The sequence below is a fragment of the Sphingobacterium tabacisoli genome (assembly GCF_017908035.1).
Taxonomy (GTDB): domain Bacteria; phylum Bacteroidota; class Bacteroidia; order Sphingobacteriales; family Sphingobacteriaceae; genus Sphingobacterium; species Sphingobacterium tabacisoli.
In genome coordinates, this window is record NZ_JAEQMU010000002.1 from 634,386 (window position 1) to 692,056 (window position 57,671).

The 57,671-nt window shown below is 39.7% G+C and carries 51 protein-coding genes (2 of these 51 cut by a window edge); 28 read left to right on the forward strand and 23 right to left on the reverse strand.

Annotated features, from left to right (window positions below):
• The 9 genes from JKG64_RS13625 to JKG64_RS13665 form a co-directional block, all read right to left on the reverse strand.
• Nucleotides 1-489 carry the start of an MFS transporter gene (locus JKG64_RS13625; protein ID WP_210354856.1) on the reverse strand. Its footprint begins 849 nt before the window's first position, so the window shows 489 of its 1,338 coding nt (coding positions 1-489); the start codon lies at nt 487-489; the stop codon falls past the left edge of the window.
• Nucleotides 490-516: 27 nt separating this feature from the next.
• Nucleotides 517-2,826 (reverse strand): family 65 glycosyl hydrolase domain-containing protein, encoded by a 2,310-nt coding sequence (locus tag JKG64_RS13630; RefSeq protein ID WP_210354857.1) that lies wholly within the window; start codon nt 2,824-2,826, stop codon nt 517-519.
• On the reverse strand, nt 2,804-3,496 hold the full coding sequence (pgmB, locus tag JKG64_RS13635) for a beta-phosphoglucomutase (RefSeq protein WP_210354858.1): 693 nt from the start codon (nt 3,494-3,496) through the stop codon (nt 2,804-2,806). The genes JKG64_RS13630 and pgmB overlap by 23 nt, the downstream gene beginning before the upstream one ends.
• Nucleotides 3,497-5,344, reverse strand: coding sequence for a glycoside hydrolase family 13 protein (locus JKG64_RS13640; RefSeq protein WP_210354859.1), 1,848 nt, complete (start codon nt 5,342-5,344; stop codon nt 3,497-3,499). It abuts the gene before it with no gap.
• Between the two features lie 68 nt (nt 5,345-5,412).
• A complete protein-coding gene (locus JKG64_RS13645) occupies nt 5,413-5,841 on the reverse strand; it encodes a SusF/SusE family outer membrane protein (RefSeq protein ID WP_210354860.1) in 429 nt (142 codons plus the stop codon).
• 249 nt (nt 5,842-6,090) lie between these two features.
• On the reverse strand, nt 6,091-6,423 hold the full coding sequence (locus tag JKG64_RS13650) for a hypothetical protein (RefSeq protein WP_210354861.1): 333 nt from the start codon (nt 6,421-6,423) through the stop codon (nt 6,091-6,093).
• Nucleotides 6,424-6,562: 139 nt separating this feature from the next.
• Nucleotides 6,563-8,128 carry a RagB/SusD family nutrient uptake outer membrane protein gene (locus tag JKG64_RS13655; protein WP_210354862.1) on the reverse strand — a complete coding sequence of 522 codons (1,566 nt, stop codon included), beginning with the start codon at nt 8,126-8,128 and terminating at the stop codon, nt 6,563-6,565.
• Nucleotides 8,128-11,130 carry a SusC/RagA family TonB-linked outer membrane protein gene (locus tag JKG64_RS13660; protein WP_210354863.1) on the reverse strand — a complete coding sequence of 1,001 codons (3,003 nt, stop codon included), beginning with the start codon at nt 11,128-11,130 and terminating at the stop codon, nt 8,128-8,130. The genes JKG64_RS13655 and JKG64_RS13660 overlap by 1 nt, the downstream gene beginning before the upstream one ends.
• Nucleotides 11,131-11,205: 75 nt before the next feature.
• Nucleotides 11,206-12,375, reverse strand: coding sequence for an outer membrane protein assembly factor BamB family protein (locus JKG64_RS13665; protein WP_210354864.1), 1,170 nt, complete (start codon nt 12,373-12,375; stop codon nt 11,206-11,208).
• A 745-nt stretch (nt 12,376-13,120) separates the two neighbouring features.
• On the opposite strand from JKG64_RS13665, the gene JKG64_RS13670 reads away from it, so the two are divergent.
• On the forward strand, nt 13,121-13,525 hold the full coding sequence (locus tag JKG64_RS13670; protein WP_210354865.1) for a hypothetical protein: 405 nt from the start codon (nt 13,121-13,123) through the stop codon (nt 13,523-13,525).
• 854 nt (nt 13,526-14,379) lie between these two features.
• On the opposite strand, the gene JKG64_RS13675 is transcribed toward JKG64_RS13670, so the two are convergent.
• Together JKG64_RS13675 and JKG64_RS13680 are read right to left on the reverse strand one after the other, a co-directional pair.
• Nucleotides 14,380-14,970 carry a DUF4276 family protein gene (locus JKG64_RS13675; protein ID WP_210354866.1) on the reverse strand — a complete coding sequence of 197 codons (591 nt, stop codon included), beginning with the start codon at nt 14,968-14,970 and terminating at the stop codon, nt 14,380-14,382.
• A complete protein-coding gene (locus JKG64_RS13680; RefSeq protein WP_210354867.1) occupies nt 14,967-16,190 on the reverse strand; it encodes an AAA family ATPase in 1,224 nt (407 codons plus the stop codon). Before JKG64_RS13680 ends, JKG64_RS13675 begins: the two co-directional genes overlap by 4 nt.
• Nucleotides 16,191-16,600: 410 nt before the next feature.
• Between JKG64_RS13680 and JKG64_RS13685 the strand changes: the two genes are divergently transcribed.
• On the forward strand, nt 16,601-16,768 hold the full coding sequence (locus JKG64_RS13685) for a hypothetical protein (protein WP_210354868.1): 168 nt from the start codon (nt 16,601-16,603) through the stop codon (nt 16,766-16,768).
• A gap of 168 nt (nt 16,769-16,936) precedes the next feature.
• On the forward strand, nt 16,937-17,866 hold the full coding sequence (locus tag JKG64_RS13690) for an RpnC/YadD family protein (RefSeq protein ID WP_210354869.1): 930 nt from the start codon (nt 16,937-16,939) through the stop codon (nt 17,864-17,866).
• A gap of 335 nt (nt 17,867-18,201) precedes the next feature.
• Here JKG64_RS13690 and JKG64_RS13695 read toward each other — a convergent pair whose 3' ends face one another.
• Nucleotides 18,202-18,789, reverse strand: coding sequence for a hypothetical protein (locus tag JKG64_RS13695; protein WP_210354870.1), 588 nt, complete (start codon nt 18,787-18,789; stop codon nt 18,202-18,204).
• Nucleotides 18,790-19,401: 612 nt separating this feature from the next.
• Between JKG64_RS13695 and JKG64_RS13700 the strand changes: the two genes are divergently transcribed.
• The 3 genes from JKG64_RS13700 to JKG64_RS13710 are packed head-to-tail and all read left to right on the forward strand — an operon-like array spanning nt 19,402 to nt 25,387.
• Nucleotides 19,402-22,773 (forward strand): SusC/RagA family TonB-linked outer membrane protein, encoded by a 3,372-nt coding sequence (locus JKG64_RS13700; protein WP_210354871.1) that lies wholly within the window; start codon nt 19,402-19,404, stop codon nt 22,771-22,773.
• A gap of 12 nt (nt 22,774-22,785) precedes the next feature.
• Nucleotides 22,786-24,141 carry a RagB/SusD family nutrient uptake outer membrane protein gene (locus tag JKG64_RS13705; RefSeq protein ID WP_210354872.1) on the forward strand — a complete coding sequence of 452 codons (1,356 nt, stop codon included), beginning with the start codon at nt 22,786-22,788 and terminating at the stop codon, nt 24,139-24,141.
• Nucleotide 24,142: 1 nt separating this feature from the next.
• Complete coding sequence (locus tag JKG64_RS13710) at nt 24,143-25,387, forward strand: TlpA family protein disulfide reductase (protein WP_210354873.1); 1,245 nt, start codon at nt 24,143-24,145, stop codon at nt 25,385-25,387.
• Nucleotides 25,388-25,448: 61 nt separating this feature from the next.
• On the opposite strand, the gene JKG64_RS13715 is transcribed toward JKG64_RS13710, so the two are convergent.
• The 6 genes from JKG64_RS13715 to JKG64_RS13740 form a co-directional block, all read right to left on the reverse strand.
• Entirely contained in the window at nt 25,449-25,679 is a 231-nt protein-coding gene (locus JKG64_RS13715) for a hypothetical protein (RefSeq protein ID WP_133584234.1), read from the reverse strand.
• A gap of 171 nt (nt 25,680-25,850) precedes the next feature.
• Nucleotides 25,851-26,051 (reverse strand): hypothetical protein, encoded by a 201-nt coding sequence (locus JKG64_RS13720; protein ID WP_210354874.1) that lies wholly within the window; start codon nt 26,049-26,051, stop codon nt 25,851-25,853.
• Between the two features lie 99 nt (nt 26,052-26,150).
• Nucleotides 26,151-26,726 carry a Crp/Fnr family transcriptional regulator gene (locus JKG64_RS13725; RefSeq protein WP_210354875.1) on the reverse strand — a complete coding sequence of 192 codons (576 nt, stop codon included), beginning with the start codon at nt 26,724-26,726 and terminating at the stop codon, nt 26,151-26,153.
• A gap of 29 nt (nt 26,727-26,755) precedes the next feature.
• Nucleotides 26,756-27,163, reverse strand: coding sequence for a hypothetical protein (locus JKG64_RS13730; RefSeq protein WP_210354876.1), 408 nt, complete (start codon nt 27,161-27,163; stop codon nt 26,756-26,758).
• 472 nt (nt 27,164-27,635) lie between these two features.
• Nucleotides 27,636-28,226 (reverse strand): hypothetical protein, encoded by a 591-nt coding sequence (locus JKG64_RS13735; protein WP_210354877.1) that lies wholly within the window; start codon nt 28,224-28,226, stop codon nt 27,636-27,638.
• A gap of 11 nt (nt 28,227-28,237) precedes the next feature.
• On the reverse strand, nt 28,238-28,465 hold the full coding sequence (locus JKG64_RS13740; protein ID WP_210354878.1) for a hypothetical protein: 228 nt from the start codon (nt 28,463-28,465) through the stop codon (nt 28,238-28,240).
• A gap of 131 nt (nt 28,466-28,596) precedes the next feature.
• On the opposite strand from JKG64_RS13740, the gene JKG64_RS13745 reads away from it, so the two are divergent.
• From JKG64_RS13745 to JKG64_RS13775, 7 genes are all read left to right on the forward strand, one after another.
• Nucleotides 28,597-29,379, forward strand: a complete 783-nt coding sequence (locus tag JKG64_RS13745) for a LytR/AlgR family response regulator transcription factor (RefSeq protein WP_210354879.1) — start codon at nt 28,597-28,599, stop codon at nt 29,377-29,379.
• A gap of 2 nt (nt 29,380-29,381) precedes the next feature.
• Complete coding sequence (locus JKG64_RS13750; RefSeq protein ID WP_210354880.1) at nt 29,382-30,452, forward strand: histidine kinase; 1,071 nt, start codon at nt 29,382-29,384, stop codon at nt 30,450-30,452.
• 173 nt (nt 30,453-30,625) lie between these two features.
• Nucleotides 30,626-30,988, forward strand: coding sequence for a hypothetical protein (locus JKG64_RS13755; RefSeq protein WP_210354881.1), 363 nt, complete (start codon nt 30,626-30,628; stop codon nt 30,986-30,988).
• 999 nt (nt 30,989-31,987) lie between these two features.
• The gene (locus JKG64_RS13760; protein ID WP_210354882.1) at nt 31,988-32,626 is read left to right on the forward strand and encodes a fibronectin type III domain-containing protein; all 639 of its coding nucleotides are present in this window, start codon (nt 31,988-31,990) and stop codon (nt 32,624-32,626) included.
• 156 nt (nt 32,627-32,782) lie between these two features.
• Nucleotides 32,783-33,166, forward strand: coding sequence for a hypothetical protein (locus tag JKG64_RS13765; RefSeq protein ID WP_210354883.1), 384 nt, complete (start codon nt 32,783-32,785; stop codon nt 33,164-33,166).
• Between the two features lie 353 nt (nt 33,167-33,519).
• Complete coding sequence (locus tag JKG64_RS13770; RefSeq protein WP_317195845.1) at nt 33,520-34,065, forward strand: NlpC/P60 family protein; 546 nt, start codon at nt 33,520-33,522, stop codon at nt 34,063-34,065.
• A 186-nt stretch (nt 34,066-34,251) separates the two neighbouring features.
• A complete protein-coding gene (locus JKG64_RS13775) occupies nt 34,252-34,611 on the forward strand; it encodes a hypothetical protein (RefSeq protein WP_210354884.1) in 360 nt (119 codons plus the stop codon).
• Nucleotides 34,612-34,763: 152 nt separating this feature from the next.
• Here the strand turns inward: JKG64_RS13775 and JKG64_RS13780 are convergent, their stop codons facing one another.
• Nucleotides 34,764-35,120 (reverse strand): DUF6713 family protein, encoded by a 357-nt coding sequence (locus JKG64_RS13780; protein WP_210354885.1) that lies wholly within the window; start codon nt 35,118-35,120, stop codon nt 34,764-34,766.
• A gap of 889 nt (nt 35,121-36,009) precedes the next feature.
• On the opposite strand from JKG64_RS13780, the gene JKG64_RS13785 reads away from it, so the two are divergent.
• Nucleotides 36,010-36,297: a hypothetical protein gene (locus JKG64_RS13785; protein ID WP_210354886.1), complete on the forward strand. Its 288-nt coding sequence runs from the start codon at nt 36,010-36,012 to the stop codon at nt 36,295-36,297.
• A gap of 69 nt (nt 36,298-36,366) precedes the next feature.
• On the opposite strand, the gene JKG64_RS13790 is transcribed toward JKG64_RS13785, so the two are convergent.
• The 3 genes from JKG64_RS13790 to JKG64_RS13800 form a co-directional block, all read right to left on the reverse strand.
• Complete coding sequence (locus JKG64_RS13790; RefSeq protein WP_210354887.1) at nt 36,367-37,074, reverse strand: transglutaminase-like domain-containing protein; 708 nt, start codon at nt 37,072-37,074, stop codon at nt 36,367-36,369.
• Between the two features lie 61 nt (nt 37,075-37,135).
• A complete protein-coding gene (locus tag JKG64_RS13795; protein ID WP_210354888.1) occupies nt 37,136-37,789 on the reverse strand; it encodes a helix-turn-helix domain-containing protein in 654 nt (217 codons plus the stop codon).
• A gap of 362 nt (nt 37,790-38,151) precedes the next feature.
• Entirely contained in the window at nt 38,152-40,014 is a 1,863-nt protein-coding gene (locus JKG64_RS13800) for a helix-turn-helix transcriptional regulator (protein WP_246512600.1), read from the reverse strand.
• 218 nt (nt 40,015-40,232) lie between these two features.
• Between JKG64_RS13800 and JKG64_RS13805 the strand changes: the two genes are divergently transcribed.
• The 4 genes from JKG64_RS13805 to JKG64_RS13820 are packed head-to-tail and all read left to right on the forward strand — an operon-like array spanning nt 40,233 to nt 42,905.
• On the forward strand, nt 40,233-40,556 hold the full coding sequence (locus JKG64_RS13805; RefSeq protein ID WP_210354889.1) for a DUF4870 domain-containing protein: 324 nt from the start codon (nt 40,233-40,235) through the stop codon (nt 40,554-40,556).
• Nucleotides 40,557-40,613: 57 nt separating this feature from the next.
• Nucleotides 40,614-41,069 carry a hypothetical protein gene (locus tag JKG64_RS13810; protein WP_210354890.1) on the forward strand — a complete coding sequence of 152 codons (456 nt, stop codon included), beginning with the start codon at nt 40,614-40,616 and terminating at the stop codon, nt 41,067-41,069.
• On the forward strand, nt 41,035-41,598 hold the full coding sequence (locus JKG64_RS13815) for a hypothetical protein (protein ID WP_210354891.1): 564 nt from the start codon (nt 41,035-41,037) through the stop codon (nt 41,596-41,598). The genes JKG64_RS13810 and JKG64_RS13815 overlap by 35 nt, the downstream gene beginning before the upstream one ends.
• An 11-nt stretch (nt 41,599-41,609) precedes the next feature.
• Complete coding sequence (locus JKG64_RS13820) at nt 41,610-42,905, forward strand: hypothetical protein (RefSeq protein ID WP_210354892.1); 1,296 nt, start codon at nt 41,610-41,612, stop codon at nt 42,903-42,905.
• Between the two features lie 444 nt (nt 42,906-43,349).
• Here the strand turns inward: JKG64_RS13820 and JKG64_RS13825 are convergent, their stop codons facing one another.
• Nucleotides 43,350-44,240 (reverse strand): LysR family transcriptional regulator, encoded by an 891-nt coding sequence (locus tag JKG64_RS13825; RefSeq protein WP_210354893.1) that lies wholly within the window; start codon nt 44,238-44,240, stop codon nt 43,350-43,352.
• Nucleotides 44,241-44,409: 169 nt separating this feature from the next.
• On the opposite strand from JKG64_RS13825, the gene JKG64_RS13830 reads away from it, so the two are divergent.
• From JKG64_RS13830 to JKG64_RS13875, 10 genes are all read left to right on the forward strand, one after another.
• The gene (locus JKG64_RS13830; protein WP_210354894.1) at nt 44,410-45,165 is read left to right on the forward strand and encodes a sulfite exporter TauE/SafE family protein; all 756 of its coding nucleotides are present in this window, start codon (nt 44,410-44,412) and stop codon (nt 45,163-45,165) included.
• 319 nt (nt 45,166-45,484) lie between these two features.
• Entirely contained in the window at nt 45,485-46,063 is a 579-nt protein-coding gene (locus JKG64_RS13835) for an RNA polymerase sigma factor (RefSeq protein ID WP_210354895.1), read from the forward strand.
• Nucleotides 46,064-46,179: 116 nt separating this feature from the next.
• Nucleotides 46,180-47,307: a FecR family protein gene (locus JKG64_RS13840; RefSeq protein WP_210354896.1), complete on the forward strand. Its 1,128-nt coding sequence runs from the start codon at nt 46,180-46,182 to the stop codon at nt 47,305-47,307.
• Between the two features lie 342 nt (nt 47,308-47,649).
• Nucleotides 47,650-51,183: a SusC/RagA family TonB-linked outer membrane protein gene (locus tag JKG64_RS13845; RefSeq protein ID WP_210354897.1), complete on the forward strand. Its 3,534-nt coding sequence runs from the start codon at nt 47,650-47,652 to the stop codon at nt 51,181-51,183.
• A 23-nt stretch (nt 51,184-51,206) separates the two neighbouring features.
• The gene (locus tag JKG64_RS13850; RefSeq protein WP_210354898.1) at nt 51,207-52,661 is read left to right on the forward strand and encodes a RagB/SusD family nutrient uptake outer membrane protein; all 1,455 of its coding nucleotides are present in this window, start codon (nt 51,207-51,209) and stop codon (nt 52,659-52,661) included.
• 62 nt (nt 52,662-52,723) lie between these two features.
• Nucleotides 52,724-53,809, forward strand: coding sequence for a peroxiredoxin family protein (locus JKG64_RS13855; RefSeq protein ID WP_210354899.1), 1,086 nt, complete (start codon nt 52,724-52,726; stop codon nt 53,807-53,809).
• A gap of 42 nt (nt 53,810-53,851) precedes the next feature.
• Complete coding sequence (locus JKG64_RS13860; RefSeq protein WP_210354900.1) at nt 53,852-55,162, forward strand: TlpA family protein disulfide reductase; 1,311 nt, start codon at nt 53,852-53,854, stop codon at nt 55,160-55,162.
• A 44-nt stretch (nt 55,163-55,206) separates the two neighbouring features.
• Complete coding sequence (locus JKG64_RS13865) at nt 55,207-56,625, forward strand: TlpA disulfide reductase family protein (RefSeq protein ID WP_210354901.1); 1,419 nt, start codon at nt 55,207-55,209, stop codon at nt 56,623-56,625.
• A gap of 19 nt (nt 56,626-56,644) precedes the next feature.
• Nucleotides 56,645-57,565 carry a redoxin domain-containing protein gene (locus JKG64_RS13870; RefSeq protein WP_210354902.1) on the forward strand — a complete coding sequence of 307 codons (921 nt, stop codon included), beginning with the start codon at nt 56,645-56,647 and terminating at the stop codon, nt 57,563-57,565.
• A gap of 23 nt (nt 57,566-57,588) precedes the next feature.
• Nucleotides 57,589-57,671, forward strand: partial view of a TlpA family protein disulfide reductase gene (locus JKG64_RS13875; RefSeq protein ID WP_210354903.1) — the 5' portion only. 1,141 nt of this gene lie beyond the right edge of the window; 83 of the gene's 1,224 nt are visible here — the first part of the coding sequence; it begins with the start codon at nt 57,589-57,591; the stop codon falls past the right edge of the window.

The following is a 57,671-nucleotide window of genomic DNA, read 5'->3' on the forward strand; positions in this document are numbered from 1 at the left end:
CACAGCACCTACGCCTATGAGAAATGACTGCATAGAAAAGCCTGCGCTGCGCTGCTCCAATGGGAGCTTGTCCGCTACTAAGGCTCTGAAAGGTTCCATAGCTACATTAATGGAAGCATCAAGTATCATCAGCATGCCCGCACCGATTAACATCGGTGATAGAAATGTGGAAAACATTCCTGCATGGGGCATAACGACTAATGTACAGGCGGCAATCAGTGCTCCTACTAGAAAATAGGGCCGACGTCTTCCTAATCTTGTCCAAGTGCGGTCACTGTAATGACCAATGATGGGTTGAATTATCATCCCGGTAATGGGCGCAGCAAGCCAAAACAGTGAAAGATGTTCAACATCTGCACCAAAGGTTTGTAAAATACGAGATGCATTGCTGTTTTGCAATGCTAAACCAAATTGAATACCTAAAAAGCCGACACTCATATTGAATAGCTGATAGGTGTTAAGACGCGGTTTTTGTAAAGGGGAGGCCATAGCTTTTATTGCGTTGAAAGGTTTGTTTTATAATTCAATTTGATGAACGGATTTTTCTTTAATTTCTATTTTTTTCCCTTTAACGTGGATTGATATAACTTGATCTGAAGTGTTTTCAATTTCCATTTGATGCTGGTTTATTTCAATTTTTAGAATTTGATTTCTAAAATTTAGATTGAAAGAGAAACCGGACCATTCTGTCGGAAGGAAGGGGTTAAAATGTAAGCTATCATCCTTGACACGAGTGCCTGCAAATCCTTCAACTATACTCATCCAAGTACCTGCCATTGAAGTGATGTGCAAGCCATCTTCTGTGTCGTTATTATAGTCATCAAGGTCCAAACGTGCTGTTCTTAAATAAAGCGCATAGGCCTTCTCTCGTTGTCCTAATCGAGCGGCTAATATACTATGTATACAAGGGGAAAGTGAACTTTCATGCACCGTCCTAGCCTCATAAAAATCAAAGTTTCTTCGAATTGATTCCAGCTCGAATTCTTCCTCAAAAAAGTATAATCCTTGCAGTACATCTGCTTGTTTGATAAAGCATGATCTCAGAATTCTGTCCCAACTCCAATGCTGATGGATTGGTCTTTCAGATACGGGCAAATCCTTGACTAAAAGCTGTTCTTTTTCTAAATAATCATCTTGTTGTAGAATAAGGCCCATGCCGTTATCTTCTGGGAAATACATGTTTTTACTAATAAATTCCCAATCCGCTAACTCCGTATCTTCGTTAAGATTTGTCTTGGTCAGAAGTTCGGTATATTGATGGTTGTTTTTTTGCTTGAGATTCAATAAACTCTCTTTGGTGTATGCCAAGCACCAACTTGCAATTTTATTCGTATACCAATTGTTGTTTACATTATTCTCGTATTCATTGGGACCTGTTACACCAAGGATTACGTACTTGTTTTTAATGATACTCCAATTTACGCGTTGTTTCCAAAAACGTGCGATAGCGATAAGAACTTCTAAACCGTATTTTTCCAGGTAGCTATGATCGTTGGTGTATCTGGTATAATTGTATATGGCAAATGCAATAGCTCCATTTCTATGGATTTCTTCAAATGTAATTTCCCACTCATTATGACATTCATCTCCTGTCATAGTTACCATGGGATAAAGTGCTGCTCCATCAGTAAAACCTAGTTTCTGAGCATTATCTATGGCTTTTTGTAAGTGATTGTATCGATATTTTAATAAATTTCTCGCAATGCTTTGATCAGAGGTGCCTAAGAAAAAGGGTAAACAGTATGCTTCTGTGTCCCAATAAGTAGATCCTCCATATTTTTCTCCGGTAAAACCCTTAGGGCCGATGTTCAGTCTGGAGTCTCGTCCAGTATATGTTTGTTTAAGTTGAAAAATGTTAAATCGAATCGCCTGTTGTGCTTTCAGATCGCCGTCGATTATAATATCACTGCTGGCCCAAATGTTAGACCAACTTGCTGCCTGCTCTTCAAGTAGTTTTTTAAATCCTTTTGATTGAGCCTGCTCTAATTTCTTATGACATACTTCCTGAAGCTCATTTTCCGGATGATTTAAGGAGGAAATATTTGATGCATATTTGGTTGTGCTGAGGCAATTGCCTTGTTCTATATGAAGGCTTATCGAATGACTTAAAAATTGATCAAATTGCTGGAAGCATATATTGTCGACAATCTGCTTATTGTTGACTTTGAAAGTAGTCGCTGTTCCTGTACACAAACTGAAATTTGTCTTTTTAGTAGTTTGCGTTAAAAAGGATAAATTATCAGTTTGATGTTGGCTTTTTTTCTCCCAGAATTTTTCATCATAGTTAGCGTCTTCGTTTTTTACATCGCCATCTAAGTAGCTTTCAACGGTAATAATACCTGAAAAATTAAGCGGTGTGATCGAATATTCTAAAGCCCCTATATCATCTTCATCCATACTGTAAAAGCGGACAGTATTAACCGATATAATTTTGCCATTGGGAAATTTGGCCTCAAAGCATCGCTTTAGATAACCATCTTTCATGTTTAATACACGCTGAAATTTACTGATTTCAACTTTATGTAAATCTAGTGTGTAGCTGCCTACAGTTATATTTAATCCGATCCAATTAGGGCTATTCAGCACTTTGGCAAAATATTCAGGATAGCCATTTTTCCACCAGCCCACGCGTGTCTTATCTGGATAGTACAAGCCTGCGATATAATTTCCGGTCAGTGATTCTCCGGTATAGTTTTCTTCAAAATTGGCTCTTTGGCCCATCTTGCCATTTCCAATGCTGAATATACTCTCTGATATTTTATGGTATTCAGGTAAAAATTGGTCTTCTATTATGCACCATTCATCAGCTGTTAGGTAGTCTTTCATTTGCTAAAAGTTTTTTGTCTAAAAATGCAGGAGTAATGTTTGTTAAATCAGTAAATACCAGATCGGCTTCTTCTAATAGGGTATTATTATCACTTATTCCAACTGTTCTCATATTGGCGGCCTTTGCCGCTTGTATGCCTGCTAACGCATCCTCGAATACAATACATTTGTCGGCAGTGACACCCAATGCCTTCTGCGCAATCTGGAAAACTTCGGGATTAGGTTTTGATAATTGTGTCATATTTCCATCGACTACATAATCGAAATATTGGGCTAGTTGGGTTTTCTGTAGTATAAGTTTGGCATTTCTACTAGCGGAACCCAATGCTATTTTTATATGCTTGGCTTTGGCCTGCTTTAAAAAATCTAATGCCCCAGGAAGAACTTCTTCTTCATTGATATGCTCAATCCTATTGACATAGATATTGTTTTTAATGTCAGCAAGTCGCTTTAATTCTTTCTCTGATTCAATAGTTACATTTCCCCAAGCCAATATTTTTTTTAAAGAGTCAATTCTGCTTATACCTTTAAGCTTTTCGTTTTGAGCTATAGTAATAGCTATCCCCAATTTATCAGCGAGTTCTTTCCATGCTTCATAATGGTAGATGGCCGTGTCTACTAAAACGCCATCTAAGTCAAAAATATAGGCTTCAAATTTTGTCTCTTTCATTTATAGTAATTCTAGTACCATTGTTTTATTTGCTGGTATGTCCATCTGTTTTTCAAAACGGAAAATTTTATTTTCAAGGACGTCCATTGCAGAGTCGGATTCCTGTAACCTTTCCTTAAACCGTGCTGTATCCAATGTTTTGATTTGATTGGTAGGGTTCACTATCACCATGATCGTTTTGTTACTGTCGTATCGGAAATAGGTATATACACCATCTTCAGGAACAAATTGCATAAGTTTACCTGTTTGTAAGGCTGACGTTTTTTTTCTATAATTTGCTAGGGTTTTAAAATGGTTGAAGAATTCATTCTCTTCAGGGCTACGACCTTCGTGTGTAAATTTATCGGTACGATCTTCTTGCCAGCCACCAGGGAAATCGGATCTGACAAGCCCATCTGGATCACAGAAATTTTTCATCAATATTTCAAATCCATAATACGTCTGCGGAATACCACGTGTAGTCAATAAAATAGTATAGGCAGACTTGTAAGCCGATAGATTTTCTTTTAGAATAGAAAATGACCTACTGAGATCGTGGTTGTCTAAAAATACGACGTTGTTTTCAGGAGTGACGTATATAAAGTCTTCAGCCAATGTGCTATATAAGGAATTCACGCCTGTTGTCCAGCCAAATTGTCCATTTATGCTTTCATAGATAGCATCTTTTACGCTTACATCGATTACGCCAGGTAAGGAAGTATCAATACCTTGATTTAACTTGTTGCCACCCGAAAAATAAGCCTGGCTAATATTGCTATTCACTAGAGCTTCTCCAAAAATACTTAAATTGGGATATTCTAACTTCATTCGCTCAGCCCATTCTTTCATGTAGGGAAGGTAATTATAGGGGTAGGTGTCAAGCCTTAGGCCGTCTAATCGAGCATATTCTACCCACCAAATAACGTGTTGGGTGATGTAATTTTGCACGAATGTATTTTCTTGATTCATATCCGGCATTGTTTTGACGAACCATCCATTTACCATTTTCTTTTTGTCTAAGGAAGATGCGTAAGGATCAAAAACAGTTTGATCCTTGTAGGTGGTTTGTGTAAAACTTGGCCATTGATGTACCCAATCTTTAAAGGGTAAATCTGAAATAGTCCAATGTTGATCACCGAAATGGTTATGAATGATGTCTTTAATAACTTTTATTCCTTTTTGATGGCATTTTTCAACAAAAGATTTGTACTGCTCGTTGGTCCCAAAACGCGGATCAATCTTATAATGGTCCGTTATGGCATAGCCATGGTAAGAAGCTTTTTCCATATTATTTTCCAGTACGGGGGTAAGCCAAATTGCTGTAGCTCCTAAATCGTAGATATAATCTAATTTGTTTATTATGCCCTGAAGGTCGCCTCCATGTCGATAGTACATAGAATCTCGATTTAAGCCAGTCTCCCGCATATTTGGCACAATATCATTGCGTTTATCTCCATTTGAAAATCGGTCTGGTAATATCTGGTAAATCAAGTCGGAATTATTAACGCCTTGTATACCGGCCGCTGAAGACTTGGTTCCGATGGGGTAATTGTATGTGAATTTTACTTTGCCATTTTGACTAAATTTAATGGGTACCAAACCGGCTTTGGCATCCTTACTTATTTCTAGGTCTGCAAAAAGATAGTTGCTGTTTTCAACTTGATGGACTCTTATAAGGTTAACGCCTGGATAATTGATCTCAACGGTTGTCTTGTTGATATCCTTGCCATAGATTGTTAATTGAACAAACGGATTTTCCATGCCGGCCCACCATGATATGGGCTCGATTTTGATTTCTTTTAAAGGCTGCGCATACGATTTTGACACACAAAGCGCTGCCAATAAAATAAAGAATAGCTTTATTTTCATTCCAAATAGTTACTGAATGTTTAATTAGGGAGCAAAAAAATGCTCCCTATAAGAAGATGTGCGTTGATCTATTTCTTTTCCAAAGAATATTTGTAGCCTGTTGGATCTAAAATTAGTTTAACAAGATAAACTCCATCAGCTGCGACAGGTATATTTTCACCTGTATAACTTAGGTTATTCCCCTCTGTTATACCTAAGGCAATATCCCAATTGTCATTTTCCCGGAATTTAATCTGTTTACCTCCGGTGAGGTTTATGGTTATAGACCATTCGTATTTTCCTTTTTCGGCATTTGTGAGTTGCATATCTGTATCATTGTCCCATTGACCAGCAGTAGCGTCGCCAATTATGCCCCATTTTGAAGAAACGAGTTTATACGTTCGGTTTGCCGGGTCGGACATGTCCAGGCGTAACCGATAAAAGCCATCTGCTGGAACAGTTATATTTTCTTCGTTTTCTGAAGTGATTTTGCCAGGTTCATCAGGTAGCATTCCCATATCTCCATCCCAACCTGTATTTGTAGGGATCAGTTTTAAGCCATCTCCTGCCTTGGTGAGGTATCCATAGTAATCATACCACTCTATTGTTTTTCCATCTTTTTCTGATGTGAATCTATTAAATTTAATAGCTAGCGAGGGTTCCCATCCAGCCGAAGAAGATCCACCAAGTACATAGTAATCTTTAATTTGTGATTTTGAGAATACGATTTCTCGGGTTTCTTTTGTACCACTGAAACTTAAGGTAAGTTAATAATTTCCATGCCAACTCCCGTCTTCGGGAATTAGAACTTCAGTGTCAAAGATGTAAGAGCTATTTTCATTTTTTATATCCTCTTGAAAAACAATTGAATCTTGATTATTAATCGGTGCCAGTGTTAGTGTACCCGACGATAGATTTTTTGCGATAAAATTTATCGTCAATTTTTCACCAAAAAAGGCGGTGTCTGCAATTGAAGGGGCAAAGGTTGCTGCCGGTATTCCATCATCAAATTTATACTCTTTTTTACACCCTATTAATGTAGTGATAATTAAGAAGGTAATTCCGATGACGTAGCTGAAAATTATATAATTTGTTTTCATATGTGCCTAATTTTTTATTTAATGGTCAGTAACTTGTTCCGATTGTCTTCGATGAGCTCCTTGCGTCGGTTTTTCGGAATGAAATACTCATGTTTTGCTTCGCGAAACACGAGTATCTCCTAGTTATTGTTTTGACGAATTAATTTGGGTATCCAGGATTTTGTTGTAGATTAGAATTACTGATCCGCGCTGCCGTCGGTATTGGAAATAGTCTTTCCGTAGCCAGATCGGTTTGCCCCTTGAATAAATTTGGATCATCAAAGGTTCCAAACCTGATCATATCGGTTCTTCTCGTCATTTCCATCACAAGTTCTCTTCCTCTCTCATCATAAATTGCTTTTAGAGTTAAAGAAGCTGTATTAAATCTTTTCGATGGATTGGAATTAAAAGCACGATCCCGAATTTTATTGATTGATTCCAATGCCTCTACCAAATTCCCTTTGGTACTACCTCTTACGATAGCTTCTGTTTTCATTAATAGAACATCGGCATAGCGATATATAATGATGTCATTATTTGCATTGTTGCTGACAGCGTTGGGATCTGGAGCGTATTTTACATTTCGCGCTCCTGCAAGACGTCCTAAATTATCTCCAGCACCTAAATCGAATGCGGGGAAGAAATAGGGATCTAATATTACATTTATTCCATTAAAAATTAAATTTCCACCCTTGCTATCCTTTTGTTGCCCATAAAGCCATTGTGCCTTTCGAAGGTCTTCATCTTCAAATTTATCGAAAAATGCGGGGGTGGTACACCACCCGTTCCATGGATTAGTTGTCAACTTGTAGGTGTCGCGGTGTCCATAATGGAGTGTTTTGTTGAATAATAAATTTCCTGTTGCTTTTTGAGCATCAAAGGGTACAGAAAAAATTGGCTCTTTACTTGATGGACCATTGTCGGGAGCAAACATGGAAAAGTAATTTGTTTCCAAATCGTATTTTCCAGAATTTATGACGGCATTACAATGTTCAACAACTTTATCCCATTGCGGAATGCCCGTGTAGACTTCTGCATTTAAATATAATTTTGCCAATAGGGTATGTGCCATCCATTTTGTTGGTCTACCGTAAGTTTTTGAACTGACTTCTTCGGAAAGAAGGGGCAGATTTGTTTCTAATTCGGTTGCAATAAATTCAAAAACTTTGTTTCTTTTTTCTTGAACTGGAGCACTTGCATTCTGATCAAAGGTGGTCACTATCGGAATATTTCCAAATGCATCCATCATGCAGAAATAATACCATGCACGCATGGTTTTAACTTCTGCCATGGTCTGGTTCTTTAAATCACTTTCTGCAAGAGGTTCATACATCTTTAATATAAGATTTGAAGAACCGATAGCGTTAAATCCCCATTCCCAAGAATTTCGCATCAATTCGCTGGAGGGGGTCCAGGTATGAAAATGCATTTCCTGCCATTTACCTCCGTCAAACCAATCACCCCCTCGGGTAGGAACAATTACTTCATCCGTACAGGTTTGTTGTAAGTCGTAATAGTTATTATTAAAAAAGCTCTGCGCTGCTGTGTATACAGGACCTGTAAGTGCTACAAATTGTTCCGGCGTTTTCGGGAAATTCTGTTCCGTATAGACTGCATATACCGAATCGTCAAATTTGGTACAGGATATAGAAAAACCTATTATTGTTGCTGCAGATAATATGATGCTGATATTCTTCATGTTGTTATATTTAATAATCCAATTCATTAAAAACCTAAGCTTAATCCAAGTAAAAATGAACGCGTTTTAGGATAATAATTTCTATCATCAATACCGGGTGCCAAAGCCCCTGCATTATTAGGGGCCGTAAATGCAACCTCTGGATCAATCCCTGAATAATTGGTAAGAACGAAAAGGTTTTGCCCTGTAAAATAGACTCTGGCGTTTCTAAAATAATTCCTGTTTTTTAGATTAAAGGTATAGCCCACAGTTGCGTTATCTAAGCGCAAGAATGATGCGTCTTCTATCCATCTGCTTGAAGGTATAGGTGCTTCAAAAATTCCCTCCTCCGCTGCAATGACGGATATATTGGTCGTAGCTGCTTGGGGCAATCTGGATAAATCTGCACGCGTGGCGTTGAAGACATCATTTCCATACATACCTCTAAAGAAAAATGAAAGGTCGAATTTGTTGTAGGTGAAAGCGTTATTCCAACCGTAGGTGAAATCTGGTAACGCATTTCCTAAAACTTGATAATCGGTAATGGCTGAAAGCTTATCCGCTGTTACGAGCTCTCCATTAGCTTTTTCATAAATCGTTTTTTGGGCGGTTGCATCATATCCGATATACTTAAAGGTCGCGAAAGAACCAATCGGCAATCCTGGTTTAACAATGCTTGCGGTTTGTTGGGTCCATCCATCTAAACCAAAAAAGTATTCATAACGTTCTGCTACAGAGAGATTCCCTACGTTGCTCGATAGTGAGCCGATACGGTTTTGATTTCGGGAAAGATTGAACGATGAGGTCCAGGTCCAATTTTGTTTTTTGATAATATCGGCACTAATAGATACTTCAAAACCCTTATTTGTCATCGAGCCTCCATTAGCCAGTAGCGTGTTGAATAGGTAAGGAGGAGTAGGTACAGTGTAATAATAAAGTAGATCTTCGGTTTTTTTATCGTAGTACTCAACGGTAGTCTGAATACGGTTGTTAAGAAATGATAAATCAAGACCTATATTAAACATTCCGGTAGTTTCCCATTTAAGATCTGGATTTGCATTGGAACTCGGACCGTAACTACTAACCCATTTCCCATCGTACATAAATTGATTTCCTTGTACACCAAACTGTAATAGGGATGCGTAGGGGACTATATTTTGATTTCCGGATTGACCGTAACCCACGCGCAATTTAATATCATCAAATGCCTTTTGATCTTTCATGAAAGCTTCTTGTGAAATCCTCCAGGCAGCACCAATCGATGGAAATAGAGCCCATCTGTTATTGGCTCCGAATCGAGAAGAGCCATCTCTACGTACAGTTGCATTCAACATATATCGGCTGTGATAATTATAGTTGATCCTTCCAAAATAAGAGATAAGTATACTTTCTTGCTTTTGAGGAAAACCTGAGAAAGGGAGAAATCCAGCAGCGGGGTTTCCTAAACCAAGATTATTGGCTCCAAGTGCATCTGACGTAAAATTGGTATTTATGGCATCAATTCCATCATTGACAATAGAATTCTGATAAGAATGTCCTACGAGTATTTTAAAATTGTGATTTTCAATTTCTTTGCTGTAATTTAAGACAGCTTCATAGACCTTTTCCGTTCCTTTTGTGGCCGTGCGGTTAGCATAGCCAATACCTAGTGCTCGTGGATCGAAATCTTCCCTACTCTGATAATAATAACGATCGTATCTGTTTCGTTGTAATGAGCCAGAAAGATCGAACACTAATCCAGAGAGAATGTCTACACTGATTTTTCCATTTACTAAAGTTGTATTGCGCTCTTGATTTTCGGATCGCTGGTTTAGAATGGCCACTGGGTTAAAATAATTTGTCCTTCCTGGAACTTGAAAATATCCACCGTATTGACTATAATTTTCGTCTTTTTTTATTGGCGATACAGGTAGAAACTTTGCTGCATTGTTAAATACATTGAAATCGATATGATTTGAAAATGTATTACTATTACTTACCATTAAACCCAAACGAAGTCTGTTGTCAAAAGCACTTTGGTCCAGTGTGATGCGGCCATTCAAACGCTGTAGGTCATTCTTTTTGACTATACCTTGATTTTTGAAAAAATTGATCGAAGCGCTATATTTCGTGGTCTCTGCACCTCCATTTATAGATAAATTTTGATTGTGCGAAATCCCATTGCGATAAAGTTGCGCTTGCCAGTCTGTATCATATCCAGCCTCACTTTCAGCAACCTGCATATTGTACTTTTCTAAGAAGCTTCTATACTCGCTAGCACTAAGCACATCGATCCTATTGGATATATTTTCAGTTGCTGCGTATCCACTGTAATTGATTTCGGCTTTTCCTAGGCTACCACGCTTGGTCGTGACCATAATTACTCCGTTAGCAGCTCTTGATCCATATATCGCTGTAGAAGAAGCATCGCGCAAAATATCCATTGAGACGATGTCTTCGGGGGATACTACATTAATATCGGCTCCTGGTACCCCGTCTATTACATAAAAGGGAGCGGTCCCTGCGGTTAATGAGGAAGGTCCGCGCAATTGGATGGTAGGAGAGGCTGTAGGATCGCCTCCACCACGGTTGATTATTAATCCGGGGACTTTTCCTACTAAAAGTTGATCCGCTGATCCAACTACACCTTTATTGAAATTTTTAGGAGTTATTGTGGTAATGGATCCTGTTAGGTCCTGCCTTTTTTGTGTGCCATATCCAACTACTACCACCTCACCGAGAGCCTGGCTGTCGGGTACGAGTTCAATAATAATCATTGATGACGTCTTATTGTCAACGGCAATAGTCTGCGATTGATAACCAATATAATTGACTGTAAGTTGATTTTTTCCTAAACTAATATTCCTGAACGTAAATTTTCCTTCCGCGTCTGTTTGTGTAGCGGTTGTTGTACCTTCTATCGCGATCGTAGCTCCTGATAGGGGTTGCTTTAAATGATTAAAAACTTGTCCGGAAATATTTTGGGATTGGGCTAGAATTAATGATATCCCCCATACTTTAAAAAGGAATAATAATCCTAACATTTTTAAATTAAATGTCTTTTCTCTCATGTTGGCTTGTTTAAGTAGTTGGTTAACTGTTTTTTTTATCTTTCTTTGGCTTTAGGCTTAGTGTTCATTTTCCGGCTACGGAATAGACAACGCGTATAAGTAGCCTTCTGAGCTTCCTATGTATAATGTGTTTTTTGCATAGCTGGGAGAAGAAATGAATGAACCTAATTTATAAAACTCATTTAATACTTTTTCATTGGTATCGTAAAATTGCATATCGCTGCCATTCGCTGTGTATTCAAAATTTAAATTCCCTTCTTTATCTAATATTGTCTTTTTATTTTTTATTCGACCTTCGGTTTCAAAAACGGATATTGTTTTTCCACTAATAGGGTTTACTTGATGTATCATACCTGAAAAATCTGCAATGAATAGTCCTTTTTCTGTAAGTAGCGGTGAACTAAGATTATAACCATGGGTTTTTAATCGGAACTTTTCAACACCCGTTATGGCATTTAGGGCAACAACCAGGTAAGAGTCTGAAGTAGATGTGTACACCATACTGTCACGGACTGTGGCGGTAGAAACCACCCATGAATTTTCAGCATTGAATTTCCAATCCAAATTTCCGGTTTTATAATCCAGGACATGAAGATAACCGTCTCTAGCTCCCAAATAAATCCTATCATATGCTCCTACAGGCGAAGCTTGAATACCTTCTAATACTTTCATTTGAGTATCGGATTCTGTTTTGTATTTCCATATTTCTTTGCCCGTGGCGGGATCTAATGCATAGACATACGTATCCCAACTTCCAAATAATAAAATATCACGATATATTGAAGGTGTAGATCTTATTGGTCCGTTGGTTTTAAATTTCCATATTAATGAACCTGTTTCAGCATTTAGTGCATATAAATAACCATCACTACTACCGAAATATACCGTTGTTTTTGCACCGGAGTTTTTAATAAGGGGCGAAGAGATTATGAAATCATATTGGTCTTCCATAAATTGGTGTGATGGCAACATTCCCCATAAACCATAACTTCCGATTTTCTTTTCAAAGCCTGTTTTGAATTTCCAGATTTCTTTACCTGTTAATAAGTCAATTGCATAATAATGTCCATCCATGCTACCAAAGTATACCTTGTCGTTAGATATTGCAGGAGTTGAAGTAATCTGACCTTGACTTTTAAAACGCCAAATTTCTTCTCCGGATGTTTCATCCAATGCATATATGTTTTTGTCGTTGCTACCTACAATGACTTTCCCTTCTATACATATTGGGGATGAAATTATCATTCCACGCGATTTAAAAATCCATTTTACTAAAATTGTTGTATCTGCGGTGAATGTGAATTGTGAGATGGAGGACGGTAGCATGTAATGGGGACCTGAATAACTTGTCGTATAGCTGAAGAAAAAAAATAAAACTAAATAAATTATTCTGTGAGAAATTTTCATTTCATTAATAAATTGTGTTTATAAAATTGGTGTCTAATTCGTAGAACCAAATATAGCATAGCTTTTTAATCGAATAAACCTCAATATGGTATAAAGTAGATTCTTTATCTTGCTATGTGTCTGGTTGTTAGATTGTTTGATTGGTTGTGGGTAGTCGTAAAAGTAGACCTAAATGAGCTTTTTAATCTATTCAAACCCAGAAAATAATGCGTTACTTCTTTTTTTTTAATAAGTTTTGGTCATTAGATCGCTGAAAATTATGAAAAGAAATGTTTGAGTGTTATAGATTTAAAATTTTACATCTCAAAGAAAAACGCTTGAAGCTGCGTTGAGAACCATATCATACATCCCATCTGCAATTAATTAGAGTCATAAGTAATATGGGGCTATTCGGAAAAATAATTGGTAACAATGCTGTCTTTTGCTATCTATACTTAGATAACCAATACGTTTGCAAATGGATATTTCTATTTTACAGTTACGTCGATTGCTTCTATCTCATACGCAGGATAATCTTGATGCGGAATGGAATGCATTGTATTCAGCTTTAAGCCCTATACATTGTGCCAAAGGATAGCGTCTGTTGAGTAATAGGGGGGATATCTGTTTTTTAGCGGAAGGAATTCTATTAAAAACACAACTTACCACCATAACACGTATTATCAAGGCCGATCAGCTCATTTTTGTCCCCTTACGGCCTAAAGCGGTCTACTTTCAGGCACTATCCCATTGTCGTCTTCTGTTGTTATCAAGAGATTCGTTGTATGCTATCATCGAGCGATTTCCTCGAGCGGTACGCATCTATGATAGTTTACTGGATCTGTGGTTTGAGCAGAGTGACGAACGACTGCTATTGTTAGAGATGCAGAAGGCCGAGCGTATAGATGTTTTTATGCGGCAGCACAAAGATGTATATCCCTATATGTCCCGGCGTGATATTGCCAACTATATATCGGTGAGCGAGGAGTACCTTCGAAAAAATAGGTGAAAACATTGGTGTTTGTGTTTATCATAGCTTATGGGTTAATAAGCCAAATATATCCGATTTTGAGAAGAATAATTGTGCGTAAATTGATGGGTAATAAGCATATATTGATGAGAATGTGTAGCGATTTATGACACATCTTTAAAGTGTAATAGTCGGCTTTCTGAAAAAGAATTAATATTTACGCAATCGATTGTGTAAATGCTACGTAAAATAGTTTTATGAGTTTTGTTTTCTGAATATTTTACTGATTATCAGTGATGCCATTGTTGTTTTTGTTGTTTTTTGGGAGTTTTGTAGAATAATATCTTATAACACTGTAAGTCATTGTCCCAACAGTCGATGAAACCCGTTAAGACCAACAAAATATATAAACTCATCCTGTATCCCGACAGTGAAAGTGGGGAAAAGCGGACGCTGTTTTTGGAGCAAAAAGAAGACAGAATATTTCGAGCGGTCCATTCAGATGATAAAACTTTGTTGAAATTAAAATCCTTAAATATTCGAAATATTGTTTACGCTCTATGTATAAAAAGGATAGAACCATTGAAAATACGGGGACTCATCGCTTTCCAAGATGGGGGCTAAGTTTATCTAAAAATATTAAAGAAAAATAAAATTAGATAAACTTTAGATAAATATTAGGATTAGATGTTTTATTAATTTGTTGTTTTTTAATACTTTATGTTTGTCTAAAAAATGTGAAAGAGAAATAAATTTAGATGAACTTTACACATTTTATGAAGTCCTCTTTGAGATAATACAACCCCATTAAAAGATGTTTACTCTTTTTTAGCTTTTTTTAAGCGCTGACACAAAGTTAATTACAGTTGGTGAAAGCCATATTTATCGAGGTGTTATATCGCTGTTTTAAAAGATTTGTGTTGGCTTTTTAAATCCTGTAAAAATTCCTTGAAGAATGCACATCTTGCGGTAACTTTATCAAAGTCAAGCTCGGAGAAGAGCTCCTTGCAATCCGATTCCACATATCTTCTTTTAGCTTTTCGGGTTTCCGATTTTAATCTTTCCTTAGGATCCTTTAGGCTTGAAGGATCACCGGCAAAAGAAAGTGATACCCCATATCTCTTATTGAACGGAATGAGGTCGGCAAATATAATGGCTTCCAGTTCCCATATATTTAGCAATAATACCGTAGAGCAGCCATTGGCAGCATCCTTTATTTTCTTGTGCCAATTTTGACGTTCGAGGACTTTAGCGCTTTCCGATTTAAAAGCATCTAGGTCTCTAATACATATCAAGATATCATAGGGTGTACTTTTCGTTTCGGCTCCTACGGTTTTATAGAATTTAGGAGAGTCCAGATGGCACCCGCGAATGTTTTTGCAGATTGTTTTAAAATTTGCAATCGCTCCCAACTTCGGTCTCAAAAGATTTTGGATAGCCGTAGTATCGTTGGGATCTTCACCTATTACACCGATTTTAATCATTCCTCTAGATCCGAATGTACCCAATAATCACTTAAATACCCGACCTCCTCTGTATACAGCCGTGCTTTCTCTTGTTCCTCTTGAGTCAGCCTGCGCACCTGGGTGCCCGTCTCTCTCGTATAGGATACAATCTGTATACGGTTCAGTTCATTGGGCTCGATATGATCCAATGTGAGCGGGGAGTGAGTCGAGAGGATAATCTGATTGGTGTCTGATTTTTCCAGTAAAAATTGCATCAATAGATAGAATTGATGTGGGTGTATGCCGAGCTCAGGCTCTTCCAATAGCACGATTCCCTCATCGAGACCCTGTACTTGAGCAATGATATAAAAGAGCCGCTTTGTACCATCCGATAGATGGCTCCAAGGATACCAGCCACCATTGACATAGAACTCTAACCGGATGTTATCAATAGTGAACTGCACTCCATCTTGATAGATATTGATATTCGGATTGAATCGGACACTTTCTATCGGTGTGTATTTTCCAAGCGCCTCGATAAGCTCTTCGCTGAATACCAATTTTGATTTAATAAGTTCTACAGTTAATCTTTCCTCCACCCTTTGTAAAGACTCGTCGCCATCATCATCATAAATGTCGAGTAGTGTTTGTTCTAGTCTAAAAAATAAATCATCGATAAAGTCAAGACTAGAGGCATGGTGTAGCATGTACAAGTCAAAATCGAGTACAATCTTTCCTGACGTATTAAAGTATTCTGACGTATTCGGAATATTATATTCAAGTAAAATACAATCAGGGAAGCTTAAAGAATGATCTCTCAAAACGTAATTATATAATCTGTTCCGAGTGGATAACACATTTACGACTTCTTTTGTCTTGCTATTTGTTCTTTTTCTAGTAATAGGGGAGAGCTCTCTTCTATTTAGTTTATAAGTCCGTTTAAAGTAGAATTTTTTGGTGGGATCTAATTCGAAGTCTTCTTCATCAACATTCTTACGTATGTAATCAACTTCAAATAGGTCTTGCTTATCTATAACCTGCAATTCAAGTGAAAGATGTTTTAACATGGCATCATCCGGCAAGCCGTTAAAGCGCATTCCTTCTTTTAGTATACGCAGCAGATTGGACTTTCCAGACCCATTTTTACCGATCAGAATGTTAAGTCCTTTTTCAAAACTAACATTCAGGTTACTTATAGATCTGAAACCTTCTATATTCGCCTGTTTCAGATAAAGACTCGAAGAGGTATTATTCGCCATATACAAACCTACATAAATTCGTCTTTACAGGCAATACAATTGGAGGAAATATAAAAGTGAATTTTGGGACTCTCGTTATCCGCTTATGTTTTCAGTTTATTTTCGCTAGATACAAAAACGGATATGCTAGCTGTAATGCCTTTTCATGCATATATACAATCTTTTTATAAAGACAATCAATTTTTACATCAAACTTTTTAAAATAGCTAGTTGGCCATCTCATTAGATGTGATTCTGCAAGTGCGATTTTACTTTTGATATAGAGCAGATCTATGTTTCCCCAGAAGCATTTTACTCGCTCTTTTCTCTTCCGTAATAAGTTGAGACAGCTACTTGTTATTTAAATGTCTTCAAAAATATGATTTAGTTACGTTTTGGGAATGAAGAAAATCGTAATGTTGCTAGTTTAGATGCTCATCGAGCGAGTAGAAGATTTTATGCTCTTCAATCCAATTGTCCATAAAATCCCTGTGGTACTTGACCTTAAAGTCGGTAATCTGATCGGGTTGGATTTCGAGCTCTTGAAATATGTCAAGTTCGAATTTGGATTCATTAATGCCGATACCCGTATAGTCTAAAATATAATTATTAGATCGAAGGTAATTATGGCCTTCCGGGATGTACTTGAGCTTATATTTCTATCATTCAGAATGTTGTATTTCTTTTTGTTTTTTTAATTTTACTAATTATTTTAGTTTTATGGTTTTGTATGTGTATTTTTATGTCATTAACCAATAGAGAGAATTATGAATACAGGACAACGGTTAAAACCGGCTAAGAAGAACGATGAACTTCTGAAAGCGATCTTCGAGGACAATTTTCCTGATTTTTTACGTTTTATGTATGCAGAAGCAGAGGATATCTTCGATCTAGATCGAGGATTGACCTTTATGGACAAAGAGCTGTTAGAAATTATTCCAGACCGCGATCGTAAGAAAGGTAAGCGTATCGCTGATCTTTTGGTGAAAGTATTCTTGAAGGACGGCCGAGAGAAATGGATCTTGGTCCATACCGAGATCGAGGGCGGTAGCGACGATGGATTCTCGCACCGTATATTTGAGTACCACTACCGTATACTAGATCGATATCGGATGCCAGTAGAGACTATCGTTGTTTTTACTGGTAGTCGTAGCCAGCGGCGGTTCGACGAATATCGGTACAAAGTATTCCGCACTTCGTTTGAGTTCCGCTACCTAAGCTATCAGATATTCGATCATCAGGAGCGCGAGTTGCTTGCTATGGACAATATATTTGCGTATATTGTACTGGCCTGTCAGAAAGCTTTGGATGAAAACAAGCTGCCTGAAGAGGAACTGGCCGAAGAGCGTAGTACAATAGCTCGAGCGCTTATCGAGACAAATAAGTATAGTAAAGATCGTATAATGAGCTTTTTAGTGTTCTTAAAGAGTTTTCTTTTTATACGAGATAAACAAATAAATAGTAACTTTGACAAATACATTTATCAAGTGACAGGAGGCACAATCGAAATGGGTGTAATAGAAACAATCAAAAGACAAGAAAGAGAAAAGGGGAAGCTTGAAGAACGTGCGAAAGCTGAAACAGAGAAATTAATAGAGAAACGTGCAATAGCTTTAGAATTCAAAAGAATGGGATTACCACTAGCTGATATTGCTAAGGGTACCGGACTTACTGTTGAAGAGATCGAAAAGCTTTAGCTAGAATACATACGTATATAACAGATTAAGATAGCCATCCGGTACGACTGGGTGGCTATTGCTTTTTTATCATCTCCCGTTAGGGAGATGCGGGTTCTTGCTTATGTCTTGTATTATAAGGATTGAAATGTTATATTTATGTATTCATAAAAAGGCTCCGCGCCAGCGGGTTATAATTGGTAAAACATAGCCCTTGCAGTCTGCGAGGGCTATGTTGTAAAATGTTTGTTTTCTTTATAAGTGCGTAATCTCTAGAGGGGGACTGTGCTTATTTGTAAAAAATTGATAGAAAGCTTGTTAAGTGCTTTAAGCATTGAATCGTCAGCTTGGGACACTTACAATTTAATCGGCTTATCTGGATTGGTCCAATAAACATCCAGCATTCGTTTACCATATTTTCCACTATTTAGTATGATGGGCTTTTTATCTTTTAATAATATTCCTTTTGTAGCGGCATATCTAAGGGCTTTAGAAAGAGAATCGTCAACGAATGTTTTGTCATATTCTAATTCAACGAATTTTTCTATCTCATTTAAATATTTAGGAGTTTTTAAGAATTCTGTAAGCGCAAGTACGTCGCAAACAAATGCATCTATACTGCGATCTGTTTTCGTATTTAGAAAGTATTCGGGATTGGCTTTATAGTTTTTTCTAAATTCAACTATACTTTCACATTTCGAAATGCTGGCTGGAATTTCTGCATTGATATTCTTAATAGTAGCACCTTTAATTCCCGTTAATTTGCCAATATGTTCTGCTAATGCATCACTGAAATCTCTAGAAACATTTAGTATTCCGTAAATATGCGAAGCATCTCTATTAATAAAAACCGCGAAACCTGCTACAGTAAGATCTAAATGATTCATAATTTGTCTTAATCGAATAGCCATCTGTTGACTATAGGTGTTTGTTTGATTAGTCATCTAACAAATACCGAATTTATTTTACGCTAATAATTATCATTAATTTACTTTTATTGTAAAATTTATTATTACCTTTGTTTATCATAGTTAATTGCTGTGCAATTATTTATGTATTTAGTGCAAATTATAAGTCTCGGTTCCTTAGTCTCACAATACAATCAAACCCGAGGGCGATAGGTTGCACCCATATGCCTTTATTTTCTATATTCGCTATAGTTAAAGGCGTGGGTACTATCGTTTGACGCTGAGTTTGATGGCGTGAGACCCAAGGAATAAAGCTAGATAGTAACCCACGTTTTTACTTTCTTAACGAGACTTGCCGTGAATAAACTAGGTAAGTTATGAGCTTAAAACAGTTAAAAAACAAAATCAAAGAACCTCCATAATACCCCTGGAGTAAAAGTCATGATTCATGACTTAAATCGAAGTATTTGCCAGTTATTAAACCGACAAAACCCAATTATAAAACGCCAAGGTATCTACTCGATTTCATTCAATTAATTTTTTATTTAAACAGTGTGGCCTCGCGCGGGGCAAGGAGTTAGATTTCTCTGTTCCGCTTCGCTCCAATCGAAATGACGATTGGACAGGTTACAAAAAATAAACTTAAAAATGAGAGATTTTTTAGGGGTGGGAGAGAACTGCCCAAAGTGGCAGGGCTATGTCCGCTCGAAAATGCAAAATAAAGATAGATTGCTTCACTTCGTTCGCAATGACGAGGGGAAAGTGAAGCATTCTGCTAATAGCCTATGGCCTAAAGCATTTTTAATAATATTCTGTGTGTTGTTTAGTAACCTTTTGGTTTCTCCTGCCTACGGGCAGGAGGCCAAAGGCCTAACTCAGACGGTAGTCAGAGGTGTGGTATCATCTATTGTAGATGGAAAGCCGATCGAAGGGGCTTCGGTCTCTGTAGAGAAGAAGCATGCACGTACGGACAAGCAGGGGAGGTTTACCATAAGTGTAGATAAGCCTAAAGGGGTATTAACTATAAAACATATCGGATACAAAGAGAAACTAGTTGCCTATGAGAATACGTCTACTACATTAAATATCACCCTACACACTGGTGAAAAACAGATCGAAGAAGTGGAAGTCGTATCTACCGGATACCAGAAGCTCCCCAAAGAACGAGCTACGGGGAGCTTTGAGTTTATCGATAACAAGCTCTTGAACCGTAAGGTATCCTTGAATTTTCTACAACGTTTAGAAGATGTTGTTCCTTCAGTATCCACAATCAAGGTTTACGAAGATAGAAGGGGGAAGCTCCCTTTTACCAATATACGGGGACGAAGCACAATCAATTCGAACGTGTGGCCGCTTATTGTGTTGGACGGTGTACCATATCAGGGAGATTTTAACAATATCAACCCCAATGATATTGAGAATATCAGTATACTGAAAGATGCTGCCGCGTCTTCCATTTGGGGGGCGCAGTCTGGTAATGGCGTTATCGTGATCACTACAAAAAAAGCTGACTTTGAGAATCCTATACGGGTGTCCTTCAATAATAGTGTGACAGTGACAAACAAGCCAAACCTATATTACTACCCACAAATGGGCACATCGGATTTTATCGATGTAGAAGCGATGTTATTTGAAAATGGTTATCATGATGGACGTTTATATAACTTTCAGTACAATCTTTCACCCGTAGTTCAGCTCCTAAAGAAGAAAAGGGAGAATAAGATATCCGAATCAGACCTCAACACAGAGTTAGATCGCCTACGTCGGATTGATTATCGGGATGAACTGTCAAAGTATATCTATAAAAGAGAGGTCAACCAACAGTACAATGTGCAGATCGAGGGAGGGAGTAAATCGTTGCACAGCATATTTTCAGCAGGATATGATAAAGGGTCTAAAAATATCGTACAAACCAATAATAGCCGTGTTACAGCTCGAAGCCATACGGTATACCGACCTACGGACAATCTGAGTATAGGCCTAGGGGTACAGTATAGCGAGTACAATCGTAAGGAGCCTATGGTTCGGCTAGGTTATTTCAGTTTTGCAGGTGGTTTTGGGAATTTCCCATATATGGAACTGGCCGATGTCAATGGTAATCCTCTTGTTGTAGATCTGATCGGACTTAATCCAGACTTTAGAGATACAGTAGCAGGTGGTCGTTTGTTGGATTGGAAGTATAGGCCATTGGCCGAGTTGGATCAGACATCTACCCAGAGCAGACTACGAGAGACAAATGTCAATCTAGACGCCCATTATAATATCACGCCATTCTTGCGAGCTTCTTTGCTATATAGTTATAGAAATGCCAATGAAGTAGTCGACAATTGGCGTGGGATGGGCAGTATAGCACAGCGCGAGGCAATCAATTATTACGCCGTATGGGATGCGCACTCGGTGAAATGGAATGTTCCTGTAGGAGATTATTTACAAAAGATAAACGCGACAAATGTATCACAGCAGGGAAGATTTCAATTAGAGTATAATGAAAACTGGCATGATCGGCACATTGTCGCCTTATTGGCAGGAGCAGAAATCAGACAACAGAAGCAAGGTTCGCAAGCACAAGAATTTTGGGGCTTCGACCCTGAAACATTATCCTTCCAGCCTGTTGATTACGTCAATGATTATCCCTACTTGAATGGAATATACGGCACAAGTAAGATATATGGTTATTTAGATTATACGGGCTTGCTCGACCGGTATACATCTTACTTTGCCAACGGATCGTATACTTTTGATAGTCGGTATATCATGAGTGCGAGCGTACGTAAAGATGCTTCTAATCTTTTTGGGGTCAAGACTAATGATAGGGGAAAGCCTTTCTGGTCTATCGGAGGAGCATGGATCGTATCCAAAGAACGTTTTATGGAAGACGGTATATTCTCCCTCTTGAAATTGCGGGCTACCTATGGTCATAATGGTAATGTCGATAATAGTACCTCGGCATATCCTATTATATACAGGTCCTCTCAGCCACATCATATCACAGGGATGCCATATGCTAATGTACAGTCACCACCGAATCCTTCATTGCGCTGGGAGACCGTAGGTATGTTAAATTTAGGATTGGATTTTCAGTTACTGGGTAATAGAGTAGGTGGCTCTATAGAGTATTATCAAAAGACCCCTAGAGATCTAATAGCAAATACACTGATAGATCCCACCACTGGTTTTAGTAGTATGCGTATGAATAGTGCAGATTTACTAGGTAAAGGTATCGATGTATCCTTGCGTACACATAATATTAAAGGCAACTTGATGGATTGGCGTACTGATCTAGTATTTGCCTATAGTCGTACCAAGGTGACTAAGTCCTATATAGCTAATCCTCGAGGTAATAATTTTCTGGCAGGAGCTTATGGTTTGATGGCTACACCTGTAGAAGGGGCTGACCTGAATAGCGTGTATGCCTTCAGGTGGGCAGGGCTTGATCCACAGACGGGGATGCCTCGAGGCTATCTGGATGGAGAAGTATCTACTGTTTATTCCAAAATATATAACGATACCAAAGTACAGGATATGGACAATCACGGGTCGTCCCTACCTGTGTACTTTGGTTCATTACGCAATTCATTCCGATATAAGACTATCGATCTGTCCTTTAATATCAGTTATCAATTGGGGCATAAATTTATGCGTACATCGATCAATTATTCACGATTAATGGATGAGCGGGTCGGTCATAGTGATTTTGCCCGAAGATGGCAAAAACCGGGAGATGAAAAGTTTACCGATGTGCCAGTATTTAATTATCCTTCTGATTACTATGCAGATTATTTTTATGAGTATTCTTCTGCTTTGGTGGGGCCGGCAGATCAGATTAAATTGAGGGATATACAGATCGGTTATTCTCCGAAAATCGCTGATCATTTCAAGGTGAAGGAACTCCGTTTATATAGCTATATGGCCAATATAGCTACCATTTGGCGGGCTAATAGAATGGGGATCGATCCAGAATATGGGATGACAAATCCCGACCCCTTTTCATTTTCAATCGGTTTTAGTTTTAAACTTTAATAAAGTAACAGCATGAATGTTTTGAAATATATAGTAATAGGAGCCCTGCTATGCACAGCATGCAATGGTTTCTTAGAGATTAAGCCAGACAAGAAGATGTCTGTGCCACATACTCTGGAGGATTGTGAACTGTTATTGAATGATTACAGTACGCTCAATACAGCTTATCCTTCAATGGGGATTATTGCAGGAGAGGATTATTACCTGACATCGGCCAATTGGAACAGTATATCAGTACTGGATGACCGGAATGCGTATATCTGGTCTGATGAGCCCGCTCTCTTGGCTACGCCGTGGCAGGGTGCTTATAGAGTAGTGTATCTTACTAATCAGATTCTAAACGTGTTAGATCAAATGCCTAACAGCCAAAAAGCTGGTGCTCGTTATAGCAATGCCTACGGCCATGCTTTGTTCCTTCGGGCATTTGCTTTTCAACAATTGGTAGAAATCTATGCGCTACCTTATCGGCCAAATACGGCTGATATAGATTTGGGGATGCCGATCCGGTTATCTCCTGATCTAGATGTAGTATCTAAGCGAGCAACACTCAAGGATACTTATGCACAGATCATTAGTGATTATAGCAGAGCAAAGAATCTACTTGCCACTGAACGGACGATAAAAGGTGGTACTTCAAAATCTGCGGCTTATGCCGGACTGGCCAGGACCTATTTGACGATGAAGGACTACGAAAAGGCCTTCAACTATGCGGATTCAGCATGGCGCATGCAGGCCGAGCTTCTGGATTATAACACGCTCAAAACCTCCGACAGCTATCCCTTAAGGCGATTCAATAAAGAGGTTCTGTTCTCCGCATTGAGTACACACTCCAATGCTTTTGGGAGACTTTATGTCCGGATGAATCCTGACCTGATAGCTAGCTATACGATAGGTGACCTGCGCAAAGCAATTTATTTCCAGCCCTATACGATGGAACCTACTGTGTATAGTTTTAAGGGATCTTATGATCAGGGAGCCACGCTATTTGTGGGATTGACCACAAGCGAGGTCTTATTGATCAGAGCAGAAGCTGCCGCGCGTACTGGGCAAATAAACAAAGCTTTAACTGATATTAATCTTTTAAGGGCTAATCGTTGGAAGGGCAGGGACTATCCAGAGATAACTGAGCAGAATGCAGATAGGCTCCTTGATACGGTGCTGGCCGAACGAGCAAAGGAACTCGTGTTTCGAGGAAGACGCTGGTCAGACATCAAAAGACTGAGTGATGATCCAAATCGGTCTGTCGAGCTGAAGAGGACTATCGATGGCAAAGATTATATGGTGCCCGTAGGAAGTCTTAAATATGCACTGATGATTCCACATGTAGTGACACAGCAGAATCAAAATATTGAACAAAATAAGAGATAGTATGAAAGGATATAGCATGATATGTTTGCTTGTGTGGTTTGGATATACACTAACAATAGGACAATCAAAGTCTATTGATCGCAGTTGGCAGCTTGTTGTAGGGGAGTCTGTCCCCGAGATAACAGCAATGCCTATCGTGAATTGGGAACAATCTGAGATTGATCTGGGCAATTATAAGGATAAGGTTGTTGTACTAGAGTTCTTCGATACGTATTGTGCGACCTGCATCGAAGGTATGCCGCATCTGCAACGGATACAACAGCAGATGCGGCAAAAGCTATTGGTGCTGATGGTGACCTGGCAATCTAAGGAGGTAATAGAAAAGTTCTATAGGGACAATCGTTTCCTGAAAGAGAATAATGTAAAACTACCTACAGTGGTTGCTGATACCCTGATGCGGAAATATTTTCCGCATCAGGGCGTACCCCATACCGTATTTCTATATAAAGGAAAGGTGCAGGCAATTACTTATCCTGATTATGTTAAAGAGCGGTTTATTGAGGAATTATATAATACAGGAAAGTTAGCTGTACCACAGAAGGATGATTTTAGGGAAAAGGTACGGATGTTAGAAGAAGGATCAGATATGGTAGGTTCGGTCAAGATCACAGGGTATCAAGAATCGCTGGAGGAAAAGCCGGGATTGACTATAGAAAGTGATTCCGTATCGGGTTTTTATAAGACTTATTTCTATAACGTCGGCATTCTGAATGCCTATAAGGCAATGCTTGCCTATATTAAAAAGCCGACTTTTATACTGACAGAACAACGGATCCTATGGAAGGTGAAAGATCCGTCCAAGTACCGTTATCAAGAGGGGACGGGAGGTTCGCACATATGGTTGACCCAATACGGTATTAGCTATGAACGTAGAAGTACTGTGGTAGGTGATTTGTCGGATCAGGCTAAACTCGTACTAAATGATCTGAATAGTTTACTGGGATTGAGCGTATATTGGGATACGCTGGAGATGAATTGTCTTATTATTCGTAAGACAGGTAAGAAAGTGAGATCAAAAGATACTGTTAAAACAGGGAAAAAAATAGATAATATCGGGATTCTTACGTTTTTAATGGACTATTCGGGCGATTATCCGCCTGTAATAGATGAATCGGGATTCAAAGGTCATTTAGAGATAGGAAGTTATTCTAATATTAAAGAGTTAAATGACCAACTCTCGTACTATGGATTAGAGGTTGTCTCAGGGCGTAGATCTGTAGAAGTTCTTGTCGTAGAAGAAAAGTAGTAACAGCAGAAAGGGGGCACTTTCGGTGCCCCCAGTTACTATTTTGACTTAATATCGAAGATTAAGCTGTACCGCGCAATCTTACGTTCGGTTGTGCTATACCTGTATGGAGCGAAAGGATCATCTCATCTTTTAACGCATCTGTTAAATCTGGATCACCATTTCCGTCAGGATTAGCATTTACCGCACAGATCTTTCCACTGCCAGAACAAGATGGAGATCCTGTTACTGGTGCATAATTGGAAGGAATCGTAGGGTTACCGCCCGTATTTAATTGAAACCACTGTGCCATAAGCTTATGATTTAAATTAACTAACTTAGATTTATGAATTGATCACAATGACGGTATCTGCCTTGGTTAAAAAAATCAGATACTGCATTGGCCCCAGCCCTCGCTAAGAGGGCTTTTTGGTTCTTGGCGGTGGGACTCCTTATTTGCCAGACCATTCCTTTCAATACCGCCTCACGGGTATACCGCGAATCTACGCCGTATCCGTTTGAATAGCGGCCGGTAGCAATAGCTTTGCATCATACCAACTGAATACAGCATAGGGTAGGTCTGCCCCCATGAGGGATGGCCTATAGCTGCGGAGTCTATCCTTAAGGCCCGGTGTCTACCTGCTTTTGCGATATCCGATGGATGATATGGGACTATTGCTGTCATTTTTGTAGAGTTATCGTGTTATCAAGTTATGCTGTTTTTTAATGTTCATACGAAGTTCGGGAAGACTTTTATCTTGGGCATATGCCATTGGTATATAAGTTACTGTCGCATGTGGTAGTTTAAGGCTTTATAGTATTCCCGATAGTTACTGATGCCCAGGTATGACATACGTTGCGCTACGGTCAGGTGGGCAAAGATCTGCGGACGTACGATAAATAGGGCATGGAGGCGCTGGATCACAGGCAAGCGTAAGATATGTACCTGTTCCTGTAAGCGCAGCTGCCGATGCTGCTGTAGGATCTGATAGATTTCTTTCAGCTCCGGAAATTTTGTTAATGCTTCCTGCAGGGCTGTAATGGGGATTTCATAGAGTGTCGTAGGCTGTAAAAACTGAATAGCCAAAGGTTCCCTACTGCTGGAGAAGGCGTGTTTGCTGCCTGTAAAGCAGCCTTGTGTCGGGCATAGGCGTTCGATATATTCGGTATTTCCTTTTTTGTAACCTATCTTGGCGACCAGCCCGTCCAGGACAAAGCACCATTTGGGAATAAGCTCTGCTTCTTGCTTATACCATTCATTTTTGACATAGGTTTTTATCTTGCCCTGAGATCGGATAAAGTCCAGTGCCTCGGGGCAGAGTTTGCGGTACTGTTGAAAAAAATGGATTAATCCTTTCATAGTGCTTTGTTTATTTTTATACATGAATTTTACCTCCTTTCCTTGTATTGGATGGATGCTGTCTTGATGGTACTTGCTGCATCAGGCGCGGCATGTCCAAGGGGTGCGTTATGAATTGGATAACTAGTCTGTGTGCGATAAGGGTAATACCAGGCGCATAGGTTGTACCAGATCATAAGCGCCGAGAAATGATATAGGCCAATAGTCAGGGCTATACCCACATGCATACCGATGGTCGTTATACAGATAATACGTCGGTACATTGTTCCTAGCCAAGCCATTGCATAGCCGAGCTCCAACAGCACAACAGCTATTCCCATAATGACCCAGCATGCGGTCCAGCTGCCCCAGTGGAGGGGAATATCAAGCAGGTTGCTCGGGAATGGCTGCTGCACGGCCTTCCAGATGGCTTCGCCATTCCACCAGGTCGGTCCCATAGCCTTGCCCAGCCCGCCAAAAAAGTAGACCAGGACAAGCTGTGCCTGCCAGAAGTAAACGCCTGTGCGTTGCCACTTGTGCCGACTGTCCGTTCGAGGATGATAGCTAAAAAGTAGACTAAACAACAAGCCGGTTTGTGCCAGATAGTCTGCGCCATAGGCCCAACGCAGGTCTGCCATAAACAGACCGTGATGGATTATTAATAATAGGAGGCTGGAATAGGGGACCCACCTGCCGAAAACTAAACAGACACAGCATATGCTGTACAGCGTCGCTGTGGCATGGATCCACAAGGGATGGGCACTGCGAAATAGTTCTTCCCAGTTCCAACTACTACCACTATGCCAATAGGGGAGCAGCGCCGCATCGTAGACACTGTGTGGGCCGTAGAGCAGGGACAGGTCGGCCCAGAGCTGGATCATTTCGATGCCGAGTAGTAGACCGATACCGCGTGGCAATAGCTGTAAGCCGTCACCAAAAGTGTGCGCTGTTGCATAGGGGGTGTTTCTGTTGCGTTGGCTGTTCATAAATAGGTGTTATCATTTTGTTGGTTTGTTTTTTTGTGCGGAGCTCGCTTAGGCTAGGTATACGTATGCTATAGATCCGAAGACGGATCGCGCGGTCTGGATATTGGCGTTGTACATGGTTGTAAATGCTTTGGGCAGTGGCACGGGCCAGTGCTGGAGCCTTGGTCTGATCGACTCCAGAGCGCCAGCCTTCCAGCGCTTCAAGCAGGGTACAGTACCGGATCTTGCTGGCGGTAGTACGTAGACCCGGGGAAGAGAGTCGGAGTTCGGTAGCTGTTCGTGCACAGCGTACTTCTATCCGACTTGAATAAATACTACCTACCTGTGGGCTGTAAAATCCGTAGCATCCATGGATACCGGCCAGTTGTCCATAATGACGAAATCCCGGTGCGCTACAGAGTTTCTGCATAGTATGGGTAATCGGATCTAAGGCCGATTTTACATCGGTAGACGGTGGCTGGATATTGCAGATATTGTGTAGGAATACCAATCCAAGATGTAGTGCCAGGCCTATAGATCCGATCCGTTGTAGCATCTTACCCTCGGTTAGTTGTACGGTGTAAGGTAACGCTCCAAAGCCTCGTCATTACTCCGCTTTGTGGGCTTTTTGGGAGCAAAAATCTTAGTGCCCAAGCGGTCGTAATCTACTGGATCTGACGATTCGACAATAGGGTGTACGGGGGCATCAAGAGTATGCGGGAGATTACTGTAAAGCGCCAGGCCCATAACGAGGCAGGTGCATACAATGAGTTTTTGTTTGGCTTTATTGTTCATATTATTTAAAAATTTATTGTCTTAAAAATCTTATCTATCGGTAACTTTTATGTCGCGAAGGGTATTTTTGGGTTGTTTTGTGGTTTATTTTGTAACTTCACCTATTAACCGGAGTGAATTTTAAGCTAAAAATGAATCTATACACCGCCCTAATTATTGACGATGAGAAGAACGTGCGACTAGATGTTGCAGATGCATTGGATATCTCTGAGCTGTTTACTATAGTCGATGCATATGGATCTGTGGAGACGGCACTGGAATATCTGAGGACAGACGACAAAGTCCTGGATTTTATCTTTTGCGATATACAGTTTGGTAAGGGGATGTCGGGCATAGAGGGGGCAGAAGAGCTGCGCCGTTATAGTCGGTTTTTTATTTTCTTTACCGATCATTTCGACGATTACTTGCGTGAAAATGCTTTATTAAAGCCTGATGACTATCTATCCAAACCGGTGCAGCTGGAAGATATCCAGCAGTTGATGGCACGTCTAGGCTTGCGCCAATCATTGGAGCTGGCAGAGCGAAGAATCTATGCTTTGCAACCACCACAGGAAGAGTTAGAAACCTCTGGACGGAAGCGCAAAACGAATCGAAGGGTACGAGCGCGGGTGCCGATACTGTTGAAGGATGTGATCAAAGTGGAGCGTGAGGGCAAATTCCTCCAAATATATGGCGCAGGTACTCAGGGGACGCTCGTTTTGCTGGGGCAGTTGCGGATGGCGCTTAGGGACTTTTATGAGCAGTTTAAAAAACTGGATATCTTCATACCACCAAATTCCTCAGTATTGATCAATGTGGCGTATGCGACGAAGGTGGGCATTCATGCCATTGTTTATTATCACGATAGGAAGGTATTGGTGACCGATGGCTATCGGCGCAAAGTCAGAGCCTACCTGGAAAGAAATAAAATATAAGTATGCCTTATCGTTCGGTCGGAAATAGGGAGCTACGTATAGTGGCGGGGGTATCTGTCTTTCTGGTATACGCTTATGTTATCCATATAGCGGCGTATGCCTTTTCAGGTTGGATAGATTTATTTTTTATGCTGATGACATTGCTCCTTCTTTTTTTGTTGGCCATTTGGTTCATTTTACCGAGGGCTACCGGAGGTAGAAAGTATGCTCTTGCTTGGATTATGTTCGGCTTTATAGGGATTGACCTATTGGTATTTAGTTTGTCGATAGCAATAAGCATGATGTTAGGAGGGTTTGTATGGGATGGTAACTGGGAAATCAGCAATTATCAACACGTGTGGACTGCTTATATAGCGACCAACTCATTTAGTTTTCTCTACTATATGGTGCGTCATGGGATTTCTAACTGGGGGGAGTTCCAACAGCAGAATTTCGAGCTTTTGCAGGTACGTAGAGGTAAGAAGTTATTACGGCAGCAGCTGGCTCGGCAGCACTTCTTTCCGCATTTTATGAAAAATACCATTAGTGCCCTGCGAGCGTTGACCCGACGGGATAGAGGCCGTAGCATACGTTGTATCGATCTACTGATGGCGCTCTTTGTTTATAGCGTAAAGCATCAAGATACACGCTTTGTGTTACTGAAACAGGAACTGGAACAGGTGGATCGGTTGCTTGAAATTTATAGCCTGCGTCGGGAGGATGAGGAGATTATGCTGGATATACGCATAGGGCAGGGCGTCACTGACGAGCTGTGTATCCCCTATATGTTGCTATTGACACTAGTCGAAAATGCCTGCGAATACGGAATATGTACAGACGAGCATAAGCCCATCCTGATCGATTTGTACTGTATTACCCCCGAAAGCCTTATGATACGCGCGATGAACTGGATTCCTGCAACTAAGAAGCATAATCCGATAGCCACCGGGAAGGGGTTAAAACTCTTGCACGATTATGTAGTCGCGCTTGATCCGATGAATACGATTTCTGTGGAGCAGATAGGGCAGTGTTTTGAGGTGGTCATCACCCTCAATATAGCTGTTTTTGCCGAAGCACCACGCGACATCTCCTAGACCTTTATCTTATTTTTCATATACTTGTTTGTATTATAAACTTACCATCTCTTGACGGCATGCCAGGATTTTGTATATCTACCTACTAGTCTGTCTGTAATAGGAAGGGACGTATCGGGATTTTTTGGTCTTGTCTGTACTTGTGCAATCGGTGGTCTTAATACACTAAGATCATGATTCGATTACTATCCACTCTTGTCAGACTGGCCGGGGATATCCTGGCCTGCCTGAATCATATCGTACAATTACTACAAGCGTCTGGTCTGCCGGATTCCGCTGGAAAGATAGATGCTCCTGCTAAAAATGATACGGCAGCTCCGCCTGAAAAGCCGGATATAGATGCTTATACCGAAGAGGAGTTGTGCACGGTTGGAGAGGCCTGTCTCGCGATGAACGTGTCACGTTCGCATATCGATAGAATGCGTAACCGTGAAGAGTTCACTAAGCTCGAGCATAAAAATGGGCGTGTGCGGCTGGTGAAGGCGGAAGTTGAAGCGGCAAAAGTTTGGTACTCTAAAAGAAAAGGGAAGCTGTAACCATTTTGTGTGCCCATCTTTCGCAAACGAATAAGGATAAGTTCATATCAAATACGCCGTTGATCAATACCGATCAGCGGCGTTTTTTATTGAATTATCCGCTTATTGTAAAGGATAGGTGGTTGTCCCCTTTAGCTATGTCGTGGATCGTTTTAAGAGGATCTGTCCACGCTCCTATATAGTGGCTTATGCAATTTGGGCGGACACAGTTCGGTTTAGGTTCTATCTTCACGGCTAAGGGTAGGTGGCTCATCAATTTAAGACGACCTGCTGTTAAAACAGTTCTGTGGCATACGCATCTGTTGTTGCGGTCGCTGACTTCTAGTTAGCGACTTAGGGATTTGGTTCCTCGATAAATGGTGATAAGATAGTGGTAAGTCCTTTTTATTGCGCGGTACTTGTTTTGGTCTAGCTGTAAGCGCTTTCGACTACTCGGTAAATCCTTTTGGTTTCGTGGTTTTATCTAAGTATTGATGCCGTTGATTCATTACATGGTGTCACTCTTCGGTTCATATCCGTTAGTTGGCTCTTTCGGTTAGCGGTATTGCCGTAGATGAGTGCCGTGTTTTTCTTTTTGGTTATGGATGATTGGTTTCTTTCTTTCGTACACTGCTTTTGATCGATGGCGCTGTTCAATGGTTACATGGAGGATCTGTTTGCTGTGGCGATTAATCTGTGCTGTTCCAAGGCAAACACAAATGGATTAGCGGCAAACTCATTTTCGATACCGACCTATCCAAACCGAATACGATAAACTTTTAGATAATAGCTTTCGTCACGTTGCGTCAAAAGAGGCACTTTATTCATCTTGTTCCACCACGTTGCGTCAAAAATTTCATTTTTCGGGCTTCCAGGCCATATTTGGATCATGAACAGCAACAAAAAGTTTTCGCCGCGTGGGCCACCTTGTCAGGATTAATGATTAATTGTGAATGGTTAATGACATCCATAACTACATAATCTTATAACCCTCATAACTACATAACAAATAATAATATCATGAGAAAAGAAAAAGTAATTAGCAATTATAAGGCACTCTCCGATTACGAGCTATCTACGTTGGCAGGACGTGTGTTAAAGGCGATGCAGGAAACAAGCACACAGGCAAGCTTTCCGAATCCTAATCCCGGACTTACAGATCTGGAAACTATCGTCAACGATTATATTACCAAACATGAAATCGCTAGCAGGCGAGGTTCGGCACTAGAGATCAGCTTGAAGAACGAAAGTCGTGATGCACTACTCTTCGCGCTGAAAAATCTGGCACACCATGTCAACGAAGTGGCCAATGGACAGTTGTCCTTGCTATTGAGTACCGGACTGGTATTGGTAAGCAAACCGAGTAGCTCCGAGTTGCCATTGGTGACCGCTCGTATACAGCTGCGTGACGGACGGATCTCCGGTCAGATGCGCTTAGACTTTACTCCGCTCAAAAGAGTTTGGGAGTATGAAGTAGAAGTGGGACGCGAAGATGCGACCAATACGGTGGAATGGTTTGAAACCTTCAATACGACTTCATCACGGGGCAATGTCCTGACTGATAGAACACCCGGAGTCAAATACTTTGTACGCGTGCGGGCACGCAACGGTAAAGGTATGGGAGACTGGTCAGAAGCAGTATCCTTGATAGCACGATAGGGAACTAGTGACACAGTGATGAAGTGATTAAAGTAGTAATGCAGTGACATAGTGACGAAGTGGAAAGTTTTGCTCGTCACTGGTCACTCGTTACTCCTCACTCCTCACTGGTCACGTATCACTACATAACTTTTATCACCTTCATAGCGCTATATTATGCAAACAACAATCAATCCCTCATGGTTGGCCCAGGGCTGGTCAGAGGAACTAACACTCAAGCAAAAGCTATTCTTCGGCTTTTTATTTCTAGTCATCGCTTGGATTATGGTCTCTACGGTATTACAACTGATCGATCCCGCTATCGGCGTCCTGGATTTCGGAACACTGACCGTTGCGGTCTTTGGACTGCTCGTAGGTTGGCTGGCCATCTATATCAGTATATGGCTACAGGAACTACTATGGTATCCTTTTAAATCTTTTCGTAAACAGTTTGGTCAACATCTTAACCAATTAACATCATGGCAACAATGTATTCTTTATTTCTCGGTTTTCTTTTTACTGCTGTATGCAGTGTTAATGGCTGTCGAAATAGTGTTCTAGATGTGTTTAAATCATCAGTGAAAAACGGTTTTTATTCCCTTTATCAAGGGAGGGATTTTCATTTTTTCCTTGATGAAAAAACGAAACAAAAAACCGGAACGAAGTGGAGTTCAGCGAAGCTAAATCAAGGCTTGGTTGCTCGGCTAAATTGTTCTCTTATTTCTGGCAATAAGATAAACTCTCCCGAGAAATCGGGATCAAACAAGTCTGATTGCGCCTCAGAAATAATCAACAATTCTTTACGCCTTGCGCAAACTAGGCCATCTTATTCGGTTAGTGCTAGTAGTTCCTTACGGCTACTCAATTTATCGCCTACAAAATTTTTGACAATAGTAGGTGGATGCACCTCCTTCGTGTCAAAAGTTTTAAGCGATGAGTTTTTTGCCTCCTTTTTTGCGGAAAAAAAGGAGGATCCCTGCCACGGCTTGAGTGGCGTAGAGGCTAAGCATTCTGGCATGGAGGACAATAACAAGAATAAAAAGAGTCGTCAATCAATAATAAAAATAGCAAGTAAAGAACTAGGCGTTCGCGAATCTACTGATAACAACGACGGCCCACGTATCGAAGAATACCTCCGCTATACGAGTCTAGGCAAAGGCTACGAATGGTGTTCTGCATTTGTGTCTTGGGTCTATGGCCAGGCCGGGTTCAGCGTTCCACGTAACCCATGGTCTCCCGCATTATTTCCCAAAGCAAGACAGATCAGTAAAGACCAATGTCGATCGGCAGATGTATTCGGAATTTACGGTTCGGCTGTCAAACGCATCAACCATGTGGGACTGGTTAAAGAAAAGCAAGACCAGTACCTCGTGACAATCGAAGGTAATAGCAACAATCGAGTCGAATCCCGACGGCGACATCTCAAGACAGTGTATGCAATAGCCGATTGGGTTGAATAATGTTAACCAGTGAACTTGTTATCTTGTTAACTTGCTCACTTCACATCTCGTTAACACGATAACTCCATAACTCTCGTAAACATGAAACACATCACCCTTGTCCCAATTTGCGGGATCCTCATCTTCTTTACTATGCTCACCTTTCTCAGTTGCCGTACGACAAAGCAAAAAAGCGAAAGGCTCCTAATGGCACATCAGCGGGCACAGATCAGCAAGCACAGTCAGCAGATTCAAGGGGTATCCATCCTCGATAGTTCCAATCGAGGGTGGTTCTTCAGGTCGGATACGGCCTTCTATTACCATCCCGATAGCGGTCTGTATGCCCGCAATGGTATATTGTCCTTTTGGGAAGCAGGCGTAAAAAGCAAGCAATGGCTCTCCCGGCAGGATAGTGTTTACCAGCATAATGCTGAATCGGTAGATACACATTTCTTTTCCACGCATTTACAGAAATTATCCCAGCAGAAATGGATTCCGATCATGGGAATCCTGCTGCTGTTGGTCTGTGGCTATGGTATATGTTACATTGGTAAGCGGTTCATTTAGATTACGTAAAGGGTTGTCTTTCCATAATCTGTTGTTTGTAACTCAGCTTAATTACAGAAAGATAACGATTATAACATAGAAGATGGTGTAGAAAGGTTTATAAAAACATCTTTTCCTCCTACAAAATGAAATGGTTTCTCCCTACACAATACTTATCTACACACCAAATCAAGGCAAGCGAAAATCCCGGCTCCCCCAATCGCTAACCACGAAAGCCAATCCTTGAATTTGTTGTTTTTGTGCTTTAGATACCCGATATGCATCAGCATATGCACGACGAAAAAAATATCCATGTACCACATAAAACTTTCATTTTCGGTGATGCAGCTAAGTTGAATACTTAAGAAGAAAAACAATGGCACATGAGCGAGAATAAATATCGTCCTCGCTAATTGCTCATTGATCAACTCCAATAGTGGAAAAATTCGCCACTCTTTACATCGTACAGCGTCGATCTCATGAGCCAAGAAGAAAGACAGAGCCAAATAAAATAAAAAGTAGTTAGGCATAAGATAAAATAATGTCAAGCGGTGTTACAAATGAGAGCCTAAAAATAGGAAGAAATTATCGTTTATTATTGTAAATTTCCTATTGTAGCGATAATGTAATTGATGATTTCTATAATATATTAAATTAAAGTATTTTATGTCTTTTCCATGTATCATGACTCCCAAAATCTGACTCCAGTTTTGAAAGAGCTATGTGATCATGAAATCGACTTGGAACGCTTCAGTGATGTATATCTTGATTTGGCCTGAGCTACTGTAGGGTTTGAAAGACCTTTTTGGGGAAAATGATGATGGAGAAGGAAAGGATGTGTCAGGCAATTGCAATATCGGGTAGCTATAAGGTGTTTAATACTCCTGAACAGGTCAGATATGTAAAATTATCCAATTAGAGTGCTCAAGCTTCGATCTAATTTACCTGACATCTGTAGACCTTGTTATGATCACGTTTTATATAGATGTTACTGGTAATCTAGATTTGTAATTACAAATAGATAATTATTTCATCAAGGATTGCTCTAATCTAAAAGAAGCTTTAATTTTTTTAGATTTCCCCTATATTTTAAATACTATGCTTGAAATTCACCTGTTATTGCGTGTTTTTTATCTGATTAAAGTGTTCATATTGAGGTGCTTTTGTTTTGGGTTGAAAACGAAGATATTATGAAGGCATTAAATCGCAATTATTTCCTTTTATCAATAGGCTTGTTTATCATTAACCTCTTAGTCTGTACAAATATAGCCGAACAAAGTGTAATCTCTAAGGAACTGATTTCTACCGATAGAGAAGAATTTGAAACCATTTGTGAAAAGATTTTAACTTATTTTGATGATAGTAAGGGCTGTTTTTTCTTAGATCCAGATATTTTAAAGCAAGGAATAACTCCTAATCTTGAGCATAGGATGCGAACTGATATCTGCACGGATCCAGTTATTGGAAAAAAATGCTGATTACCCTCAGTTACCAGAAAAAGATGTTTTGATTGATGTCACAGGAACGTGGAAAGTAGAAGAATATAATGGACAAGACAATGTAGATGTATTTTATGCTACAAAGTACGAACCTTTTTTTGAGATATATAGGATTTTACAATTTATAGAAAAGTATTATGAAAAACACAACACTACTGATTTTGTTAAAAGCATTTCGGATATGCTCCTTCTGCACAAAGAGTTATAAATACTGAGGTGAAATTGAATTAGTGGTTTATACTGAATACATATAATACTATCAAGAGGGATGTAAGATTTACAAATATACGCTGTTTCTTATCTTTTGTACATTTCTGTTCATTATGTGTCTGACGATACGTTGGAAAATAAATCTCTTAAAAGCGTTTAACTTCTGTGTATGTTTAGCATAAAATTCATCTGGTGAATCGAAAAGCCCAAAATCCTGATTGATACCCTTGTCTTGGATATAGGTGTTATTTAAATTCCAATCGATTGGAGGTTTTTCAAAGCTATCGGTATATGCTCCATAACCACAAAAAGTAGTTTTACAATCTTTATATTTTTCTTGGAGTTTTGTCAGATACGGTTTATCCAAAATTATACCTTCTAAAAAATACCATTGGCCATTGAGCAGAATTTCGACCCAGCTATGTAGTATGTTATTAGGAGATAGCTTGTACCACATACCCGTTATAGCACCTTTTTGCAATGCTTTGTCGATGGTAAAGCCATGAATACGGTTGGGGATCTGTGATGCTCTCAATAAGCTCATTAATAAAGTTGCTTTTGTGTTACACTGCCCATATCCATCTTTTAGTATTGCAGATGCGGCAATGTCATCCGAAATATTGTATCCGAATTTTATTTCATCTCTTACAAAATTATAGATACTCTTTACTCTCGAAATAGTATCGAGCTGGTTCCATTGTCTATCTTTTATTAAATTCTGTATTGATTCGTGAGAGTAATCCAGAATTTTAGTCTCTTTAAGGTAAGTGTTCATCGCGCTTTATTTTATATAGTAAAGATGCGAAAGCCTCCTATTGTAAACTTGTATAAACTGGCTAATTTAGTGATGATAAAAATCTGGTCTTTACTCCGAAAGTCTCCTTAAATGTTCTGCTATAGTGCGAACTGTCTGTAAAGCCAAATCGATGAGCCGTTTCAGTAATAGAATGAGTCTTTAGGTAAGGAAGTGATTTTACCAGCTTGTTCCATAGTTGGTATCTCCTAAAATTTAATTTCGTCTTATCTTTGAAAAGATGCAGAAAGCGTGTTTCCGAGAGAAAACAAGTGCTTGAAATTTCTTTTAGCGAGACAATGCGGTCAAAATTCTGTTCCAGATATTGAATAGCTTTATAAATTCTATCATCTTCAACATGATTACCAACCTCACACTTACATGTATAGTTTCGGAGATGATTTCCGACATTACCGGTTAGCTGGCCAAAGTCAGATTTCTTTTCTAAATAATCAACAAACATCTCTCTAATGGGCATTAAGTCTTCATTTAGTTCTGCTATATCGATAGCTTTATTTCGGATATACAGTTGATGACCTATGCTACTAATTGGATTTATGAGAATAATCAAGGACATTTCGTTGCAGGTAAATTGGTGTTCAACATTACTGTTTATAAAACATGTCGAATAATGGTTATGGTTATTTTGATTGTCAGCGATGTCAAGTTTTCCATTTGCAGCGATACTAATCTGCATTGCATAATGTTTATGCAATGCATTGTCGTTCAGTTTCCCGACAAATATTCCCATCATACTTTCAATATGTACTTTGCTTCGAGATAGATCATTCATTGGATGTATGATAAAACGACTATGAACTCTTCTTCGTTGACAGTTACGGCCATAATCTGACAAAATATATTTTATCAAATTTACAGAATTTAGTTCTCAAAATTTTAGAATCTATTGAAGGATCGTATTGGTCTCTTCAAACCAATTCATACGACAAAGATCCGCTAATTTTTCGAGACAACGTATTTGGAACTAAATCACCATGCAACATACTGAAAAGTCAATCTTAGAGTCTCATTCCACTTTTACCCAGTCGGTCAGAAAACTTAAGCTAAAGGATTTGTAACTATGTTCTTTAAATATGCTAACAAGTCCATTTTTGAATTTAATCCTAATTTTTGTTTTAATCGATATTTAGTCATTCTCACGCTTTTGGCCTCTACGCTCAGGATATTTGCAATCTGTTTGGTATCCATTCCAAGATAAAAGTATGCACAGTACTTCAGGTCTAGCAAAGTAAGCTTCTGTTTTGCGTTTTCATTAATAGCCTTAAAGAAATTAGCGTGAATTTCCTGAATCTGAAATTTAGCTTTTTCAAAATCCTTATCAAATAGGTTTTCATCTCTTATGATCTGCTTTAGATTCACAGACTTATCATCTTCCAATTTTTCTTTCAATTGCTGTAAAATTTCATTTTTATGTTGGATATGTAATTGGTTTGCCATTACTTCATCTTTCAGTTTCTGTTGTTGAAAGGTCAATAATTGTTGTTCTGCTTTCAATCGTGACTGCTCTTCTTTTTCAAACTTTATCTGTAATTCAGCTTCGTGTTTTTCGGTTATTAGTTTCCGTTCCTGTTCCATTGAATACCGTAATCGGAAATGATAGGAGCGGAACATGAAAAATGCCCCTGCAGTACCGATTAATCCTAAACCTGCATATAGAAGTTTTTGTTTCCGTTGGTTTTCCGAACGTTCTTTCAGTATCAGTATTTCTTGTTCTTTCTTCTCAGATTGATATTGTACTTCTAGTTTTTTTACCGCTTCGGCTTCAGATTGGTTGAATAGCAAAGCTTTATATTCATTATGTTTCTTTTGAAATTCGAGTGCCTTTTTCAGATCATCCTTATGTTCATAAATATCAGAAAGTTCACTTACGACGCGTGACATAATATGATAATAAATGGGATTTTGGGTGAGCATCACTGAATATGCTTTTAGCATATATTGTTCTGCTTTAACTAAGTCTCCGTCCTGTTTTGCTAGATTAGACAACATTCCTAAACTTGCTGTCTGTGTAGCCTGTGCGAGAGGTAGTTTAGACGAAATATCCAAAGATTCAGCGATGTTATGTTCAATTTTATTTCTGATTTCCGCTGTTATTTTTGGTGAATACCTTAATAGATAACTTGCCTTATTATTGCGTGCTATACTATAGGTATATCCACTTACCTGCCCTGGAAATTGTTGGTATAGTAATGCTGCCTTTTCACAATAATCTAAAATAGCCTGAGAATCAACCGAAGAATTTGTTTTTTCATATTGATAAGTAAAGGCCACAGCCATAGCCGAATAAGCATTGCTTAAATCGTTTTTATTTCCTGATTTCAAGGCTGCTTCTATGGCCTTTTGAGCATATTTTTTAGAGTTTTCTAAATCATTCCATTCGGTGTATATACCATATAGCTGATAATTAATTTTAAACTCCAATAAGGGATTTGATTTACTGTTTTGTAAAAGTGAAAGAGATTTTAGTCCATAATTCATAGCTTTTTTATAATCACCTAATGATTTTGAGAGGTATAGGGTGAAATAAGCAGAGTAGGCGGACGCTATTTTGTCCTTGGCTTTTGACGAACTGATTTTTGCAGAGTCAAGGAATAGTTCCGCTTTCTCGTATTTTCCTTGATTTACTAAAATAACGCCTTCATTAACATAAGCTTTTGTTATTTCTGTCAGTGCTTTTTCATCTTTCGCCAGTTCTATATATTCTTTATTTATAGAAGAAGCTTCACCATACATCATAGAAATACGGTATTGTTCTACTAATAAATTGTATGTTTCCATTCTTTTTGATGCGCCTGTTTTGGGTTGATTTAAACCGTTTATTAAGCTGTCCATATAGGCATTTTGAGCTTGCAGATGGCAGGATATTAAAAAAAATGTAATGAATAGAATTCTGATTTTCATTTAGCAAATTTACAAATTCTGTAGATACCCAGCCTTTGTAGAAGAATTTTTTAAACGACACTATAAAAGGTAAGTGTTTGATTGATAGTGTTTACTAAACATTGTAGTCATTTTGTAGATGCTTGCTACTTTGTAGTAGTAATTCTGTAGGTGTTAAAAATTAGTGTTGCTTTAATAAAATAGTCAAATTCGTTTTTTAATAATAAAACAGAAAAGCAATGACTAACAAAACACTTTCAATCGTATCTTACATCACACTAATCGGATGGCTTATCGCTTATTTTTCAGGAAAAGAAAATGCAAACAGTTTACTTAAATATCATTTAAGACAATCTTTTGGTTTACTTATTACAAGTATTGTTTTTAATGTTGTAGTCAGTATTTTGATTAGTATTATTCCTTTTCTTGGTTTATTAAGTTATGTAGGAATCATATTTCTTGGCTTAATGATTATTGGTATCATAAACGCTTCCAATGAAGTCGAGAAGCCATTACCCCTGATTGGCAGACTGTTTGAAAGCAAATTCGGATTTATACAATAAACCTTAAGATCAAAGTAATAGGAGAAAAATAGTTTTTTACTTTTTTAAAGATTGATTATGAATCTAAAACACTTCAAGCAAGAAGGAAGTCAGTTGTATGAGATGAAACCTCAATACGGCTCCAGTATTATACTCATTGCAGGTTTGTTTGCCTTCGCATTTGTTGGATATTACGTTGCTATTTATAGTCTAATGTGGGGCATGCTGATTTTGGGCGTTTTGTCCTTTTGGGCTATAGCTACGAAAAAAATGAGTATTGATATGGATAAAAGATTGTTACATGCAAAAGTCGGTTTGGCAAAGCCACAAGTTACCATTTCTATAGATAGTATTCAGCGTTTTGAATTATTTACCGTGTCCAATAATTTTATCAAGACCAATGCTATGCTCAGTGCCTACTATTTGGATGAGAGTGGAAAAGAAAAAGCTATTCAGATTGCTCAGGGATTTACGGTGAAAGCCATGCAAAGTATCCTGAATGAAATGGAAGAAATCATTAGCGATGAGAGATAGATATCAAATCGAGGAAAGCGCTTCTATTTTTTCTTTTAAGCCGTTTCATCCCTACCGAAGCAAGCTCAAATGGTATGGACTGGCGATAGTGATTTTTGGAATATTGTCAGTATTTTATTATGCATCGATGAGCAAGCTATCCTTAATTATTAGTGCTACACTTTTTGTCATGACTGTTTGGTTCTTTCTTAAAGAAATCCTGTTATATATCCCCCTTAGGTATATGTTCGACCGATCAGCGAATGAAGTTTATCAAAGTAGCCTATTCCTGTCGAAGAGGAAGATCATGAACCTAGATGAGGTTGTTATCTACCAAAGTTCCGAAATGGGAAGTTGGCAGTACAGAATCGGTAAAAAGAGAATGCAATTTGTAAAGAGTTACGCAATTAGTGAATATTTTTCTATAAAGAAAGACAATGAAAAAATAGTTGCTTATCGAAGTGAGATCTTGACTAAAATAGAACAAATGGTAACAAAATCAGCGGTAACAATTCCCTCCAATTCCGGTGGTTCGTCTTTTAATCATTAAAAACAATAAGAATGCTAAAATCGTATTTAATTCTAATATGTCTGTCGGTAAGCTTCTCAGGATTTGCTCAACATTACCAATTGGACTCTGTCGTTCACCACATAAATGGAGTTCAGGTTATCGCTACTCAAAAATATGACGCTGAAAATGAGAAGGCAGAACTTATAAGGTACAAGCGACAAGGAGCAAATGATATTATTCAAAGAAGTGAGCGTATACAGGTAGCATATGATGACAAAGGAAATGAGCTATACCGTATCTCTTCAGTTTGGAACCCTATACGTGATACCTGGGATGAAGAAGAGAAAGTAGAACAAGAATTCAATGCTAACAACAAAGTAATCCAGTTCAGTAGCTATCAGAAAAGAAATAATCAATGGATAAAAGTGTTTGAAAACAAACGATTGTATACCCAAGATTCAATTATAGAAACAGATTACGATACTAAGGACGATAAATTTCAGCCCATACAGAAGAGTGTATCTGTCATTAATGCATTTGATAAGATCAAAAGGCATGAGGCTTTCCTGTGGAATGATAAAGAACAGACTTGGCAACCGTTAACCCAAACGGTAAACGGCTATCAAAAGGATACCATTATAATTGGTTTTGAGACCATAGAGTGGAAACAAAACCAATGGCACAAACAAGAAAAAGTCGTTTATGAGTTAGGTAAAGATAGTATCAGAACAGAAAACTATATTCTTTACAAAGGGCAGAACAATAGCTGGATGCCCGTCTCCAAGTTTGAAGAAGAGTTGTGGCCGGAGCAGAACAAAAAAAAGAGCAGCAGTTATAAATGGGAGGATATTAATAGTAAATGGATGATACAGACACAAGTCGAGACCTATTTCAATAAGCAGGGCAAAGCGCAAGATATTTTATTTTCAGAAGTAGATACGACCAATAATCAATTAATGCTTCAATTGGAGCAGATACACCTTTATGACAAAGAAGGGCGCTTGACACTTTTTCAGGATCTTTCCCATTCTTATGATGCAAGAACGGGAACACAAAGCACTGTCAAATTTGATAAAGAAGGAAATGTCATCCAAGAAAGTGCGTATGATTTTGATCCCGAAAATGATACTTGGAATGAGAAAATGACGACAGAGTTTGTATATGACAAAAGCATAGACGTGTATACGGCACCTGCCACGCGCAAGAGGCATGATTTATTTGACTTGAATCCGTACGGTTACATTACCAATAAGTCTGCGGTAAAGCAAGTGAAAATCTATCTATATGACCAGGAAAAAAAAGTTTTATCTGAAGAATTTGAGTTTTTCTATTCCTCACTTCCATAGGCTCCCTATCTACAATTGTGTACTCTAGTTTTACCGTTGTTAAGTATTAATCTTTTTATACGCTTTCCTTAAAGATAAATTTGTTTACAACATACAAGCACTTATGAAAGTACCTATGTTTGTCACCTTTATGAGAATGATCTTATTTGTTTTTCTTCTGGCAGTTCTCTAGTAATCATGTCTCAAACCTGGTTTTTATAGATTAATCTACCGATAGAAATTTTTCTTCGATATCAACTTTTCTAATTGTTTGCTGCTATACATGCTAATCTTTTCTGTGGCAAATAGGCAGATCTACTGGTGGGAATCGACCTGCAACGATTTTGGATTGAGGAGTTATTGGAGCCAGTGGATAATAAAATCTTACAGCCTGTTAAGGGAGCGTAGAAGACGGGATCGTATTCTAGAGACCTTACCCTATAATTGAGGACTGAGTATAGTTCGTTACTGAAGGTGTTGCTCTTTTAACAAATGTAAAAATAGCTCCATAGCAGGGCTAATCCATTTATTCGAATGTTGGGCAGTGATCATAGTAATCTTGCGTTTGAAATCCTTGATTGGTATTTCATTAACCTTTCCTTCATTCAGCTCGTTTTTAACCACAAAAAGAGGTAAGCAAGCAATTCCTAGATTACTGATTACACTTTGTTTTGTTGATTCTATACTCCATACCTCCAGAGTCTGTCCTGTAAGTTTTATTTCTTTTTCTCTTAAGTGTTCTCCAAAATAAATCTGATAAATCGCATTTGGATCATTATTAATAATAGAGATATTTTTAGTTTGATTGCTCGTGTCAAAATCACGCTCAGAAATTGCCATATCGGGTGATGCAATTATACCAATACTGAAATCCTTTATTTCGTTGACAATAATCTGTTTGTCGTATTCAAAAGCCTGATAATGAATCCCTAAATCAATTTCGTTACGTATGACTTCTTTTTGAATGTCGTAACGGTTTTTGACCTTAAGCTTTAACGTGACATCAGGAGCTTTTTTTATAAACTCTTTTAAAACCGGCTGGATAATATAAGTTAAGATACTATCAGAAACTGAAATTGTTAAACTGCCTTCTATTTTTTTGCTTTTAGAATTCAATAAGCGTATCTGTCCTATTTGGTCCTCTATTTTTTTGATGTGTGGTATCAGTTTTAATGATTGTTCAGTAGCAACCATTCTCCGGCCAATTTTTTCAAATAATGGGAATTTAACCTCATTTTCCAATTGCTGCATTTGATAGCTGATAGCCGAGAGAGAGTAGTTCAGTTCACTTGCCGCATCCTGAAAATTGCCTTTTTCTACAATTGTTTTGAAACTTCGGAGATGTTGAATGTCCATACTTCAATAAATTTGAAGTGAAGTTACAGATAATTCCGATTGTTTGAAGAGTTGTTGTGTGTTACTTTTGTGAAAGTAAGTTTATATGTACCTGTTTAAATTTATAGTGGGAATTACAAATTGTATAACGGATTTTTAAAAATACATTATCAAAACTAAAAATTTCAAAATGAGCGATTACTCAACGTTAAATATTTTATTAATCATCATCACGTTCTTTATTGCAGGATTTGTTAAAGGAGTGGCCGGGATGGGATTACCCACGATGGCAATGGGAATACTTAGTGTAGTTATGTCTCCACTCAGTGCTGCTTCACTTTTAATCATTCCATCCTTTGTGACCAATTTTTGGCAACTCTTTACCGGACCAAATTTCGTGGGATTAATAAAGAGATTTTGGATAATGATGGTTGGGATAATAATTGGAACGCTTGCCGGATCATGGCTACTTACGAGTGCCAATACTCCGTATACAGGAATAGTATTGGGGCTTGCTTTACTATTCTATTCTATACATGGATTGACCGCAAAACCATTGTTTACTCCTTTAAGGTTGGAACGCCGATTATCGCCAATCATGGGATTGGTAACAGGACTTCTCAATGGAGCTACAGGTGTTTTTACGTTGCCAGCCGTTCCTTATATCCAGTCTCTGGGGCTTTCTAAAGATGATCTGATTCAGGCGCTCGGTTTAGCGTTTACGGTCTCAACAATTGCCCTGGCAGCAGGCTTATTTAAAGGTGGAGCTTTTCACCTTGGAAATATTAGTCTATCAGCGCTTGCTGTCGCTCCAGCATTGTTCGGTATGTGGACAGGCACTATAATTCGCAAGCGCATCAGTGTAAAAACTTTCCGTATTTGCTTTTTTATATTTATTGCAGTTCTAGGTCTAGAACTAGCTCTTCATCCTATTCTGACGTCTTAATAATTTTAAAATGCAACGGCCTTTAGAAAACAGAATGACTCAACGTACAGTTCGCTCAGAAGATTTCTTCCTTTATTCCTGTTGAGAAATAAATATGTTGAGGAGATCTTAACCTAAAGACAGTTTAGATTAACCTATGTGCGTTTCGGGATTCTCTGTTTTTGAAATTTAACATCTTTGATAGCACACCAGCAAAGGCGTTTAATAACGATAGGGACCTCTTAGGTGCAAGGGGGCGTTACCAGCGGAGACGGACTTCAATAATTTTAATTGAGAAGTAATCTTCTTTATTTTTGTAAATTGCGATCCGCAATAAGAAATGATCAATTACAGCCAATATAGCGATTCAGAAATAGTTTCCCTTTTTAAAGAGGGAGAACAGTTGGCATTTAATGAAATCTATCAACGGTATAGCGAGCTTTTATATGTCTTTGCCTACAAGAAACTAAAGAACGAAGTAGAAGCAATGGATGTGGTGCATGATGTTTTTGCCTGGCTACTGGAGAACGGTCAGAACCTGACCCTCAAAACATCGTTATCCAGTTACCTCTACAAGTCTGTACTTCACCGAATTTTTGACATCTTTCGAAGGAAAGAAACTTTTCAGCGTTATATTGAAATAGGAGACCATTTTATTGATGTTGACAGCGAAGAAACGGATTACCTCATTCGTGAAAAAGATATTCGTAATCTGATAGATTATGAGATAAGTGCATTACCGCCCCGTATGCGTCAGGTGTATGAATTAAAATATAGGGAGCAGCTTACCGCCGAAGAGATCAGCGAACGTTTAGGTATTACCCCACAGACCGTAACTACCCATATCAAGCACGCTAACAAGCAGCTTCGAGATAAGTTAGGTTTATTCATTTTTATACTATACGTCCTGAATAATTAAAATATTTAGCACTGTAAATCAGTGTTTTACTTATTTTTTTGATTTTTCTTTGAAAATGCTTACCCCAAAAGCTATCTCATTACGCCTTATATGTAAAGAGCAGACTAACCCCTCATATGATTAAAGAAGATATTAAAGTTATTCTTGATAAAATTGGTACAACCGAACTTACTGTTGAAGAGCAGGCTATGGTTGATCTTTGGCTTTTTCAGCTTCACCAAAGAGACGATTCAATGCTCTCCGAAGAAGCTATTAAATCAGCAAGTTCGCAGATCTGGACGAGACTGGATATACCGGATACCTCACCGGTATCTAAAAAACCTTTTCGCTTATGGCACAGGTGGGCGATGGTGGCCGCCATTTTTATTGCAGTAGTGGCTAGCTCCGTATTCATTCTATACCGACAAGGGGCTTCGACAGCGCTTGCAGACATCGATCAGGTCTCACCTGGCAAGGACGGTGCTACATTGACTCTAGCAGATGGAAGGGTCATAGTTATCAATGATCTTACAGTAGGAGACATCGCCGAGCAGTCAGGTGTTCTAATCACTAAGGGAGTTGATGGGCAGCTGGTGTATGAATTAAGTGGAGTAGGAGGAGTAGAAGATCAGGAGAATACCTTGTCTACCTCAAATGGGGAGACCTATCAGGTGCGACTGCCGGATGGATCTAAAGTCTGGTTAAATGCGGGGTCGAGTTTGACCTATAGCCCCCAATTGGTCCATGCGGGTAGACGTAGGGTCAAACTTGCTGGAGAAGCTTATTTTGAAGTAGCTAAGGATAAATCGAAGCCTTTCATCGTACAGACGCGTACACAGGAGGTTGAAGTTTTGGGAACTAGTTTCAATGTAAATGCTTATTTAGACGAACCGGTTGCCAGTACAACACTAATCGAGGGATCCATTAAAATCAAGACCGAAAAAAGCGAACGATTTGTCAAGCCTGGAGAACAGGCCGTCAATAATGGGAAGGACATTCAGATCGTTCGTACAGATGTAGAGAATTGCATCGATTGGAAGGAAGGAGACTTTTACCTTAATCATGTTGATTTCAAAGTAGCTATGCGAAAAATAGCCCGATGGTACGATATGGAGGTTGTCTACGATGGCTCTATACCCGATGGTATGGAGTCCGGAGGATGGATTGCCCGGGATAAGCCCTTATCTCAGGTACTCAAATCCATAGAATCTTCGGGTATGGTCAAATTCAAAATCGTAGGCCGAACGATTCATGTGGTTCGGTGAAGTAAGCTTATAAATATTAAAAACTAACTAAATTTTATAAATCTAAAATTGAAAAACGATGAAACGACAAGAAACATAACTGCTAAACGATAAACCAGAAGCATAAGATGCTTCTGGCCAGCTTGGAATTATAACCATTTATGACAGCAACCTCATCCGTCGAAAGCTAAGGATTGCTGTTTTACCAAACTAAACAAACTTAGCTAAAATTGTGCGAATGTACAATTCAAGGCTTTTTGTCAGCTGCTAGGTTTGTTTAAAACTACGACAATAAAAATGTATAAAACCTTTGCCAAATATATCGAGGCATATAAAAGCCTCTTTACTAAAATCGTGCTGATTATGCGACTAACCACCATCATATTGATAGCAACCCTGATGCAGGTCAGTGCATCGACATTCGGACAGCAGATCACGCTGTCCAAAAGAAATGTATCGATAGAGTCCGCCTTAAAAGAAATCAGAAAACAAAGCGGTTACGACTTTTACTTTGACGGAAAGAGTTTGCCTAAAGATAGAGTAATTGATGTTGCATTGGCAAATGCAAGCATCGATGCAGCGATGAAAAGCGTGCTTAAAGGCCTTCCTTTTACGTACATTATCGAGGGAAATATTATTTCAATACGCAAGAATGAACAAGTGTCACCAAGCAATGTTTTGGAGGCTTCAATTGAAAATATTGATGTTCGCGGACGCGTTGTCGACGAAGGGGGAAATCCATTGGTCGGTGCCACTATCCGTGTTAAAGGAGGGGTTTCAGATGTTATCACTGATGAGAACGGACGGTTCACCTTACATAATGTTGCACAAAATGCCACGATACAAGTGTCCTATGTAGGTTACTATAGACAAGAAATAAAAGCCGCCCAAAACCTGGGTGACATCCATCTGGAAATGCTACGGAGTGATGTCGAAGAGGTAGAGGTAAGTTACTCTACGGGGTACCAAAACCTTTCGCGCGAGCGTAGTGCTGGTTCATTTGCCAAGCCTAATATCGATATTATGAAAAATCGCTCTTCTAGCGTAAATGTCCTGCAACGCCTGGATGGGTTAGTACCTGGACTGACTGTAAATAATGCACCATCCGGCGAAAATAATCCGCTCTTAATCCGAGGATTGACATCTATCAATTCCACACGAGGACCTTTGATCGTTGTTGATGGAGTAGAGTTACAGGGAGTTTCTCTAGAAAGTTTGAATATGCAGGATATCGCAGATATCACCGTATTAAAAGATGCGAGTTCTTCTTCTATTTGGGGAGCAAAAGCTGCTAATGGTGTTATTGTTATTACGACCAAGAAAGGTGCTCCTGGGCAGAAATTAAGGATTGATTACGATGGGTATCATAATATCCAAGGGCGACCAGACCTTGATTACCTGCAACGTATGAATAGCGGGCAGTTTATTGCTACAGCTCGGGAATTGTTCCCTCAATATGTGGACTATTACCCTTGGAGTAGTGTCGAGACACTATCGGCAGTTCCCCCACATTTACAGATTCAATATGCCGTGCCTCGCGGCCTTTTGACACAGCAACGCGCCGATCAGATGCTCGATAGTCTAGCTGGAATAGATAACCGGAATCAGATTACAGATATGATGTATCGAAATGCGATGACAACCAATCACACCATATCTGTCGCCAGTGGCGGCCCCGTACATTCTTTCTACGGTTCGGTCAATTATATCGGCTTACAAAGTGATACACCGGGCGAGAAGGATAACCGGTTTAAAGTCAATCTTCGGCAGGATTTTAATATCAACAGGCATTTACAGCTTTTTTTGGTAACCGATTTGGGAACTACCCGTACGGCTGCAAATAATATAGTTAATCTCACCAGTTCAGGTGATACGGGATACACACCGATCACCACATCTATTGTCCCGTATCAATTGTTGCAGGATGCCTCTGGCAATCCGTTGACCGTAAATTATATGGGTGGATACAGTGATGCTTATCGATTGGACTATCAGGCTAGAAGCCGGGTCAATCTGGATTTTGTACCGTTGGAAGAAATGGATAGAGGCCGTACCAATGGTACAGGATTATCTGCGCGTATTGTTGGTGGTGGAAAAATAAACCTGTACAAAGGACTTCGTTTCGAGGGTACTTATGGATATAATGTCGCTTCATCAAATAACCGAGTCGTCCTAGATCAGGAAAGCTATATGGTGCGCAATGAATTGATGACTTTTACAAAGGCAGCAAATGTGAATACTATTCCTGTTTATTACCTTCCATCTACGGGGGGGCGACTGACGGAAAACAACGCTCTAACCAAAAACTGGACCGTTCGGAACCAATTGATATACGATACAGCATGGGAGGATAAGCATCAGCTTACAGTGTTGGCGGGTCAGGAAGCAACCAGCACCACGCCATTAGCCACACGTGTTATCTACCGCGGTTGGGATGATCAGTTGCAAGTATCGCGACCTGTAGATTATGAGACATTGGGAAAAGGGATTACCGGTACCGTTCGTGGAGGTACAGCCACACTCGACGAGAATTATGTCAGCGGTGGCGAGGGGATTATTAGCAGGACCACATCCTATTATTCCAATTTAAACTATTCTTACATACGCAAATATACGTTAAACGCCAGCTGGCGTATAGACGAAAGTAACTTGTTTGGTTTCGATAAGTCGGCACAGAATAGGCCTGTTTACAGTATCGGTGCCAAATGGGCACTTGGTCGTGAAGCATTTTTGAATAAACCCAATTGGCTCGATCACTTGGATCTCCGGTTTACCTACGGTGTCACCGGCAATGCCCCAGCGCCTGGTACGGCTTCCTCATTTGATATACTGAAGGCAGAGTCGGATGTTAATTATGTCTCTGGCACCGGGGTGATCATGAGCTCCCCAGCTAATAGAAAGCTAACTTGGGAAGGAACTACCGTATACAATGGAGGTATAGATTTTGGTGTCTTTGGTGGAAGACTGTCGGGCTCAATTGATGGTTATATCAAAAATACACAGGATTTAATAGGTGTGTTGAGTACTTCGCCGCTCACCGGATTCTCCGGTGTAACCGGGAATTTTGGTAATCTAGAGAATAAAGGAATCGATATCAGTTTGAATTCTATGAATTTGATACGAAAAGACTTCTTTTGGAATACCGGTTTTACCTTGGGTTACAATCAGAATAAAATCACCAAACTAGCACGAACCACACCTATTGCTACAGGGGCCGGGATGATTGATCAAGATTATGTGGTGGGATATGCTGCTTTTACACTCTTTGGGTATAATTATGCCGGTCTTAATGCGATTGGAGATCCACAGATCACCCTAGCCGATGGTACCGTCACATCCGCTATAGATGGCAACACACCGGATGATGTTTTATATATGGGTACCTCACAACCCATCTGGAGCGGCGGACTCTCCAATAATTTTCAATACAAAAACTTTCAATTGGGTATTAATATGAGCTATAATGCGGGACATAAAATGTTCCGCGACGGTAATTCTTTCTGGGGCGAGCCCCTATACACGAACTCGATCCACCCCGAGTTTGCCAACCGATGGAAGCAGGCGGGAGACGAAAGCCGGACTAACATTCCAAGATATGTTGGCAACAGCGATGACAATTACAGTAGAAATACGAGTTATTATAGCTACGCAAACTCAAATATTTTCAATGCTTCTTTTCTAAAGTTAAGGGACGTGACATTTTCCTATAGTCTGAATGATGAATTGGCGAAGCGTCTTCGTGCACAAGCGGTCAGTTTCCGGGTTCAGGTATCCAATATTATGCTGTGGAAAGCGAATAGTTTGGGGATTGATCCAGAGTTTCATTCCGCACGTGGTGGACGGGTCATTCGTACAGGCCAGGGGCAGGTGACATTCGGCGCCCATATCACACTTTAATTTATCATGTAAAAAAATAGATTATGCAAACACGCTATAAATATATATTGATCTCGTCTTTCATCGCACTGACATTATTCCAGACATCCTGTAAAAAAGATTTTCTAGAGATAGAACCTAAGGGATATCTAATTGCTAAATCGACAAAAGATTATGAGCAGATATTGAATGCAATCTATCTTCAGTCAAGCTTTACAGCCTCCGGTTATCTGGGCGATGAGGTTGCAGCACAGCAAACTTATTTTAATGGAACAGGACTACGGATGCAGCGTCTCTTCCGGTATGAAGATCGGGTGTATCAACCCGACGAATTGCCTGAAGAGGTAACAGGAGCCTATTCCTATATCCAGCGACAGTACCTGTTCAACAAGATTATCAATGAGGTTATGGATTCCCAAGGTGGTTCCGAAGCACAAAAGAGCGCTATCTTGGCTGAAGCAAAGGTCGGTAGAGCCATTTGTCAATTGATGTTTGTTAACGATTTTTCGGTACCCTACAGTGCTGCTACTGCAGCTACCGATCTAGGTGTACCGGTCTTAACGACAGCCGATGTGACCAATAGAGAATTTCCGCGTGCCACAGTACAGGAGGTTTACGATTTTATGATTAAAGACTTGACAGAGGCCTTACCCGATTTAGGGCCGCTTACACACCGTCGCAAGTTTTCAAAGCTGGCGGCGGAGTTTTACCTGACACGTATTTACCTCTATATGGGAGATTTTGAGAAGGCTAAGACACATGTTGATGCTGCCTTTGATGAGATTGAAAAGTCTAATATAGATCTGGCACTGTACGATTATAATGAGGTGCTGGCCGACGGGGGTGATTGGGGGGCAGATATGGATTTTGGCTTTGGCCCGTCCAATAAGCCCTTGGCTGCAAATAATAAACAAACAATCTATAATGTACAGGTGAGTACGCTGTTTGTTTCCTCGGCCAATACTTTTGTCTTCACCCCACGTACGGTATCGCTTTTTGATGCCTCCGACAAGCGTCTTCGACTTTATTCCGATACGGAATTGTTTGGCGATTTCGTGTTTCCCTTGGGGATGAAGCGTTACCCCGACTTTTTCTCAGATATCGGACCTTCTTTGCCAGATCTGTATTTGATGCGCGCTGAAATCAGGGCACGCACCAATGATCGCAACGGTGCTGTATCAGATGTAGAGTTTTTAAGAACAAACAGGATGTCCGATAACATAGCTGTTCCGGTAAATATTGCAGCCGATCAACAGGCATTGGTTCGTTTTATTTTGGATGAGCGTATCCGTGAGTTTGCATTGAATGGTATGCGTTGGTTGGATATGCGTAGGCTTTCTGTAGATCCGATTTACAGCAATACCGTGATTTATAAGCACGATCTATACGATAATGAAGGTAATGTGCTGGAGTCCTTTACACTGCGACCTGAGCGCTTTGCGTTGAAGTTTGGCGAGCGTATGCTTGCCGAAAGTATAGGCTTGGAAGAAAATAAATAACAATAATTAGTCTATCTACTATCTGATTCATGGCATAGTAGATAGATTACAACAAACACAGGATGAAGAAGATTCTATTTTTAGCCGTAGCCGTTTTTATTTCAATAGCACTACAGGCACAGACACATTACAGAATTAGAGGTGCCGTTCCTCAAAGTATTAAGGCGATCAAAGCCGTGATGTCTTATCCTCCTGATGACAAAGGCGGTGAATATCGGGCAGATACAACGCACATTAACGCGGGGATATTTGAGTTTAAGGGAACAATAGGCCGACCGCAATTAGCTGAATTAAACCTCATCATTCCACGCACAAAAGGGGTTACTGCTGAAGAGAATCGTACAGAAGATGGTAGCAATATGAAAAATGTAGCCCTCTTCTATTTAGATGGAAATATCGATATCTCTTTTGATAAGGCAGGGATGGCCTCATATCAAGGAGGAGGATCAGAACAAGAGGGATGGCGAGCATATGAAAAGCTAACAACGGATAAAATGAAGGCTAAGTCTGCGATGGCAGGAGGAATGGAATTCTTTGAGGAGTTGATCTTTGATTTTGTGAAGACTTATCCCGATAGCTATGTGGCTGTCGATCTAATGGACTTGTTTACACAAGGGGCTATCCAACCAGATCTCGTCGAACCCATGTACGACGCACTGAGCAAAAGGATGCAAAACTCGGAGAAGGTGCTGGGGTGGGTAGATAAGCTTGAACAGGCTAAAGTGGCCGTTTCGGGCACGCTATCGGCACCTGAATTTACACTGAATGATGTAGAAGGCAATCCCGTATCGCTGACCGCTTACCGAGGTAAATATGTGTTAGTCGATTTCTGGGCGAGTTGGTGTGTGCCCTGTCGTGCAGAGAATCCGAATGTAGTTGCTGCCTATGAACAGTTTAAGGACAAAAACTTTGAAGTGCTGGGAATTTCTCTGGATACCAAAAGAGAGGCTTGGCTGAAAGCTATTCAGGAAGACAAATTGCCTTGGAAGCAACTGTGTGATTTCAAGGCAGATAAAAGTGAAGTTGCTATTGCATACGATATCTCATCCATACCCGCCAATGTACTAGTCGACCCTAATGGGAAGATTGTAGGTAAAAATTTGCGTGACAAAGCACTTCATGACCGCTTGGCCGAATTACTTAGGTAAGACACGGAACATGTTATTATTTACTACTAAAATAAAGAGAATATGAACAAGGGATTAATTATAGCATTACTGCTTCTATCAGGTAGCGCTTGGGCGCAGCAGGACATTCCTGAAAAATACAATTATCAGAATTTTAAAATTATTGGCAAGGTACAAGAGCAAGAAAAGCAGTATAATGCGATGTTACAGGATTTACCATCCAGTATACTCACTCCAGAAGCAACCAATGTATACCGGGCCGAATTGGCATTTGCATGGTTGGGTAAGGGTAATGTCGAACGGTATGAATACTATAAATCGACTAATCTCGATTTTGATGCACGACAGTTACTCTACGTTGCACAGGCTACAGATAAGCTATTTGATGCAAAGGAGGATTACACTGCTGTAGCGCGGATTTCAGGACAACTTCTAAAAGAAATCAAGGAAGGAACCCAATCGGATGAGCTAGGTCAGGCTGCATTGTTGATGGAGTTAAATGCAGCGGCCAATGCTAAACTGGGGAATATAGAACAAGCAAAAGCCATGATCGAGGCATCTGCCACAGCAGCAGGAAGTGATATGCGGGATAAAAAGTATTTTAAAGATAGCCAGTCCAACTACCTCAATCGTCGTGCTATCGTCATGGCCTCCGCAGGTCAGCATCAGTTGGCATTCGAGATACTAGAAAAGGCTTTTGCCGATGCCGAATCCAATCCTTACATGGTAGCAAATTTTAAAGAAATCTATACAAAGGTAAAAGGTTCGGACAAAGGCTTTGATCAATACCTGAAATCTTTGACAGGCAAAGCGTATCAAAAATACTACAAGGAAATAGAGGCGATATATGTGCAAAACCCAACAATTGAATTGGAGGGGACTATTCCGGATCCGGAAGATAATACGCAAAGCATAACCACTTTCCGCTCTACTCGACCTATGCAAGAGATCACATTGACAGACTTGCAGGAGAAGCCGGTTAGACTGGCCGATTACAATGGGAAGATCTTGGTCATCGATTTCTGGAGTACAATATGTACACCTTGTATTGCGGCATTTTCTGGTTTCGAGCGAGTCATAGCCGACTATAGTAAAGAAGATTTGCAGTTGTTTGTGATTGATCTGTTTGAAGATCACAACACAGTCAAAGGCTATGTAGAGCAGAAAGGTATTACGCTCGATGTACTGCGCGATGAAGAAAATGCAGCATACGATGTACAGGGCACGCCGACAAAGATTGTGTTTGATCCAGCAGGCAATATCCGCTTCTTTAGTACCGGTTATGCCGGATCTACAGATCGAGAGTATTATAAGCTAAAAGCCATGGTCGAGATTACCAAAGCTCGTGCAGCGGCTAAAACTATCGGAGGATAATGAGTATACATAAAAAGAACGATAAGCGTAATAATAACATATTAATGATGAAAAATTTAATTTTCGCCTTATTTCTGTTTTTTGCTTTAGGGGTGCAGGCACAGGAAAGTGAAGAAAAGAACCCTAAATTAGAAGCCTTACAAAATGAAAAGGATAAAGCGGTTCTGGATAAAAAACTCAAAGAACTGGAGGATGGCGATATTGCCAATTGGGGGCTATTGAACCAATATTACGGTCGTGACAAAGCGAAGATCGAAGCTGTCAACCAGCGGATCTTGAAGAAGCATCCTGCGAGTATTGCAGCGCGCATGATCCGGATGCACTCGTTTGACTATGACCAAGGATTGGATGCAGTAGAAGCATTGGGACAGAAGATGTTCAAGGATTATGCGGGCATCAATCTGGATATGGAAAAGACGATGGTCGCTTTGGCCTTTGCCGAAGAACCAGATACTAGTAAAGTCATGCAATACATCAACTTGATTGAAGATCCTTACTATCGCATATTCAGTATTACACTGGCATTAGATATTATTGGTGGTTATAACAGCACGATGACTCTAGATCTAGCGCAAAAGGAATGGCCAACGGCTCTTCAGCTCAAGGATGAAAAGACCTTAAGCAAGGCCCTCGAAGTTGATCCGCAAATGGCATATGTCGAATACCTAACAGCTTACGCCAAGTTGCTTTTTAAAGCCGAAAAATACCAAGAAGCTTATCCATTGACCAAAGAAGCGTACGAGAGATCGAAAGATAGAGAAGACTCTGAAATTGCGGAGAATTACGCTTTCCTTTCCAGTTTAAACGGTCAATATAAAGAAGCTTTACCTATACTAGCTGATGCTGTGAAAAAAGGCAAGTTTGATAAAAAGTATATTGATCAAGTCAGAAAGGGGTATGCTGCACTCTATCCCGGCCAAGATGTGGATGCTTATATTGATGAATTGAAAAAAGACTTCATTGACGAAGTTAAAACCCATGTAGCCACCTTGATGATCAACGAAGCAGCTCCTGATTTTTTTGTGACCGATGTCAACGGCAAAAAGGTATCCTTGGCCGATTTTAAAGGCAAGACCATTGTGTTGGACTTTTGGGCGACCTGGTGTGGTCCCTGTGTCGAATCATTCCCAGCGATGCAAATGGCTGCTGATCGGTACAAGGAAGATCCAAGTGTGAAGTTTCTTTTTATCCATACCTGGGAAAACACGAAAGATCCATTAGCTGATGCCAGCAGCTTTCTGGCCAAGCGCAACTATACCTTCGATCTGTATATGGATCCGAAAGATCCCTCAACAAAACGAAGTCCTGCTGCTGATGCATTCAAAGTAGATGGCATTCCGGCTAAATTTATTATCGATGGTAACGGTCGGGTACGTTTTACCGCTGCAGGTTTTTCGGGCAAAGCCGAAGCAGTAGCAGAAGAAGTTGTGCAAATGGTCGAGATGGCACGTAAGGGCTCTTAATTAGTTTTATTAGACTATTATGGTAAAATATACATTAATAATATTGCTGAATTTTCTGGCATTACATGGATTTTCGCAAAAAAATCATCCTGTCTCGTGGAAAATAGACAGTGTCGAAATCGCACCGTTGACCTACAAAGTACAGTTACATGCGACAGTAAAAGCACCTTATCATATTTACCCCCAGAATTCCTCCGGTGGAGGACTGGGGATGCCCACCGAAATCACCTTTGCCGATGATCCTAATGTGGAATTTGTGGGTAAGGTAGAAGAAAAAGGTTTGGCCGATACGGAGGGCAAGCGTGTACCCTATTACAAGCAAGGGGTTACCTTTTCGCAGGTAATACGATTAAAGTCAGATAAAGCCGTATCGCTCGCTATCAAGCTCAGATATATGGCCTGCAACGACCAGATGTGTCTTCCTCCGTCCAGTAAACAGTTTACCTTGATGATCAATGGCGAGGATACTGGCGAACAAACAGCCGATATCGCAGACGAAAGTATAACGAAGATCGTAACCCTTCGGGATTATGAAGATTTTGAGATGGCTGATATAGAAGGGAACACGGTGTCATCCAAAGATATTACACGCAACAGTAAATATACCTTTATCGATTTTTGGGCCAGCTGGTGTGCGCCCTGTCGTGTGCAGGGACGAGCATTGATACCTCTTTACAACAAATATCAGGCAACGGGTTTTGAGGTTATCGGTGTGTCGTTGGATACCAAAGCCGACGCATGGAAAAAAGCGATTCAACAGGATGGTTATACCTGGACAAATCTAGGAGATCTAAAAGGCTTTGATTCGCCCATGGTAAAAAAATACAACATCGTCGCTATTCCACGCAATTTTATCGTCGATTCCAAAGGGACAGTAGTGGCTCAGGATCTTCACGGTACTGCATTGGAGGCGAAGCTAAAAGAACTGTTTGGTCATTAACTATAAATAAGAACGAAAGACAGATGAAAAAATTGGTTTTATTATTTATGCTGGTTTGGGGTAGTGCTTATGGGCAGCAGCAAGACCCATCAAAATTAGAAGAGCG

Excerpts from the sequence above, each read along its gene's own strand:
- JKG64_RS13630 (WP_210354857.1), bottom strand. The coding sequence starts at position 2,826 with ATGAAAGACTACCTAACAGCTGATGAATGGTGCATAATAGAAGACCAA.
- pgmB (WP_210354858.1), bottom strand. The coding sequence starts at position 3,496 with ATGAAAGAGACAAAATTTGAAGCCTATATTTTTGACTTAGATGGCGTT.
- JKG64_RS13640 (WP_210354859.1), bottom strand. The coding sequence starts at position 5,344 with ATGAAAATAAAGCTATTCTTTATTTTATTGGCAGCGCTTTGTGTGTCA.
- JKG64_RS13645 (WP_210354860.1), bottom strand. The coding sequence starts at position 5,841 with ATGGGAATGCTACCTGATGAACCTGGCAAAATCACTTCAGAAAACGAA.
- JKG64_RS13650 (WP_210354861.1), bottom strand. The coding sequence starts at position 6,423 with ATGAAAACAAATTATATAATTTTCAGCTACGTCATCGGAATTACCTTC.
- JKG64_RS13655 (WP_210354862.1), bottom strand. The coding sequence starts at position 8,128 with ATGAATTGGATTATTAAATATAACAACATGAAGAATATCAGCATCATA.
- JKG64_RS13660 (WP_210354863.1), bottom strand. The coding sequence starts at position 11,130 with ATGAGAGAAAAGACATTTAATTTAAAAATGTTAGGATTATTATTCCTT.
- JKG64_RS13665 (WP_210354864.1), bottom strand. The coding sequence starts at position 12,375 with ATGATAATTTCATCCCCAATATGTATAGAAGGGAAAGTCATTGTAGGT.
- JKG64_RS13675 (WP_210354866.1), bottom strand. The coding sequence starts at position 14,970 with ATGATTAAAATCGGTGTAATAGGTGAAGATCCCAACGATACTACGGCT.
- JKG64_RS13680 (WP_210354867.1), bottom strand. The coding sequence starts at position 16,190 with ATGGCGAATAATACCTCTTCGAGTCTTTATCTGAAACAGGCGAATATA.
- JKG64_RS13685 (WP_210354868.1), top strand. The coding sequence starts at position 16,601 with ATGCTCATCGAGCGAGTAGAAGATTTTATGCTCTTCAATCCAATTGTC.
- JKG64_RS13690 (WP_210354869.1), top strand. The coding sequence starts at position 16,937 with ATGAATACAGGACAACGGTTAAAACCGGCTAAGAAGAACGATGAACTT.
- JKG64_RS13695 (WP_210354870.1), bottom strand. The coding sequence starts at position 18,789 with ATGACTAATCAAACAAACACCTATAGTCAACAGATGGCTATTCGATTA.
- JKG64_RS13700 (WP_210354871.1), top strand. The coding sequence starts at position 19,402 with ATGAGAGATTTTTTAGGGGTGGGAGAGAACTGCCCAAAGTGGCAGGGC.
- JKG64_RS13705 (WP_210354872.1), top strand. The coding sequence starts at position 22,786 with ATGAATGTTTTGAAATATATAGTAATAGGAGCCCTGCTATGCACAGCA.
- JKG64_RS13710 (WP_210354873.1), top strand. The coding sequence starts at position 24,143 with ATGAAAGGATATAGCATGATATGTTTGCTTGTGTGGTTTGGATATACA.
- JKG64_RS13715 (WP_133584234.1), bottom strand. The coding sequence starts at position 25,679 with ATGGCACAGTGGTTTCAATTAAATACGGGCGGTAACCCTACGATTCCT.
- JKG64_RS13720 (WP_210354874.1), bottom strand. The coding sequence starts at position 26,051 with ATGACAGCAATAGTCCCATATCATCCATCGGATATCGCAAAAGCAGGT.
- JKG64_RS13725 (WP_210354875.1), bottom strand. The coding sequence starts at position 26,726 with ATGAAAGGATTAATCCATTTTTTTCAACAGTACCGCAAACTCTGCCCC.
- JKG64_RS13730 (WP_210354876.1), bottom strand. The coding sequence starts at position 27,163 with ATGGGACCGACCTGGTGGAATGGCGAAGCCATCTGGAAGGCCGTGCAG.
- JKG64_RS13735 (WP_210354877.1), bottom strand. The coding sequence starts at position 28,226 with ATGCTACAACGGATCGGATCTATAGGCCTGGCACTACATCTTGGATTG.
- JKG64_RS13740 (WP_210354878.1), bottom strand. The coding sequence starts at position 28,465 with ATGAACAATAAAGCCAAACAAAAACTCATTGTATGCACCTGCCTCGTT.
- JKG64_RS13745 (WP_210354879.1), top strand. The coding sequence starts at position 28,597 with ATGAATCTATACACCGCCCTAATTATTGACGATGAGAAGAACGTGCGA.
- JKG64_RS13750 (WP_210354880.1), top strand. The coding sequence starts at position 29,382 with ATGCCTTATCGTTCGGTCGGAAATAGGGAGCTACGTATAGTGGCGGGG.
- JKG64_RS13755 (WP_210354881.1), top strand. The coding sequence starts at position 30,626 with ATGATTCGATTACTATCCACTCTTGTCAGACTGGCCGGGGATATCCTG.
- JKG64_RS13760 (WP_210354882.1), top strand. The coding sequence starts at position 31,988 with ATGAGAAAAGAAAAAGTAATTAGCAATTATAAGGCACTCTCCGATTAC.
- JKG64_RS13765 (WP_210354883.1), top strand. The coding sequence starts at position 32,783 with ATGCAAACAACAATCAATCCCTCATGGTTGGCCCAGGGCTGGTCAGAG.
- JKG64_RS13775 (WP_210354884.1), top strand. The coding sequence starts at position 34,252 with ATGGCACATCAGCGGGCACAGATCAGCAAGCACAGTCAGCAGATTCAA.
- JKG64_RS13780 (WP_210354885.1), bottom strand. The coding sequence starts at position 35,120 with ATGCCTAACTACTTTTTATTTTATTTGGCTCTGTCTTTCTTCTTGGCT.
- JKG64_RS13790 (WP_210354887.1), bottom strand. The coding sequence starts at position 37,074 with ATGAACACTTACCTTAAAGAGACTAAAATTCTGGATTACTCTCACGAA.
- JKG64_RS13795 (WP_210354888.1), bottom strand. The coding sequence starts at position 37,789 with ATGCAGATTAGTATCGCTGCAAATGGAAAACTTGACATCGCTGACAAT.
- JKG64_RS13800 (WP_246512600.1), bottom strand. The coding sequence starts at position 40,014 with ATGAAAATCAGAATTCTATTCATTACATTTTTTTTAATATCCTGCCAT.
- JKG64_RS13805 (WP_210354889.1), top strand. The coding sequence starts at position 40,233 with ATGACTAACAAAACACTTTCAATCGTATCTTACATCACACTAATCGGA.
- JKG64_RS13810 (WP_210354890.1), top strand. The coding sequence starts at position 40,614 with ATGAATCTAAAACACTTCAAGCAAGAAGGAAGTCAGTTGTATGAGATG.
- JKG64_RS13815 (WP_210354891.1), top strand. The coding sequence starts at position 41,035 with ATGAAATGGAAGAAATCATTAGCGATGAGAGATAGATATCAAATCGAG.
- JKG64_RS13820 (WP_210354892.1), top strand. The coding sequence starts at position 41,610 with ATGCTAAAATCGTATTTAATTCTAATATGTCTGTCGGTAAGCTTCTCA.
- JKG64_RS13825 (WP_210354893.1), bottom strand. The coding sequence starts at position 44,240 with ATGGACATTCAACATCTCCGAAGTTTCAAAACAATTGTAGAAAAAGGC.
- JKG64_RS13830 (WP_210354894.1), top strand. The coding sequence starts at position 44,410 with ATGAGCGATTACTCAACGTTAAATATTTTATTAATCATCATCACGTTC.
- JKG64_RS13835 (WP_210354895.1), top strand. The coding sequence starts at position 45,485 with ATGATCAATTACAGCCAATATAGCGATTCAGAAATAGTTTCCCTTTTT.
- JKG64_RS13840 (WP_210354896.1), top strand. The coding sequence starts at position 46,180 with ATGATTAAAGAAGATATTAAAGTTATTCTTGATAAAATTGGTACAACC.
- JKG64_RS13845 (WP_210354897.1), top strand. The coding sequence starts at position 47,650 with ATGCGACTAACCACCATCATATTGATAGCAACCCTGATGCAGGTCAGT.
- JKG64_RS13850 (WP_210354898.1), top strand. The coding sequence starts at position 51,207 with ATGCAAACACGCTATAAATATATATTGATCTCGTCTTTCATCGCACTG.
- JKG64_RS13855 (WP_210354899.1), top strand. The coding sequence starts at position 52,724 with ATGAAGAAGATTCTATTTTTAGCCGTAGCCGTTTTTATTTCAATAGCA.
- JKG64_RS13860 (WP_210354900.1), top strand. The coding sequence starts at position 53,852 with ATGAACAAGGGATTAATTATAGCATTACTGCTTCTATCAGGTAGCGCT.
- JKG64_RS13865 (WP_210354901.1), top strand. The coding sequence starts at position 55,207 with ATGATGAAAAATTTAATTTTCGCCTTATTTCTGTTTTTTGCTTTAGGG.
- JKG64_RS13870 (WP_210354902.1), top strand. The coding sequence starts at position 56,645 with ATGGTAAAATATACATTAATAATATTGCTGAATTTTCTGGCATTACAT.